Origin of the sequence: Verrucosispora sp. TAA-831, assembly GCF_050780145.1 — a bacterium.
Classification (GTDB): Bacteria; Actinomycetota; Actinomycetes; order Mycobacteriales; family Micromonosporaceae; genus Micromonospora.
This window is the reverse complement of sequence record NZ_CP192240.1, coordinates 6,411,337-6,469,007: the sequence shown is the minus strand read 5'-3', so window position 1 is coordinate 6,469,007 and position 57,671 is coordinate 6,411,337. Positions and strand designations below refer to the sequence as shown.

The window sequence follows — 57,671 nt, the reverse complement described above, 5'->3', positions numbered from 1 at the left end:
GCGGCCGGCCATCGCCCCGCGAGGGCGGTCCCGCAGCCGCGCAGGCTAATCCACTCTGGCCGACGGTAGGCCGTCCGGGCAACCCCGTACCAGGCTCAGGAGCGCGGTGGGAGGTGCACCAGTTGCACCAGTCGAGTCCCGCCGCGCCGGGACACCAGCCAGCCCCGGCCGGGTGGCAGCGGTCCGGGACGGACGGTGCCGAGCAGCACCCCCTCGTCCCGGTTGCCGGACATCACGATGCCCGGCGTGCTGATCTCCCGCAGCCGCATCAGCACCGGCTCGTACAACGCCCGGCTCGCGCCACCGGTGCGTCGGGCGATGACCAGGTGCAGACCGATGTCGCGGGCCTGGGGCAGGAACTCCAGCAGCGGGGTCAGCGGGTTACTGCCCGCCCCCGCCACCAGGTCGTAGTCGTCGACCAGCACGTAAAGGTCGGGGCCCTTCCACCAGTCGCGGGCCCGCAACCGCTCCGCGCTGATGTCCGGCGGGGGCAGCCGGTCCCGCATCACCGCGGCGACCTCGGTCACGATGCCCTCGGTGACCTGAGCCGTCGAGCCGTATCCGATCAGGTGCGGCGAGTCGATGTCACCGAGCAGGCTGCGCCGGTAGTCGACGAGGACCAGCCGCGCCTGGGTCAGCTCGTTGCGGTCGACGATCGTCTGCGCCAGCGCCCGCAGGAAGGTGCTCTTGCCCGACTCGCCGTCGCCGAACAGGATGAAGTGCGGATCGGCGGCGAAGTCCAGGTGCACCGGTCGCAGGTCCACCTCGGCGATACCGATCGGCACCCCCGGACGGCCGGTATCCGGCAGGCTGCCGTAGGGGACCACCGGCGGCAGCAACCGGATCGGCGCGGCACCTGGGCCCTGCCACGCGGCGGCCAGGTCGGTGACCAGCTTGCGCGCCCCCTCGGGCAGGGTCTCCGCCTCCTGCGCGCCGTCGGCGCGGGGCAGCGCCGCGAGGAACTGCTGGCCGTCCGGCGTGATACCGCGTCCCGGTGACTTGTCCGGCACGTTCATCGCCGCCCGACGGTCCAGGTTGGAGTCGCTCGCGTCGGCCAGCCACAGCTCCAGGCGCGTGCCGAAGACGTCCCGGACGGCCGGACGCAGGTCCATCCACCGCCCGGCGGTGACGATCAGGTGGATGCCGAAGGACAGACCACGGTTGGCGATGTCGTTGATGGTGGGTTCGAGATCCTCGAACTCCGACCGCAGGGTGGCCCAGCCGTCGATGACCAGGAAGACGTCGCCGAACGGGTCGTCGTCGTGCTGCCCGTGGCGACGCGCCCGCCGGTACTCGGACATCGAGTCCACACCACGCTCGGCGAACCGGCGTTCCCGCTCGCCCATCAGCAACTGCAACTCGGCCACCGTACGGCGCACCAGCCCGGCGTCGAGCCGGGTCGCCACCGACCCGACGTGCGGCAGCTCGCGCAGCGAGGAGAGCGCGCTGCTGCCCAGGTCGAGGCAGTACACCTGGGCCTCCCGAGGGGTGTGCGTCAGGGCCAGCGAGGTGACCACCGTACGCAGCAGGGTGCTCTTGCCGCTCTGCGGACCACCGACGATCACCGCGTGCCCGGCCGCCCCGCCCAGGTCGAACCAGAGCACGTCCCGGCGCTGCTCGAACGGCTTGTCGACGATGCCCACCGCCACCTGCAACTCGCCCAGCAGACCGGCGTGCGCCACGGTCACCCCGCGCGTCGGGTCGGCGGTCAACGGCGGCAGCAACTGGTCCAACGTCGGCGGTTCCGCCAACGGCGGCAACCACACCTGGTGGGCCGGCTTGCCCCGGCCGGCGAGCCGCCCGACCAGGATGTCCAGCACGCTCTCGCCGACCCCGTCGGCCGGCTCCGGCGTCTCCTCCGGCTTCGGCGTGCGGGTCACCGGCGGGGCGACGTAGGCGGTGGTGTACTCGCGTACCCGGTCCCCGCCGTCACCCGCCGCGACCGCCGCGGCGGTCTTGCTCCGGTACGCGCCGGAGACGTACGCGGCCTTGAACCGCACCAGCGGCTCGGTGCCGAACCGCAGGTAGCCGTGCCCCGGCGACCGAGGCAACTCGTACGCGTCGGTGGCACCGAGCACCACCCGCGACTCCATCGCCGAGAAGGTCCGCAGACCGATCCGGTACGACAGGTGGGTGTCGAGCCCCCGCAGCCGCCCCTCCTCCAACCGCTGACTGGCCAGCAGCAGATGCACACCGAGCGACCGGCCGACCCGGCCGATCTGCACGAACATGTCGATGAAGTCGGGCTTCGCGGTGAGCAGCTCGGAGAACTCGTCACAGATGATGAGCAGGCTCGGCAACGGCGACAGCGGTGCGCCCGCCGCCCGGGCCTTCTCGTAGTCGCGCTGCGAGGCGTAGTTGCCGGCGGACCGCAGCAGTTCCTGGCGGCGGACCAACTCGCCGTTGATGGAGTCGGTCATCCGGTCCACCAACGGCAGCTCGTCGGCCAGGTTGGTGATCACCGCACTGGTGTGCGGCAACCCGTCCAGCCGGGTGAAGGTGGCGCCACCCTTGAAGTCGACCAGGACGAAGTTGAGGTTCTCCGACGAGTGGGTGGCCGCCAGCGCCAGCACCAGGGTCCGCAGCAGCTCGGACTTGCCGGACCCGGTCGCGCCGATGAGCAGCCCGTGCGGCCCCATGCCGTCCTGCGCGGACTCCTTGAGATCCAGCTCGACCGGCCCGCCGTCGCTGCCGATCCCGATCGGCACCCGCAACTTGTCGCGGTTGGGTCGCGGCTGCCAGCCCCGGTCGACGTCGAACTCGTACGGGTCGCCGATGTCGAGCAGGTCGGCCAGGCCCAACTCGCCGGTCAGCGGCGTGTCGCCGCCGCTGCGCGAGGCGGCCGACAGACGCAGCGGGGCCAACTGCATGGCCAGCGCCTCGACCTCGGCCGGTCGGCAGTCGTCGGCCCGCCCGATCTCCGCCGGCCCGTCCACCGTGACGCTGTCCAGCCTGCGGTCCGCCGACACCTCCAACACCAGCCGCGCCCGGTCGAGCAGTCGCGGCGCCGGAGTGGAGAGGTCGAGCAGGGTCACCCCCTCCACCCCGCCCTCGGTCATCAGGTGGTCGGAACCGGCGGTGTCACCGCCGTCGACGACCACCAGCACGTGCGGTCCGGCGACCTGCTGACCGCCGCCGCTGGCGTTGAACCGGGGTCGGCTGGCGAGTACGTCGTCGAGCATCGCCTCCAGGCCGGTCACCGAGGGCGACACCAACCGCAGTTGACCCAACGCGTCGGTGCGCGACGGGTGGAGGGCGTGCGGCAACCACTTGGTCCACTCCCACTCGGCCCGCCGATCCGGTGCCACACAGATCGCGATCAACATGTCGTCCGGTGCGTGGAACGCGGCGGCCTGGGCCAGCACCGCCCGGACCATGCCCCGCGCGGCGTCGACGTCGCCACGCAGGTGTACCCGGGCGAACCCGTTCAGCGCCATGGTCACCGGCAGGTCGGGCACCTCACCGTAGGTGGTGAGGAAACGACGCAACGCCAGGGCGCACATCGGCTCCAGTTTCTCCAGCGACGTGGCCGGCGGCGGTACCAGAGGGGTGGCCAACTCCTGCGGACCCAACCCGATCCGGACCGTGCCGAAGTCCACGTCCCCGCGCCGACGCTCCCACAACCGCTGCCCCAGCGGCAGCGACCAGAGGATGTCCGGGTCCGGGTGCCGGTAGAAGGCCGCCTCGCGCTGCTTGCGGATCGTCTTGAGCACCCGGCGACGCTGCCGCGACAGGTGCGTCATGTACTCCCGGCGGCGCTGGAGCATCTCCTGCTTGCCCGGCCCACCCGCGTTGTTGGTCAACTGTGAGCCGAGCATGCCGATGGCGGAGAGCCCGAACAGGCCACCGGTGACGTACCCGAGGGTCGACCCGCCCCGCCCGGCGAACATCAGGGCCATCGCGAACGAACCGGCGAGCATCGGCAGCAGCATCATCATCTGCCCCCACGCCTTACCGGTCGGCGCGGGCACCTCGGGCGGCGCCTCCAGGAGCACCTCGCCGGAGGGATACTCGGGCTCCGGCTGCCGCGCCGGTCGTTTGACGACCACGGTGCTCACGTGACAGACCTCCGTTGCCTCTCGCGGGCGTGCTGCGTACGCCCGACCCCCGTGCGCTCGGCGGTCGCGGAGAACCGGCACCCGCGCCACCGGCACATGGTAGGTAGCCTTCTCCCGTCAGGACAGCCGCGGGCCCATCGGCCCGCTCCTCGTACCGAGGGGTCGTCAGTGGTCACCCAGGCCGGAACCGGACTCGCGCGCATCGCCGTCGTCGCCCCGCACCGACGGCTGGACCTCGCGCTGCCCGAGCATCTGCCGCTCGTCGGGCTGATGCCTGCGGTACTGCGGCAGGCCGACGAGGAACCGTCGGACGGCACCGGCCACGGCGGGTGGATGCTCCGGCGCAGCGACGGCAGCGCCGTCGACCTGACCCGGACGCTCGCCGCCCAGAGCATCCGCGACGGCGAGACGCTGCACCTGGTGCCGCGCCGCACCGAGTGGCCGGAACTGGCGTACGACGACCTGATGGAGGCCGTCGCCGACGGTGCCCGACGTCGCGGCGTCGCCTGGACCCCGTTCGCGACCCGACTGACCGGCCTGATCGTGGCGGGCGTACTGCTTCTGCTCGGCCTGGTCGTGATCGTCACCTCCACCGAACCCGGCTGGCTCGGTGGCGCGGTCGCGCTCGGCACGGCCGTGGTGCTGCTGGCCGGCGGGATCGTGCTGTCCCGGGCGATGGCCGACTCCCTGGCCGGAGCGGTCGTCGCCGCGGCCGGGTTGCCCTACGCCTTCGTCGGCGGCGTACTGGTGATCGGCTCCGGCGAGTCGGTCTGGGCGCTGGGCGCGCCACACGTGCTGCTCGGCTCCGCCGTGCTGCTGCTCTCCGGCCTGCTCGGTCTGCTCGGCGTCGGCGATGCGACCCGGGTCTTCGTCGCCGCCGTCTTCGTCGGATTCTGGGGCATGGTCGGCGGGCTGCTCGCCTTCGGCTCGATGGACGCCGCCCAGGGCACCGCCGTCGTGGTCAGCGCGGTGGCCCTCCTACTGCCGGCGATGCCACTGCTGTCCGTACGGCTCGGCAAGATGCCGATGCCGGCACTGCCGCGTACCGCCGAGGACCTGCTGCGCGACGAGCCGCAGCCCAAACGGGAAATCGTCTACCAGGCCACCGCCCGCGCCGACGAGGTGCTCACCGGCATGATCTTCGGTGCCTTCGTCATCACCGTCAGTTGCCTGATCGTGCTCACCGCCACCGGCGCCGTCGCCGCCATGCTGCTGGCCGGAGTGATCTCGCTCGGTTACCTGCTGCGGGCCCGGCTGGTGACGACGGTCCGGCACCGGGTGCCGATGCTCGCCGCCGGTCTGGCCGGTCTGGGCCTGCTGCCGCTGGTCGGTGCGGCCGACGCGTCGACCGCCGCCCGGGTGCTGGCGGTGCTGCCGGTGGCCCTGGTCGCCGCCGGGCTCGCCGCCGCCGCCGGGCTCGCCTACAGCCGACGCCCCCCGTCGCCCCGGCTGGCCCGCCTCGGCGACGTGTGCGACATCCTGCTCCAACTCGCCATCGTGCCGGTGGCGTGCAGCGTGCTGGGCCTGTACGCCTTCATGCGCGCCATCAACGGCTGACCCTCACTTCGGCCAGTCGAGGTCGCTGGCCTCGGTCATCGGGCCGCCTCGGATGAGTTTGACGATGGCGGTGTCGATGTCGGGTCCGACGAAGAAGTCGTCGGCCCAGTGGAGCATGAAGACGCGTCCCTGTGCGTCCACGACGAGTTCGGAGGGTCCGTCCTCGTTGTTCCCGAACGGGAAGACCGGATTGTCGAACTCCTCCGAGAAGCCGCGTGCCTTGTCCGTGACGATGCCACCGACCGTGGGAAAGATGAAGCTCGTGTAGCCGCCGCCGGGCTCGCCGTGCCCACCGAACTGCGGCAGTTGCAGGCCGCCGAACTCGATCAGTGCGGCGCGGGCGGCGGGGGAGCACTCCAGTCCGGTGAGTTCGTCGGCGAAGCGTCGCATCCAGTGGTTCACGGCGGCGGTGGCGTCGCGGCCCGGTCGCCAGCCGGCTTTGTCCAGCACATGCCGTACGTCCGGCGGGAAGCGCCCCTCGGCGGCGCGATGCTGGGTGTACTCCTCGGCGACCAGATCGGGAGGTACCGAACGCCAGCGTGACACCTCGCCGGTCGCCCGGTCGATGACCGCGCTCGGGAAGCCGGTGGACGCCGGAGGGGCGGGGGGGCCGCCGGTGGGTGGGGGTGGCGGCATCACCTCCCAGGCGACGTAGCCGAGGTCGAACTCGTACAGTTCGATCTCAGGTTCGGGGCCTGGTCGGCCGGCGGAGGCCCACTGGCGTGCGATGGCCAGGGCCTGCTCGCGACTGATCATCGAACGACTCCTCGGACTGCCGAGTTCGGTTTCGCCGGGCGGGGCCGGGTGCGGGCATCGGCTGCCCCGGCACCCTGCATATGGTAGGCACCGCGCGGCGCGGCCCACGTGACCGTGTCGGTGTACGCCAGGGGGAGGGGTGCCATGCCGTCGCGGCGGGACCAGGTCCAGTCGTACCAGTTCTTCGTGCAACGGATGACCTCCGCACTGGTGGCGCGTGAGCCCGACCCGGAGTCCGCGCCGTTCCGTCGGCTCGGTGGTGCCGGTTTCGCCAGCGTGATGGTGGCGGTGCTGTTCCTGGGGGCGGTCGGCGTCTACGGCCTGCTTCGCCCCGGCGGTGCCACGAAGTGGAAGGAGGGCGGCGCGGTCATCCTGGAGAAGGAGACCGGCACCCGCTACCTGTACCGGGAGGGTCGTCTGCACCCGGTGCTCAACTACGCCTCCGCCCTGCTGGCCATGGAGTCCGCGGCACCGACCGTGTCGGTCTCCCGCAACTCGTTGGTCGGTACGCCCCGTGGTCCCCGTATCGGCATCCCGTTCGCCCCGGACGCGCTGCCGGCCGCCAACCGGATCCTGGACGGACCGTGGACGCTGTGCACGCAACCCGCCCGCAACCCGGCCGGCGGGATCGTCGCCACCACCGTGCTCACCGTGGGCCGGGCACCCGAGGGCGGGCGCGAGCCCGGCGACGAGGGGCTGCTGGTACGCGACCGCAAGACCGAGCGCCTGCACCTGGTCTGGCGTGACCACCGGTACGAGATCCGCAACGAGAAGATCGTGCTGGAGGGGCTCACCCTGGGTGGTGAACCGGTGGTGGAGGTCGGCGGCGCCTGGCTGAACGCGTTGCCCGCCGGAGAGCCGATCGCGCCCCGCCGGGTCGCCGACCGGGGTGCGGCCTCGTCCGCCTTGTCGAACGCCCGGGTCGGCCAGGTCTTCGTGGTGGAGAGCCAGAACGCCACGCGTCAGCACTACCTGGCCGAGCGGAACCGACTCGTGCCGCTGACCCCGGTGCAGGCGGACGTGGTGCTGGCCGACCCGGAGACCCGCGCGGCGTACCCGGACTCCTCGGAGCCCCGGGCACTCGAACTCGCCGCCGGCACCGCCGCCGCCGCGCCGAAGGGTGAGGCGCCGGCCCAGGGGCGGCACCGCGCCCCCGAACAGCGGCCCGTCATCGCCCGACTGACCGGTGACCAACCGGCCGTCTGCGCCGCGTACCAGCCGGACCAGGACGAGCCGACGGTGCTGCTCGACGCCCAGGTGCAACCGGTACGCGAGCCGGTGCGGACGGGGGAGCAGACCGGTGACGGAGTCCCACTGGCCGACCGGGTGGTGATCGCACCCGGCTTCGGCGTCCTGGTCGACGCCGTGCCCTCGCCGGACCAGCGGACCGGCACCCTCAACCTCGTCACCGACATCGGCTACCGCTACCCGCTGGCATCCGAGGGGGTGGCGGCGATGCTCGGCTACTCCGGCGTGCAGCCGGTGCGCCTGCCGGCGAGCCTGGTGGTCCGGCTGCCCGCCGGCCCCGCCCTGGACCCGGCGACCGCCAAGCGCGCACTCGACCCGGAGTGACCCGACCAGCCACAATGGAAGGGTGGGCCGGGCTTCCGGTCTAGCGTCGACTGGACACGACCCGTTACCGTTCGTACGACGATGGTGCGTGAGCGCCGACTGACAGGCCGCCCCCGGTGACGCGGGGCGATCGAACGAGGACGGGGGTGACTTCCGCCATGTCGATGAATACCGACACCGGCTTGATGCTGAAGACCGAGGGTGACGTCGATGCCGTCGCCGACCGGCTCACCGGCAACCTCAACTCGCTGATGGACCAGCTCGCTCCGCTGTACGACCAGTGGAAGGGGGCTGGCGCGGGTTCCTTCCACCAGGTCCGTGAGCGGTTCGACCAGGACATGGCCCGGCTCAACGTCGCGCTTCGCGCGATCGCCGAGGCCGTGGGATCGGCCGGTAAGGACTACGACGTCAGCGACGAGGAGATCCGGTCGGACATGGAAGGCGCGGGAGCGACCGCCGGCCAGATCACCGCGGCACTGAAGCTCTGACGGGGAGACAAGTCATGACGGAGATTCGGTACAACTTCGCCGGTCTGAACGCGGCGGCGGACAGTTGCGGTGGTGCGGTCCGGAACATGACCAGCGAGCTGGACGGGCTCAAGTCCGGCATCGCCCCGCTGCTCGCCACCTGGGACGGCGATGCCCGCGAGGCGTACTTCCAGCGGCAGGGCGAGTGGGAGTCGGCCGCCAACGACCTGCGTGACCTGCTCACCCGGATCGAGCGCGCGCTGCGCGAGTCGGCGGGCAAGATGCAGGCCCGCGAGGCGGCGAACCGGCAGAAGTTCGGCGGCTGACCCCGCCACCGAGAGACACCTCGACGGCCCGGCTCTGTGCCGGGCCGTCGGCGTCTCACCGTAGCCCTGGGAACACCGCCGTGCTGGTCAGCCGCGTGTCGTCGACGTCGGCACCCGGAAGAACGCCTCCTCGGGCTCGTCGACCTCGGGGGTCGGGGCGGGTGGGGCGGACGGCCGGGCGGGCTGCCACCTGGTGCGTCGCCCGCGCGGTAGCAACGTCGCCAACACCGCCACACCGACCGCGAGCACCGCCAGCGGCAGGCCGACCCAGAGCGCCCACCGGCCGAAGGCCGCCCACCGCTCGGCACGGGCCGCCGCTGCGGCGTCGTACGGCACGTCGGGCAGCGGTTGCTGAGGGACCGGTGACGCGGTGGTCAGCCGCTCGGTGACGGCGCGGTACGGATTGACCACCCCACTGCCGTAGCCGGCTTCGGCGTCACCCCGCGCCGGATCGGCGGTGGCCAGGATCCGCCGGGTGACCTCCTTGGCCGACAGGTTCGGCTCGGCCGCACGGATCAGCGCGGCGGTGGCGCTCACCATCGGAGCGGCGAAGCTGGTGCCGTCCCAGACGCTGTGCCCGAACACGCGGGTGGCGGCCACCACCGCCCCGCCCGGCGCGACGACGTCCACGTACGGTCCGATCTGGGACTGCCTGATCCGGGCCCCGTTCTGGTCGACGGCGCCCACGCCGATCACCCCGTCGAATTCGGCCGGGTACGGCACCGGGTCGGGACGGGCGCCGTCCTGATGCTGGTTGCCGGCGGCGGCCACCAGTACGACGTCCCGATCCACCGCGTACTTGACGGCCTGTTCGACGTCCTTGTCGTAGTAGTAGAGCGTCACCGACATGTTGACGACCTTGGCACCCTCGTCGACCGCCCGCCGGATCGCCTCGGCGAAGACCGCGCCGGTGACGGTCTCACCGCCGGTTCCCGGCTGCTCGTTGGCGTTGCGCTCGCTGACCCGGATCGGCACGATCGTGGCGTCCGGAGCCAGGCCGTAGAACCCGACCCCCTCCATCCGACCGGCCGCGATGATGCTGGCCACGGCGGTGCCGTGGGACACACAGTCCACATTGCCGCCCGGTGCGCCGCGCAACGCGTCGAATCCGGTGGCCACCCGTCCGGTCATCTGGGGATGGGTGCTGTCCGTGCCGGAGTCGATCACCGCGACCTTCACCCGCGCACCGGTGCTGAACGGCCAGACCCGCTGCGGCGCCAACCACCGTTGGTGCCACGGGGTCTCGATGTTCATCTCTCCCGGATCGCTCGGATTCTGGCAAATCGTCGGATCGGCCCGGGCCGGGGTGGGGACAGGCGCGGTCACCATCGTGGCCAGGACGGCTCCCACGAGGGCAAACGCCGCTATCGGACGGTCACGGAACATTGCCTGCCCACCTCCCCGTCGACGGGTGCCGGTGCATCCTAACGACGCTCGGCCGCAGACCGACCACCCCGATGTCGCGCCCATTCAGTATGGTCGAGTCGCCACGCCCGAGGCGCGGGTGAGACGTGGACGTGCGCCGGCAGGGACGGACCGGACGGGCGCGGGGAGGGACACGCCATGGACGTACAGGCGCTACGCGCGCGGGCCGACGAACTGATGGCTCAGTTCGAGCGGATGCGTTCCGGTGTGGGCGATCTCCAGCAGAAGATCAAGGCGGTGAAGGCCACGGTCACCTCCGACGACGGCCTGGTCACCGTGACCGCCGGGCCCCGTGGGCAGGTGACGAAGGTCGAGTTCGACCCGCGCATCTACCGCCGGCCGGATTCCAAGGAGCTCTCCGCCACCGTCACCGAGACGATCCGCCGGGCGAGTGAGAAGGCCATGGCCGAGGTCGAGCAGCTTCTCCAGCCGTACGTGCCGGACAGCCAGTTCCAGGCATACATCGACCACGATCTCGACGGGATCTTCCGACAGTTGGACAGCGACCTGCCCGGGGAGGAGAAGCGGTGAGCGAGCTGCGCGAGACCTTCGTCAAGCCCGACGCGGCTCTGGACGGTGCCAACCAACTGGGCTCTGCCGGTGCCCTGCTGGCCATGCGCTTCCGGAGTGCCGCCGCGACGATCGAGACCCTCAACGGCGGTCGGCCCTGGGGCGACGACGAGCCGGGTAACGAGTTCAACAAGAACTACCTCGGCGGCGACGACCAGCCGGCACAGAAGGTCCTCGACATGGGCCACGGTCTGGTGCCGGTGGTGGAGCTGCTGGGCCCGACCGTCAAGGGTGCGGTCGAGGGCACCGTCGACGTCGACGACATGACCCGCGTGCTGTTCGGCGGCGAGGAGAAGTAGCCGGCGACCGTACACCGGTCGACATCGGACGGAGGGGCGCACGGGGTGGCGGTACCCAATCCCAGGAACTCGCTGGGCGAGTACGCGTGGGTCTGGGACGCCATCTGCTGGGTCAGCGCGGGCGAGGCGTGGCCCAGCGGCGACGAAGACAAGATGCGGGAGCTCGCCGACGCCTGGCAGGTGATGGCGGACGCGATCACCGAGGCGTTGGGCGAGGCCGACCCGGCGGTCATGAAGATCCTGCAAGCATGGGGCGGCGGTGCCGGCGAGGCGTTCGGCGGGCTGTGGAACCAGATCGCCGTCGACCCGAACACCGGCCTGCCGCTGATGCAGGAGGTCGCCGCCGCGTATGCCGCCGGCTGCGACCAGGCCGCTCTGGAGATCGAGTACGCCAAGCTGACCGTGCTCATCGCGGTCTTCATCACCGTCATCGCGGTCTTCGTCGCGCTGTTGATGGCATGGCTGGGTGGCGTGTCGGCCGGCGCGATCCCGGGCATCCTGGCGGCCGGACGGCAGGCCGTGACGGTCGCCTTCCGCCGGTTGATGGCGCAGATGGGTCGGCAGCTGCTCACCCGCGCCGGCATGCAGACGGCGCTGCGCACGGCCGGCACCCGCCTCGGGCAGATCGTCAGCAGCCAGGGCTTCCGGCAGGGGATGACCCGGCTCGGCCTGGAACTGGTCGAGGAGATCGGCGAAGAGCTGATCATTGATGTGGGTGCCCAGGCATACCAGATGCACACCGGCGAGCGGCGGCAGTGGGACGGCAACCGGACGCTGACCGCCGGGGTGGGCGGCGCGTTCGGCGGTGTGCTCGGCACCGGTATGAGCTTCGCGGGCCGGCGGCTGGCACCCCGGATGCCCTTCTCGTTCAGCCCCTCCGGTCTCACCTTCCCGGGCAGCGGGGTGGTCCGCTGGGGCAGCAGGAGTTTCGCCTCCGGCATGCAGAACGCGGTCGTGTCCCCTGCGGCCAGCGTGCTCGCCAACGGCACGGTCAACGGCCAGTGGGCCATGCCCGGCGCGGAGGCGTTCCTCGGCGGGTTCACCAGCGGCGCCGGCCGCACCGGGTTGACCATGATCGGCAGCAGCATGGGCAACGTGGGTGCGAACGTCACCAACTGGGGCCTCGGCCGAACAGGTGCGGATTTCAACCCGGGCGCCGGCCTTCCGGCGGGTGGGATCGACCCGGCGCTCAACGTCGGCAACGCCAACGGTCTCGGCAACGTCGGCGGCGTCAACGGCGGCGCGGGCACCGGCGCTGCCGGAGCCGGTGCCACGGGTGGCGTCAACGGTGGTGCCGCCACCAACGGAGCGTCGGGAAGCAGCACCGGCAACACCAGTGCCGATTCCGGCGCGACGGTCACCGGTGGCGCCGATGGTGCGCTGAACGTCCCCGGCGACGGGAACATCGACACCACTCCCGTAGACACCGTGCCGGACAGTGGCTCAGGCTCGATCAGCCTTGCGCCGCCGACCGTCGAAACGGTGGTCACCTCGCCGGCCGACACCTCGGCGGTCCCGTCGGCCGACGCGGCTACGACGGGTGCTCCGACCACGACGGACAGCGTGACCGGAACTCCGGCCGGTGTCGTCGTCGAGGGTGCGGCCACGGCGCCTGCCGGCGACACCGCCGCGACAAGCCCACCCACCAGCGACACCACTACGCAGCGTGTCCCAGACGGGCAGGCCGCCCCGACCCCCGACTCGGTCGGTGCCGACCGGCTCGGCAGTGGCTCCACCGATCAGGCCAGCGGTGGACCGGTGACGGTTCCGGGGCCGGAAGCGGGTACCAGCACACCCGGAGACAGCACGGCGGGACCGGCCCGCAGCGTGACCGAGACACCCACCACTGGCGGCCTCGCCGACACCAGGTCTGTCGACGTTCGCGCCGATCCCACCGTTGCGGACACGCCACCAGCCGTACTTCCCGGAACCTCGGTCACCGCGCCGCCGGCCGCTCAGACGCCGGGCACCGTCGCTGCGACGGTCCCGCCCGCCGCGAACTCGGCTCCACCGGCCGGATCAACGGTGTCCACCGGTCCTCAGGTGGTGGCAGGCCCCAACGCCGCTCCGCCGGCCAACACCGCACCGCCGACCACCGCCGGCCCGCCGGCGACCGGCACGAACACTGCGGCGACCACCACTCAACCCGGCACCACCAACCCCACCGCGCAGCCGGCGGCGAACCGTACGCCTCCGATCGGGCCGACCGTCAATCCGGCCGCCGCGAACTCGGCGGGATCGGTCGCGCTCTCCCCGTCCACCGGCCCGACCTCGACCAACCCCACCCAGCCCGGTGCCGGCCCCCCGCAGAGCGCCCCCAACCAGCAGGCCACTCCGGCCCAGGGCGTACCGGCTCGGCAGGACACCACGAGCCGCCCGGACAACCGACCTGTGCCGGGCCGGACGGACGTGGGCGTGCCGACCGCGCCCACGGTGCCGGCCCAGACAGCGGGCAGCGACCCGGCAGCCACCACCGTCGACACCACCGGACCGACCGCTCCCGACACCACAGGCGACCCTGCCCTGGGGCGGACCGACCAGGTCTCGCAGACCGACGGGCCGGTCGTGGTCCCGGTGCCGGCCAGCACCGGAAGCACCGTCAACAGCGGGCCGGTCGGGCCGGTCGGGCCTGGGTCGAACACCGGGCAGGTAGACCCGGACACACTCCGCCGGTCGGACTCACCGACCGGCCGCGGTACCTACGGATGGCATCTGGACCCGACGTCGGTCAGCGACCCCACCAGTCAGGATGCAGAACAGACCCTGGTCGAAGCATCGCGGGCTCTGGCTGAGGCAGTGCGGTTGGACGTCAAGGGCGGCACGATCTCCAAAGCTAAGCAGCCTGGCATGGCTGGCGCCTTGCTGATGCCTAACGGTGAGATAACCACGCACACCAGCATGACCCCTGACAAGAGCACCAAACCGCCCACCCAGCCTGCCGTGCACCCGCTAGCCCAGGCTGCACTCGCCCGAACGGCAGAGGCGTTGGGTAGGGGTATCGGTGGTGGGCATGGCAAATGCGCCGAAGTCGCCTTGGTGTCTGATCAGCTCTATCGGCTTGAGCAACAGTGGCGTGACGCGGGACAGCCGGGCCAGTTCGAGACGTATGCGCTCGACGCCTTTGCGAACGCCAAGATCGTCACGCATCAGATAGCCACTGCGAGGTCGGGTGGTGTCACCTATGACCTCGGGCACTACCGCCCGCCATGTCGGAGCTGTGCCCATTTCCTGCCGCAGTTCAACATCGACCCGATCACGGACCCGGACCGTGACCTCTCCGTCTACCAGCCGCCCGTGGCCGGGGTGGTGGGCAACGGTCTGCCTCTGAGTAACAACCGTCCGTACGGGCAGCCTGAGGGCCTGGTGGCTCCGGACCCGGCCGACCAGGCGGCGCTCGATGCGGCCGTCCCTCGGGACGCGGGGACCGGACGCCCGGCGGTCCATCCGGATCCCCGCTCCGGATCATGGGCCGGACTGGTCAACGATGGCGGACCGGTCACCCCTGGACGCGACACGAACTGCGCCGACGTCGGTCTCTCCGTTCTGTCGACCTGGTACGGCCGGCCCGAGGTGGCGGCTGTCGCTGCCAGCCAGGTGGAGCGGGGCAGCACGGCCCGGCAGGAACAGGCACTCCAGGCGACCTTCGGCCACCAGGGCAGTGGTGCCTCCGCGTTGGACACGGTCGCCGAGGCGCTCCGTGCCGCTGGTCCTGGTGCCGCCGCACTCGTCGTTGGCAGTTGGCCAGGTGACAGCGGCCGGGCGCACACCTGGAACGCCGTGAACCACGAGGGCACGATCATCTGGATCGACGGCCAGCATGCAGCCCTCTCCGACACCGACCCGTTGCACGGCGGACGGGTGGGTGACGTCTGGGCCATCGTTCTGGACGCCGAGGGCGACCCGGTCCGTCCGGCGCAGGCCGACGGCGTCACGAGCGCGTTCCTGCCGCCGGATTCGACCGCGTCGGACGACGGGCCGAGGATCGAGCAGAGCACTGATCCGGCGTCGCTGGTCGACCTGCGGTTCGCTGATCCGAACGCCGCGATCTGGCCCGACATGCAGGGTTGGCCGATGCCGGACACCCGGCAGTACGGGCCGGAGCAGTTGGCGCCGCTGGAGGATCCGCGCTATCAGGACGACGTCGCGGACAGCCTCCGGACCCCCGACGGGTACGCGGTGTTCGCCGATCCGGCCACGCACCCGTACGGGCGGCTGATCAACGACGGTGGACCGGACCAGCCGGGGCGGAGCAACAACTGCGTCGACTCCACGCTCGCCGCGCTGGCCAGCTTCTACGGTGATCCACAGGTGTCCCATCCGCGCTGGCCGGATCGGCTCGACGACGGCTCGATCGAGACCGAGTTGGGCGAGCTGGCGGGCGTCGACCGGATCGCGAGTTGGATCGGTGGCGACTGGGTCGGTGACGGTGCCAACGACGCGATGCCCGGTACCCCCGCCGAGCGGGCCGAGGCGATGGCCGACCGGTACGCGGAGCTGTACCAGAGCGTCCGCGACGCGGGGCCGGGCGCGGCGGCGGTGGTCGTGGTGGACTGGGTGCAGTTCGACGAGAACGCCGCTCCGCTGCTCGACGCGGACGGCCACACCCAGCCGGCGGCCCAGCATGCCTTCCTGCTGGTGCACCCGGACGGCGCGGACGGGCCGGTGTGGTGGGACCCGCTGTTCGCCAGCACCACCACCGGCCCGCTCCCGGGCGACTATGTTGGACTGACGCACAACCTGTGGTCGATGGAGGTGCATCCCGGCTATGCCGATGAGCAGGGAGGAAGTCCAGCAGTTGATGACTCGGCTGCTCGGGACGGACAACCCGGTGGCGGTCTTCCCGTTCGAGTTCGGCTGGGCAGCCCAGGAGACGCTCTCCCCGCAGCAGCGGTCCCAGGGCCGACAGATGGGCCAGGGGGTCTTCATCATCGACCGGACGGGAGTGGTGACCGCGCATCCCAGCCTGCCGCCACCGTTGGTCGTGAAGCGGTACACGACGGCCCGCCGGGAGGGCCGGATCACCGGCCGCCAGGTCTGGCCGACGGAAGACCCGACGGCCTGACCGACGTCGGTCCCGCGCCGTCGTTGCCGCAGAGCCGGCGGTACGGACCGAACGAGCTGGCACCCCTGGAGGACCCGCGATACCAGGACGACCTGGCCGCGAGCCTGGCCACGCCGGAGGGGTACGCGGTCTTCGCCGACCCGTCCACGCACCCGTACGGCCGGTTGGTCAACGACGGCGGGCCGGCGCAGCCGGGCCGGGCCAACAACTGTCTCGACGCGTCCCTGGCGGCCCTGGCCAGCTTCCACGGCGACCCGCAGGTGTCGATGCCCCGCTGGGCGGACCGCGCCGACGACGGCGCGATCGACCTGGTCTCCGGTGAGCGGGGCGGCCTGCAGCGCGCCGAGGCGTGGATCGGCGGGGAGTGGATCGGTGGGCAGGACAACCTGCCCACCGACCTGGCGGCCCGTACCGAGGCGGTCGCCGACCAGTACGCCGATCTCTACCGGCGGGTGGCGGAGGCCGGGCCCGGAGCGTCGGCGCTGGTGGTGGCCGACTGGCTGTACGTCGACTCCGCCGGGCAGCCCGTCCTGGACGCCAGCGGCCAGTTGGACATCGACGGTGCCCACGCGTTCGTGATCGTCTTCCCGGTCGATGCCGATGCACCGGTGTGGTGGGATCCGCAGAGCGGGACGACGTCGGCGGACATACCGGCCGCGGACATCCGGGAAACCCATGCCCTCTGGGCGATGATGATGCCTGACGGAGAGGGGCGAGTTGACCGAGGACGAGGCACTGACACTGATCAGCCGTCTCCTGGCGACCCGGAATCCGATCGTGCTCCGGGAGTTCGAGTACGGCTGGCTGGCCCGGGAGAGGCTCTCGGAGCAGGACCGGGCCTCGGGGACGCACGTGGGCCAGGGGAGCTACATCATCGACCGCTCGGGAGTGATCACCGTTCATCCCAGCCTGCCGCCCCGGCGGGTCATGCAGGAGTACGCCCGGGCGCGACGCGAGGGACGGACCAAGGGCCGGCAGGTGTGGCCCGAGGTGGAACCGACAGCCTGACCGGAGCGGCCGACCGGACCGAGGTCGGCGACGCCCGGGCGAACGGCGACCGCCCCGGCACGGTGATCACCGCCAGTGCGCTGCCCGGCACCGACTTCCACGGCCAGGGTCGGGCGGAACCCGACCCGGATGCGGTCCTGGACCGGGCTCGTGCGGCGGCCGGGCAGGTGGCCACCCACGCCGGGGTCTCCGAGGTACTCGCTCGCCCGGACGGCACCTACCAGGTGACCCGGGCCGACGGCAGCACGTTCACGCTCCGTCTGACCAGTGGACCGGTGGCGGACGGTGCGGTGGCGACCGGCCGCTTCGGCAACGACGGCGTCGCCGTGGTGACGGTTTCCGACCAGTCCGTCGACCGGGTGGTCGAGCGGGCGCTGGCGCACGAGGTGGCCGAGTTGGCGGCCCTCGGGCGGCCGGTGGATCCGGGGGCACCGACGGTCGCCCCGCTCTCGCCCGCCGATCTCGCCGAGTTGCGGACCGCCGCACACCAGGTCGCCGTCGCCGACCGCTGGTCGCTGGGCGCGGCCCGACGCGAACTGGCCGCGGTGGTCGACCGGCTGGGCCTGCGGGACGGCATGCTCGGCGCGGAGCAGCGCCTCGCCGGAGTGCCGGATGCGACACGGACCTCCCTGACCGAGGTGTACCCGGACTGGTACACCGACCGCCGGGTCAGGGCGCTGGACCGCCTGCCCGCCGCGCCGACCAGTGATCCCCGTCCGACCGGTCTGCCCCGGCTGCGTACCTATGTGATCACCCACTTCGCCACCAACTCGCTGCTCGCCGCGTTGGCCGTGAAGCTGACCGTGGACGCCGGTCGACCGGAGCTGGCGTTGATGCTCGGTGTCGGCGGGGCGATCGGCGCGGTCGCCACCGGCCCGGCGAAATGGCTGGCGAAGCGGGTCGGTCTGGCAGCCGAGGACCGCCGGGCCCGGTACGACGCACGTCAGGACGCCCGCTCCGCCGCCGACTCCGACGTCAGCACGGGCCGCGAGGTCGCCGGCCGGGCCGACGACGTGGGTCCCCCGACCCGGGCGGCCGACTCGGCGACGGCCGGCCTGGAGAGCCGGGTCGAGGCGCTCGGACAGCGGCTCGACGCCGGGGAGCGCCGCCGTCGACTGATCGGCCGGCCGCGCCGCTTCGCCCCGCCGGACCCCGTCCCGTCGGCGGGCACCGCCCCGGCACCTACCACCAACCGGCCCGGCGGCCCGGCCGCGACGGCGGCGTCTCCCGACCCGGTCGGCCTCACCCCGCACGAACAGGGGCGGCTCGCCGAGTTGCGGGCTCTCGCCGCGCAACGTGACGCCGCGTCGACGTTCGCCCGTCCCCGGGTGACCCGCGAGATCCGGGCCCTGCTCGACGCACTCGGTCTGCGGCAGAACACGCCTGGCGTCGCGCAGCGCCGGGAGCTGTTGCCGGACGACCTCCGGTCGATGGCGGACCGCTTCGGCGGTACCCGGACGACGACGGTGCGGCACCGGCTGGCGGCGGTCGTGGACGGGCGACCGGCCGAAGGGGACCGGCCCGGCAAGGTGGCGCCCTGGTGGATGGGCACCGTGGAGAACACGCCGAGCGTGTTCGCCGCGGGCAGCATCGCCGTCGTCGGTGACCTGATCGGTCAGCTCCGGCTGGGTTGGTTCGCGATCACCGCCGGTCTGACCGCCATGGCCAGCGGGGCTGTGGTCGACCCGATCATGGCCCGCCGGGAGGCGGCGGCCAAGGACGCCCGCGACACCTGGGACACGGAGCACCCGGCGATGCCGGCCGACGTCCAGCTCAGCCAGCTCACCGAGGCCGTGACCGGCCCGGTCGACCTGGTGACCGACCGGGTCGCCGACGTCTTCCGCCGCGCCGTCGACCTGGAACAGCGGGTGGCCGACCTGAATCGGCGGCTGGCCGAGTCACGCCGCCGCACGGGAGCCGCCGACTCGTTCCGGCGGCTGCTCTTCGGCGACCCGGCATGGGCGGGGCTCACCGCCCCCGACGTCACGTCGCCGGCCCGACCCGGCCGCGACCCGGCGGGTGAGGTGTCGACCACCGCTGACCCGTCGACCGGCACCCGCGATCCCGGCGACGCGGCGGCACTCGGGCAGCTCGCCGAGCTTGCCGCCCGGCACGACGCCGCCAGCGGTCCGACCCGGATCCGGCACGCCCGTCACCTGCGGGCGTTGCTCAACCAGCTCGGCCTGCGCGACGGCACTCCCGGGGCGGAGCAGCGACGTGAGCACCTGCCGGCCGAGCTGCGCGAGGTCGCGGAGCGCCACGGCCGTCGGCTGCTGGCCGACCGGATGGCACGGATCTTCGTCGGTCGGCCGGCCGACGCCACGGACAGCGACGCCCGGCCGAGCAACGTGCCGAACGCCGCTGTGTACGCGGTGGAACAGACACCCGGGCCGTTGGTGCAGGCTGCCACCACCGTCGGTCTGGCGGGCGTCGTCCAGGTCGCGGCCGGTGCGGGACCGTTGAACATGGCGGCCGGTGGCGTCCTCGGCCCGGTACGCGACCTGGCGCTGAAAAGGATGGAGACCAGCGTCAAGGACGCCCGCCGCAAGTGGGACCTGGATCATCCGAACCCGGCGGCGGACTCGTCGGCACGGGTGGACCGGCTCGCCGCACCGACCGAGGTCGTCGTCACCGACGCGGCCCGCCGGCTCCGGGTGGCGGTGGCGAACCTCGACCGGGTCACGTCGGCGGTCGACCGGCTGGCGGCGCGCCGTTCGGAGACCGGACCACCGGCACCGGCCCCGTCGACCTCCCGCGACGGCGACACCGCCACGACCGAGGGTCGGGATGTCCTCAGCCGGGCCGACTCGTGGGAACTACAGGTCGCCCAGAGCCACGTACGCAACGCCGACAAGATGTCCCTCAAGCCCGCCCTGCGCGAGCTGTACGCGGTCATCGACCGACTCGGTCTGCGCGAGGGCATGTTCGGCCGGGCGGAGCGGCTGGCCCAGTTGCCACCCGAGGCGCGCCAGGTGGTCGTCGACTACGGCGGCGACCGGGCCAGCCGGTCGGTCCGGCTCCGGACGCTGCGCGCCGAGCAGCGGGGCGTCGACCGTCCGCCGGGCGTGCCGAGCCTCAAGGCGTACCTGGGTGCCAGCGTCGCCACGACCGGCCTGGCCGCCGTGGGAGGTACCGCGATCGCGGTCGCCCTGTCGAGTCCGCTCGCCCCGATCATCCCGGTCGCCGCGCTCGCCGCCGTCCCGGTGATCGGCGCCGCCAAGTGGTATGCGAAACGTGCCAGCCTCGCGGCCGACGACGTCCGGACCCGGTTCGACGCCCGGAGCGACGCCCGGTCGGCGGCCGACCGGGTGGACCAGGTCGTCGACCGGTTGCAGGAACCGGTGCGGGAACTCGAACAGGCGACCGCCGACCTGGAGGCCCGGCTCGACGCGGCCGAGTCGGCGGCCGACCGGCTCACCGAGCGCCTGGCCGGGGCACAGCAGCGCAACGGCGTGCTCGGGCGTCTCTTCGGTGCCTTCCCGCGCTCCACCGACCCGACCACGCCGGACCCGAACTCACCCGACCCGACCACGCCGGACCCGACCGCCGACCCGAACCCCCCGGACCGGACTGCCGGTCGGTCGGACGGGGGAACCGACCCGGACTCGGGCCGGATCACCGCGGCCCCCGTACCGAACTCCGGGTTCCACGGACTGGGCCGTCCGACCGCCGACCCGGCGGCCGTACTCGACCTGGCGCGGGCCGCCCTGCCACAGATCGCGCCGTACGCGCAGGTGGACGCCGTGGTGCAGGTCGGTCCGGACCTGTTCGAGATCCGTGCGGCCGGGCAGTACCCGCTGACGGTGCGCCTCACCACCGGCCCGATGACCGACGGCGTGGTCGCCCAGTCGACCCGCGAGCCCGACGGGACCTTCACCGTCACCGTGTCCGACCGGGCCGTCGACCAGGTCGTGGCGCGGGCGCTCGCGCACGAGGTGGCCGAGTTGGTGGCCCTGCACGAGACCGGGCAGGCGCTCGTCGGGCCACTGGACCCGGGCAACGTGGACGGCCGGATCGACCCGGCCGGGCTCAGCGCCCACGACCGCGGTCGGATGGCCGAGATCCGGCTGCTCGCCGCCGCGTACGCCGACGCCGACCCGGCCGGCCGGGTCGCGCTGCGTACCGAGATCGACGCCCTCGCCGCCCACCTCGGCCTACGGGTGGGCGACCCGGACGTCCGGGACCGGTGGGCGCTGCTCCCCGGTGACGTGCTCGCCCACCTGGTGCAGCTCAGCCTGCCCGCCCTCACTCCGGACACGGTGTCGGCGGTGCTGGCGGGCGCGCCGACCCTCAACGAGGTCGAGCGGGTCCGGATGTTCGACTACCGGGCGCAACTGGCACCGGACTTCCAGGTGCCGCAGCAGGCGGACCTGGAGGCACGGCTGCGGGAACTCGCCGTGGAGGCCGAGCGGACCCAGAGCGGGCTGCCCCGCATGCCGTCCTTCGCGGGACAGATCCTCGGCCTGCGCCCCGGACAGATCGCACGGATCCGGGCCGTCGATCCCGACCTCGCCGACCGGCTCGCCCGCGACGGCGTCTACGTCGACACGGCGGGCCGTTACGACCTGCGCCCGTACATGGTGGACGGCGGTCCGGAGATCGACCTCGGCGCTGCCCGGCCGGTGTTCGACCTGGCCACCGAGTCCGGTCGGCGGGCCCAACTGCACGAGGACCGGCAACGCGCCCACACCGCCCTGCGGGCGCTGCGCGGCGACCAGGCCGCCGCCCTGCTCGCCGACCACGAGTTCCACTACCACGGTACGGCCCGGTGGATGGGGCTGGTGCCCGACGTCCTGACCGAGGCGCTGCGCGCCATCACCCCCGTGCCACGGGACAGCGTCGTCGCCGCCGAGACCATCCCGACCCAGGAGCCGACCGGGGACCTCTCGGTCACCGCGGACCGGGTGACGCTCCCGCTCGACAAGGTCGGCGGCGGACCGGTCTACGGCTCGCCGCGCGATGCCCGCACCGGCCAACCGGCGCCACTGTTCGACGGTCCGCCGAAACGGGAGGACGTGCAGCAGGGCGGGCTCGGTGACTGCGGGATGATCGCCGTGATCGGCGCGGTCGCCGGTCACCTGCCGGACACCGTCGCGCGGATGTTCCAGCCGAACCCGGACGGCTCGGTGAACGTGCTGCTGCACGAGACCGACGGGCCGGGCGACACGGTCACCCCCACCGGACGCACGCTACGGGTCACCGTCCTCCCGGACGTGCCCGTGCACGCGTCCGCCGACGGACGCAGTGCGTACGCCGACCAGTCGACGGTCGGCACGTCCTGGGCCTCCTTGCTGGAGAAGGCGATCGCGGCGGTCGACCGCACCTGGACCGCACAGCGCCACGACCAGTGGCAGCGACGGTGGAGCGCCCGGCCCGGCGTCGATGCCGCCCAGGCCGCGCCCCTCGGCTACGCCCGGCTGGGCAGCGGCAGTGACCGCTCTGTGCAGGCGGAACTGCTCAGCCAGCTCACCGGACTGCCGACCACGGTGGACCGGCTCGACCCGACACCGGGACGGGAGGCCGACGCCGAGACCCGACTGGCCGACCTGCTTGCCGCCGGCAGTCCGGTGATCACCGGAACGTGCCCCGCCAAGAGTTACGAGTCGTACGAGCACGGCAGGCCGCCCCACGGGCTCTACGCCGGGCATGCGTACGAGGTCGTGTCGGTGACCGACGGCGAGGTACGGCTGCGCAACCCGTGGAACGACAGTCACCCCGCGCCGATGCCGATGCGCGACTTCCTCGACCTGATGAGCCCCACCTACGCGCACGTCGAACTGGCCCGCAGCACGGTCACGGCGCTGCCGGACTCCGGATTCCACGGTCACGGCCGACCGGATGCCGACCCCACGGCGGTCCTGGACCGGGCCCGGCTGGTGCTGCCCACCCTCGCCGAATCGATCGGCGCGACCCAGGTCGTCGCCGTCGGACCGGACGTCTTCGAGGTGCGGGCCGACGGCCTGGATCCCCTGCGGGTCCGGGTCAGGACCGACGCGCTGCCCACGGACACGGTGGCCCAGACGATCCGCAACCTAGACGGCACCTTCACCCTGACCGTCTCCGACCGGGCCGCCGACAGCGCGGTCGACCGTGCGCTGGCGCACGAGACCGCCGAACTGGTGGCCCGGCACGAGACCGGCGACGCCCAGGTCGGCCTCTTCGCCCAGGACACCGTCGACGGACCGATCGACCCGGCCGGGCTCACCGCCGCCGACCGGGGACGGCTGGCCGAACTGCGCCTGATGGCCGCCTGGTACGCGCAGGCCGAACCCGCCGCCCGGGTGGCCCTCCGCGCCGAGATCGACGCGCTGGTCGAGCATCTGGGCCTGCGGTGGGGTACGCCGGACGCAGGCGCACGCCTGGCGGTCCTCTCCCGTGATGTCTGGCACCACGTGATGACGCTGAGCACACCGACGGTCACACCGGAGACGGTGGCGGACGCTCTCGGGTACCGTCCCGACCAGGCCGAGGCGGACCGGTTCCGGGCGATCGACTATCGGGGCCGACTCGCGCCGGACCTGCGCTCTCCGACGGCGGACGAACTGGCCACCAAGCGGCGCGAGTTGGCTGTGCACGGGGAACAGAGCCAGTCCTCACTGCCCCGGATGCCCGCCCTGGCCGGACAGATCATCAGCCTGCCGCCGAGCCTGCTGGCGCAGATCCGCCAGGTCGATCCCCGGTTGGCCGACCGGGTCGCCGCCGAACGCGTCTACGTCGACCTGACCGGCCGTTTCGACCTGCGCCCGTACACCCTCGACGGCGCACCGGAGTTCACCCTCGGCGCATCGGCACCCGCGTACGACCTGGACACCCCGGCGGGCCGTCAGGCCCTGCTGGCCGAGGACCGGATCCGCGCCGACGCCGCGTTCCGGGCCACCTACGGGACGAATCGCGCCGCGATGGCCGTACTCACCACCCACTCGTTCCACTACCAGACCGACGCGCGACGGATGGCGCTGGTGCCGAACGCGCTGACCGAGGCGTTGCGGTCGATGATGCCGCCCGAACCGGTGGTCGAGATCGAAACCACGCCGACCGTGACCACCGGCGAGGTCACCGTGGTCGCCGACCGGATCGCCCTGCCCGACCCTGCTCCCCGATGCCCCGTCGAGTACGGGCGACCGATGGATGCCCGGCCCGGGCGACCGGCACCGGTCTTCGACGGTCCACCTCGCCGTGACCAGGTACGACAGGGCATGCTCGGTGACTGCGGAATGCTTGCCAGCATCGCTGCCGTCGCCGGTCACCGGCCGGACGCGCTGGCACAGCTCTTCCAGACGAATGCCGACGGCACCGTCGACGTGCTGCTGCACGAGAGCACCCTGCTCGGTGGGACGATGGCCCCCACGGGGCGCCGACTGCGCATCACGGTGACCCCCGACGTACCTCTGCGATCCGTCGCCGCCGGATCGACGGCCTACGCCGACCAGTCCATCAACGGATCGTTCTGGGCCTCTCTGATCGAGAAGGCCCTGGCGGCCGTCGACCGGACCTGGAGCGCGGAGCAACGCCAGCAGTGGCAGTCGAGCTGGCTGCTCTGGCACAGCCCGAACGACCCGCACCAGGCGGCGCCGACCGGCTACGCGCGACTGAACGTCGGAAGCACCCCGCAGATGCAGGCGCAACTGTTGACCCAGCTCACGGGTGCTCCCAGTCGCTCGTCGACGTTCGACGCCCGGCCAGGACAGGAGGCTGCGGTCGCGGCGCGACTCGGCGAACTGCTGGCCTCCGGCAGCCCGGTCATCACCGGCACGTTGCCGAAGCGGGACTACCCGGCGGAGGTCCGTCATCAGCTCCCGTTCGGCCTGGTCCCCGGCCACGCGTACGAAGTGGTTGCGGTCGCCGATGGTCGCGTGTCGCTACGAAATCCGTGGGACTTCGATCATCCGGCGGCGATGCCGATCCGAGACTTCCTGCAACTGATGAGTGCTTCCTACGCCCACCTGGACATCGCGCCCGCAGTCACGGCCAGGCCAGCCGGAGCAGCCTCCGGCCCGCTCGTCACCGATGCCGCCCCGGCGTGGCTAGACACGCCTGGTCCCGCACCGAAGGTGCCTGCTCAGGGGGAGTCGGATCGCTCGCACCGTCATTCGCTCGGTCGCACCTTCCTCGAAGAGCACCCGACGACGGTCGGCTACTTCGCCCTGCTCGGCGCCGACGGTACGGTGAATGGTCTGCTCGTGGTCGTCTCCTCCGGGCACGGGCAACGTACGGCCCACTGGAGCGCCGACGGTCGACAACCCGGCGTAGGTGGATCGATGCCTGTCAGTCGGGAGGCGGCCGAACAGATCGCGCAGGAGGTGCTCGGCTTCAGGCTCCCTGAGGAGTCCGTGCTGCACGACATGGTGAACGGCTGACGATGCCGACGACAGGACAGGGAGAACGGCCGTTGCGCTCCTTCACGGAGATCACCTCCATTCCGAACAACGTCCCGGTCGACATCGGGCACGCCCGCCTGGGGGTGCGGTGGGTCGACGTGGGGCCGCCGGTGCGCGCCGAGATGGTCGTCATGCCGCACTGGGCAGAGGAGTCCACGCATCACGAGGTGCGGCTGGGCGAGACGTTCCCGGTGGGCGACGAGACCTGGCGGTTCGCCGACCTGGACATGGCGAGCGAGGACCAGTGGGAGGTCACGGTCCGCCGGGTGGACGCGAACGAGGTGATGGACCCACCGTCCGGACGCCTCTGGAAACCCGCTCGGCTGCGGTCCTACGGCCAGCTCGACGAGGCCCAGCTCCAGTCGGTCGAATCCGCCCTCGGCCTCCGCCTCCCGCCGGACTACCGCGAATGGCTGCGCCGGAACAACGGCGCACAGCCCGAAGTTCCGCACCACCTCCCCGGCGTGCCGTTCGCCCTGACGCCGGAACGCCCGCTGTTCGGAGTACACCCCGATTACCCGCTCTTCGATCTGGTGCAGGCCCAACGCCGACACCGCGACCCGTGGCTGTCGCCGGCCTGGCTGGTGATCGCGAACCCCTCCGGGGGGCTGCTGGTCGTCTCGACGCAGTCGGGTGACTCGATCGTGTACTTCGTTCACGAGATGGACCTCGTCGGTCCACCCGGCCCGCCCGCCTCCGCTGCTCGGGAGCGGAAGCTGCGCGGAGTGGCCAGATCCGTGGGCTACCTGCTCGGCCGACTCACCCCCGTGGAGGTCGACCATCTCCCGCCGGTGCAGATGGTGCCGCCCGGCACCTTCACCGACCCCCGCAGCCACGAGGACGGGCAGCCATGAGTACGCCGACCCCAGAGGCCCTGCTGCTGCCGCTCGGGCAGTACTTCGGCACCTTCTACCCCAAGGTCGGCGACTCCGAGCGCTATCAGCGGGTCCGGCTCGGCCCGGACGTCTGGGACCTGGACGACCAGCGCTTCGCGCTGTGGGCGCTGGCACACAGCACCGCCGACCTCCAGGACGAGGAGCCCTGGTCGCTCGCCTCGGTCCGGCAGGCAGCGGCCGTACACGTCCCCGGTGTGGACGTCGAACCGCTGCTCGACGGACTACTCACCGAGGGTCTGCTCGCCGAGGTGACGCCCGACACCTCGGCGGCTGCCGACTTCGCCCAGCGGCACCGGCTCGGCTCACGCATGGTCGGGCTGGGCAACAGCGCCGACGAACCCTGGTTGTGGTCGATCGGATTCTTCGAGCGGCCGATCGTGAAGGTCACCCATACCGTCTACAACCTCTGGGAGAGCGGGCGCTCCGGCGAGAGCCTCTGGGACGTGTGCGAGTCGCTGGCCGCCGACGAACGCGACAGCGGGGGCACCGAGCCGGAGTTGACCGAGCCGGAACTGCTGCTCACCGCGCTGCTCCGGGCCCTGCACCCGTTGTTGCTGGCCAGCGTGGTCTACCTGGAGCCGCAGTCGTGACCGAGACGAGGACGCCGCCGATGACCCAGCCGATGATCCTGCCGGTCGGCCGCTACACCGGCGAGTTCCATCCGGAGACGGGTGCGCCGGTCGCCTACTACTCGCTGGGCATCGGTCGTCTCGTGGTGACGATGGAGGACCCGCGGGCGTTCGCCGTCTGGGCTGCCGCGCACCCACCGACCGACGCGCCGGCCCGCCCGTGGACCAGGAGCGCCCTCGTGGAGTCCGCCACCGCCGTCGGCGTCACCGATCCGGAGCGGATCGTCGAGGGATTCCTGGAGGACGGGCTGCTGGTCGAGGTGGACCTCGACGATCCCGACCTGGAGGGATTCGCGCGCGCCCACCGGGTGCTGCCACTGATGGTCTCGCTCGGCAACAGTCCGGACGACCCGCTGAACTACGGCATCGGCCTGTTCGGCATGGAGCCGGTCCTCCGGGTGTCGACCCTCGTGCACGACGTCTGGCAGTGGAGCAGCGTCGGCGACAGCCTGTGGGAGGTCTGCGAGGTGTTCGCCGAGGCCGGCGCCCGGGTCGACTTCGTCGACGAGCGGGAACACGATGCTCGCCACGTGTTGCGGGAGTTCCTCGCGGCCCTGCCCATGCTGCTGGCCACCAACGCCGCCTGCCTGGACGAGGCCCGCGGCCTCTGACCGGTCGTCGCCGCGGGAGACCGGCAGGTCCGACTCAGCCGAGCTGCGCCAGCATCCCGGCGTACGTCTCGCGCACCGCTCGTAGCCGGTCCCGGCGGAACCGACCGGGCTCACGCCGGTGCAGGTGACGCCCCCGGTCGCTAGCGAAGGTCTCCGGGGGTACCGCGTCCCGGTCCGCCGGGATGAACTTGCCGACCTCGTCGAGGGCGGCGACGGCCCGGGTCAGCGCGGCCCGGGCCGGTGGCCCGGAGTCACCGTCCGCGTTCGCCGACACCTGCCCGGCGTACGCGTCGGCGACGAGCAGCCATTCGCCCGGATCGAGTAGTTCGGAGGGCTCGTCGCCGCCGTAGCGGAACCCGGTGCCCGGCGTGCCGAGTCCCGGCGGCAGCCGGAAGACGAACTCCCGTTCCCGGCCGCAGCCGGCGCAGGCGCCGGTGTACCGGCTCGCCAGTTCGCCGTCGGCCAACGCGACGACCGCGCTCTGACGAGGGAACCGGGCGTCCCCGCAGGAGCAGGGGCGCAGATCCATGTAGAGGTGTGCCTCCGCGTTGGTACGGCTCAGCGGCGGGGTCATCGACCCACCGTACCGATCGGCCGATCCGGGCACTGTCCCCGCCGCCCGCTGGCATACTCGCCGACCATGGTGGTGTCGCGTGGCTGGGCCGTGTTCCTCGTCGGTGTGGGCGTGTGGACCTGGGTGATCTGGCCGAGGTTCGCGGTGGCCATCTGGAACGACGAGCGGTCGTGGTCCAGCGGCACGGTCGGTGACTGGCCGGCGACCGGCTTCCTCTGGGTGCACGCGCTGCTGATCGGGGCGTCGTTGGCGATCGGCACCACAGTCGGCCTGCTCGGCGTACGCGCCTGGCGGGCGTCCCGACGCGGTACCCGCTGAGCTGGGCACACAGTCGCCCACGAGCGCGCCCGCCAGGGCGAGCTGCGGCCCGGTTCCTCTGTGCCGCCGCGTGTGGACCTGGTCCAACGGACCACTTCGGACCGGAGAGGCGTTCGCGGGCACCCGAGTGTGACGGGGACCGCTTCCCCCGGATTTGACGATCAAACCGGTGGGCGCGTAACTTTCTCTCTGCCGCTGCGGAACGGGCAAACGGGGCGAAAGCCACGAGATCCGGGCCAGGCGGTGTCGAGTTCACGAGGAGCGATCCTCAATGGACGCGGCGCGGGCGGGGCTCGACGAAAACGCCGAGGGGCGGATTTGGCGGAGCGGAACCGACCGGGTAAGGTTTACGACCGGCAGGGAACCGGGCGAGCTAGCGGGAAACCGCAGCGGCCGGCCTGCCAAATCCGACGATCGAGCGAGGCGGTCACCGCTGCGCTGGATCACGGATGCCGAACCGCCAAAAGCGTGACGTACCGGGACACACCGGTTGACACGGTCCAGACGGTGAGGTAACGTAGTAAAAGTGCTCGCCGCGAGGTGAGTGTGGTTCGGCCCCGGAGGGGTGCCTGCTGGTCGGGTGTTCTGATGGTGTGTGGTTGTTCTTTGAGAACTCAACAGGGTGCTTGATAAGCCAGTGCCAAATTGTTTTATGATGCCCCGTGCCAACTTTTGGGTTGGTGGGGATTCCTTTGGCAACATTTGTTTGTTGCTGGGGTTTGCTTTTCCAATTGGTTTTTGTTGGAGAGTTTGATCCTGGCTCAGGACGAACGCTGGCGGCGTGCTTAACACATGCAAGTCGAGCGGAAAGGCCCTTCGGGGTACTCGAGCGGCGAACGGGTGAGTAACACGTGAGCAACCTGCCCTAGGCTTTGGGATAACCCTCGGAAACGGGGGCTAATACCGAATATTCACTCATGGACGCATGTTTGTGGGTGGAAAGTTTTTCGGCTTGGGATGGGCTCGCGGCCTATCAGCTTGTTGGTGGGGTAATGGCCTACCAAGGCGACGACGGGTAGCCGGCCTGAGAGGGCGACCGGCCACACTGGGACTGAGACACGGCCCAGACTCCTACGGGAGGCAGCAGTGGGGAATATTGCACAATGGGCGGAAGCCTGATGCAGCGACGCCGCGTGAGGGATGACGGCCTTCGGGTTGTAAACCTCTTTCAGCAGGGACGAAGCGCAAGTGACGGTACCTGCAGAAGAAGCGCCGGCCAACTACGTGCCAGCAGCCGCGGTAAGACGTAGGGCGCGAGCGTTGTCCGGATTTATTGGGCGTAAAGAGCTCGTAGGCGGCTTGTCGCGTCGACTGTGAAAACCCGTGGCTCAACTGCGGGCCTGCCAGTCGATACGGGCAGGCTAGAGTTCGGTAGGGGAGACTGGAATTCCTGGTGTAGCGGTGAAATGCGCAGATATCAGGAGGAACACCGGTGGCGAAGGCGGGTCTCTGGGCCGATACTGACGCTGAGGAGCGAAAGCGTGGGGAGCGAACAGGATTAGATACCCTGGTAGTCCACGCTGTAAACGTTGGGCGCTAGGTGTGGGGGGCCTCTCCGGTTCTCTGTGCCGCAGCTAACGCATTAAGCGCCCCGCCTGGGGAGTACGGCCGCAAGGCTAAAACTCAAAGGAATTGACGGGGGCCCGCACAAGCGGCGGAGCATGCGGATTAATTCGATGCAACGCGAAGAACCTTACCTGGGTTTGACATCGCCGGAAATCCTGCAGAGATGTGGGGTCCTTCGGGGCCGGTGACAGGTGGTGCATGGCTGTCGTCAGCTCGTGTCGTGAGATGTTGGGTTAAGTCCCGCAACGAGCGCAACCCTCGTTCGATGTTGCCAGCGCGTTATGGCGGGGACTCATCGAAGACTGCCGGGGTCAACTCGGAGGAAGGTGGGGATGACGTCAAGTCATCATGCCCCTTATGTCCAGGGCTTCACGCATGCTACAATGGCCGGTACAATGGGCTGCGATACCGTGAGGTGGAGCGAATCCCAAAAAGCCGGTCTCAGTTCGGATCGGGGTCTGCAACTCGACCCCGTGAAGTCGGAGTCGCTAGTAATCGCAGATCAGCAACGCTGCGGTGAATACGTTCCCGGGCCTTGTACACACCGCCCGTCACGTCACGAAAGTCGGCAACACCCGAAGCCGGTGGCCCAACCCTTGTGGAGGGAGCCGTCGAAGGTGGGGCTGGCGATTGGGACGAAGTCGTAACAAGGTAGCCGTACCGGAAGGTGCGGCTGGATCACCTCCTTTCTAAGGAGCACCATCCGGCGAAAGCTGGTATGGAGCCCGCGATCTGCGAATGTCGGGTCGGGGTGCTCAATTGGCGGAGACACTGGTGAGTTTCGTGTCGGCAACGGCCGGCGGTTTCTAGTACGGCCATCTTCTTTCGGGAAGGTGGTGTGGAGGGATGACTGCTGGTGCGGCTGGTGGGAGATGATGGGCACCCTGTTGGGTCCTGAAGGAACAACTGTTGGGTTGTTTGCTTCAGAACCGGATACCACGGCGTGTGTTGTGGTTGGTGGTTGCCAGGCATGGCCTGGTCTTGCATACCGGATGTCGCCTTGTAGGGGTGGTGTTGCTGGTGTGGGGCTGTGGGTTGTGGGTTGGTTGTTTGTTGAGAATTGCACAGTGGACGCGAGCATCTTTGTGGTCAAGTTGTCAAGGGCGAACGGTGGATGCCTTGGCACCAGGAGCCGATGAAGGACGTGGGAGGCCGCGATAGGCCTGGGGGAGCTGTCAACCGAGCTGTGATCCCAGGGTGTCCGAATGGGGTAACCCGGCACCAGTCATGTGGTGTCACCTGCACCTGAACTCATAGGGTGTGTGGAGGGAACGCGGGGAAGTGAAACATCTCAGTACCCGTAGGAAGAGAAAACAAATTTAGTGATTCCGTGAGTAGTGGCGAGCGAAAGCGGATTTAGGCTAAACCGGTTGCGTGTGATACCTGTCAGGGGTTGCGTGGTCGGGGTTGTGGGACTCTGTGTGGTGGGCTGACACTCACTGAAGAAGTTACAAAACCAGTTGTTAGTCGAATGGTCTGGAAAGGCCGACCGTAGACGGTGATAGTCCGGTAGGTGAAAGCAGCTGGTCTTCTATGGATGTTCCCGAGTAGCGGCGGACTCCTGAAATCTGCCGTGAATCTGCCAGGACCACCTGGTAAGCCTGAATACTTCCTGGTGACCGATAGCGGACGAGTACCGTGAGGGAATGGTGAAAAGTACCCCGGGAGGGGAGTGAAATAGTACCTGAAACCGTTCGCCTACAATCCGTCGGAGCCTTGCGGGGTGACGGCGTGCCTTTTGAAGAATGAGCCTGCGAGTTAGTGGCATGTGGCGAGGTTAACCCGTGTGGGGGAGCCGTAGCGAAAGCGAGTCTGAAGAGGGCGTTTGAGTCGCATGTTCTAGACCCGAAGCGGAGTGATCTAGCCATGGGCAGGCTGAAGCGCGGGTAAGACCGTGTGGAGGGCCGAACCCACCAACGTTGAAAAGTTGGGGGATGACCTGTGGTTAGGGGTGAAAGGCCAATCAAACTCCGTGATAGCTGGTTCTCCCCGAAATGCATTTAGGTGCAGCGTCGCGTGTTTCTTGCCGGAGGTAGAGCACTGGATGGTCTAGGGGGCCCACAAGCTTACCGAAATCAGCCAAACTCCGAATGCCGGTAAGTGAGAGCGCGGCAGTGAGACTGCGGGGGATAAGCTTCGTAGTCGAGAGGGAAACAGCCCAGATCACCAGCTAAGGCCCCTAAGCGTGTGCTAAGTGGAAAAGGATGTGGGGTCGCATAGACAACCAGGAGGTTGGCTTAGAAGCAGCCACCCTTTAAAGAGTGCGTAATAGCTCACTGGTCAAGTGGTTCCGCGCCGACAATGTAGCGGGGCTCAAGTACACCGCCGAAGCTGTGGCATTCACATGTGTACTTCGCGCGAGTCTTCGGGCTTGTGTGCAGGTGTGTGGATGGGTAGGGGAGCGTCGTGCCGGGGGTGAAGCAGCCGAGTGATCGAGTTGTGGACGCGGCACGAGTGAGAATGCAGGCATGAGTAGCGAAAGAAGGGTGAGAAACCCTTCCGCCGGATGACCAAGGGTTCCAGGGCCAGGTTAATCCGCCCTGGGTGAGTCGGGACCTAAGGCGAGGCCGAGAGGCGTAGTCGATGGACAACGGGTTGATATTCCCGTACCCGCGAAGGAGCGTCCCTGATGAACCTCGTTGTGCTAACCATCCGATCCATCCAAGACCTTCGGGTTGAGGGTGGAGAGCGTGGGAACCTGGCGGGTAGTAGTCAAGCGATGGGGTGACGCAGGAAGGTAGCTGAGCCCGGCCGGTGGTTGTGCCGGGGTAAGCGTGTAGGCCGACGTGTAGGCAAATCCGCACGTCATGTGGCTGAGACGTGATGCCGAGCCGATTCAGGTGAAGTCAGTGATCCTATGCTGCCGAGAAAAGCCTCTAGCGAGTTTCGAGCGGCCCGTACCCCAAACCGACACAGGTGGTCAGGTAGAGAATACCGAGGCGATCGGGCGAACTGTGGTTAAGGAACTCGGCAAATTGCCCCCGTAACTTAGGGAGAAGGGGGGCCGGAGACGTGAAGCCCCGCGCGGGTGGAGCGTTGTATGGCCGCAGAGAGCAGGGGGAAGCGACTGTTTACTAAAAACACAGGTCCATGCGAAGAAGTAATTCGATGTATATGGACTGACGCCTGCCCGGTGCTGGAACGTTAAGGGGACCTGTTAGCTCTTCGGGGCGAAGCGGAGAACTTAAGCGCCAGTAAACGGCGGTGGTAACTATAACCATCCTAAGGTAGCGAAATTCCTTGTCGGGTAAGTTCCGACCTGCACGAATGGCGTAACGACTTCCCCACTGTCTCAACCACAGGCCCGGCGAAATTGCATTACGAGTAAAGATGCTCGTTACGCGCGGCAGGACGGAAAGACCCCGGGACCTTTACTATAGCTTGACATTGGTATCTGAGTTAGCTTGTGTAGGATAGGTGGGAGCCGGTGAACCTTGTACGCCAGTATGAGGGGAGGCAATCTTGAAATACCACTCTGGTTGATTCGGGTATCTAACTTCGGACCGTTATCCGGTTCAGGGACAGTGTCTGGTGGGTAGTTTAACTGGGGCGGTTGCCTCCTAAAAGGTAACGGAGGCGCCCAAAGGTTCCCTCAGCCTGGTTGGCAATCAGGTGTTGAGTGCAAGTACACAAGGGAGCTTGACTGTGAGACTGACGGGTCGAGCAGGGACGAAAGTCGGGACTAGTGATCCGGCACTTGCGTGTGGAAGCGGTGTCGCTCAACGGATAAAAGGTACCCCGGGGATAACAGGCTGATCTTCCCCAAGAGTCCATATCGACGGGATGGTTTGGCACCTCGATGTCGGCTCGTCGCATCCTGGGGCTGTAGCAGGTCCCAAGGGTTGGGCTGTTCGCCCATTAAAGCGGTACGCGAGCTGGGTTTAGAACGTCGTGAGACAGTTCGGTCCCTATCCGCCGTGCGCGTAGGATACTTGAGAAGGGCTGTCCCTAGTACGAGAGGACCGGGACGGACGAACCTCTGGTGTGCCAGTTGTCCCGCCAGGGGCACGGCTGGTTAGCTACGTTCGGAAGGGATAACCGCTGAAAGCATCTAAGCGGGAAGCTCGCTTCAAGATGAGGTATCCCACCCACCTTTGGTGGGGTAAGGCCCCCAGCTAGACGACTGGGTTGATAGGCCGGAAATGTAAGCCCGGTAACGGGTTCAGTTGACCGGTACTAATAGGCCGAGGACTTGACTATCAAAGTTGCTACGCGTCCACTGTGTAACTCACAACAAACAAACACACCCCGACACGGACAGTGTTGGTGCGGATTGTGTTTGACATGTTGATAAGGTTACGGCGGTCATGGCGGAGGGGAAACGCCCGGTCACATTCCGAACCCGGAAGCTAAGCCCTCCAGCGCCGATGGTACTGCACCCGGGAGGGTGTGGGAGAGTAGGACACCGCCGGACATCTTCTCGTTTTAGGGCCACCCCCACATGGGGGTGGCCCTAAACGCGTTTGGCCCCCTTAGTCGGCCCCCCTAGTCGGCCCGGCGTAGCTTTCGCGAGTCGTGGGCAACGCCGTGGAGAAGGCAATAGAGAGCGGCTGGCTCACACCCTCGCTGGACGTGGCCTCACTGGGCATAGCGGAGCCGCTGGGCCGCCGACCGATCCAGCCCCAGCGGCCCGGATGGAGTCACGCCCGGAATGGGCATGGCCCGCCACACGCCGCCTGCGCCGCTGACGGCCGGTAGGGGAGTTAGCAGGGGTCCCCTGCTATGCGCGAGACGTTAGCAGGGGACCCTTCCTTACACGCGGGCCCGACGGCATGGGAAAGCCCCGCCGGCGTGGGCCGGCGGGGCCGTGGACGGAGCAGGTGGAGGCCGGACGTCAGGCGCCGGGTTCCTTGGCGCAGATGAAGCGCGGCTCGGCGCTGTACGTCCAGGTGAACTTCTCCCGCTTGACGACCTTGCCGTCCTTCTTGATGACCCGGAAGGCGTCCTGGGTGAAGCCCTGGCTGCCGCTGGCGGGGATACAGGTCGGGCCCGGCTCCAGGTAGACCGTCTTGGACGACGTGATGTTGCGTCGCGGGCTGTACTCGGTCTTGACGCTGTCCCAGATCTTCGTGCTCCAGATCGACACGGTGATCGAGCTGCCCGTGTACGAGGTGTCGATCAGCACGCCGTGATCGGTGTTGTTGCGGAACTTGAAGTCGAGGTTGGGCCAGAAGATGGTCGACTCGATGACCGACGGGTAGCGGCTGAAGTAGTACGAGTGGGGCTTGTGCTCGACGTCTTCGAGGCCGGCGTAGTACGTGGCGTTGAACAGCGTGGTGGTGAACTGCGAGGTGCCGCCGCCGACGCCCGGCACCAGCTTGCCGTCCAGGATCACGGGTGCGTCGCGGTAGCCCTGGGCGTAGCCGCGCTCACCGGTGTGCCCGTTGAGTGAGAACGTCTCGCCGGGCAGCACCACGGTGCCGTCCACCTTCTTGGCGATCGTCACGATGTTCTGGCTGCGCGCCGAGGAGAGGCCGCCGGTGAAGTTGGTGGTGAAGGAGGAGACCTTCTCCTTGATGCCGAGGCCGCCCAGTTTCTCCGCGGTGAGCTTCGGCTTCTTCTCCGTCAGTTTCGCGGTGATCGTCCGGTCGTCGGTGCGGGGCAGGACGGCCATCAGCTCGTCGCCCAGGCCGTCGGTCTCCACCTGCTGGCCGGCGCGGCCCTCGACCACCTTCGGTTTGCCGCCGGAGATGGTCATCGTGGCGTCCCTGGGCGCGACCTCGACCTCGTTCAGCCGGTTCCCCAGGGCGTCGCGCAGCCGCTTCATGTCGATGCTGGGTGTGAGCTTGCCCGTCTTGTCGGCCTTGAAGCGGAGGCCCTTCGCGATGGCTGCTGGCGGGATGTTCACCGAGCCCCGGTCCGTGGTCAGCTTCACCGGTGCGGCGACCGCCGGCTCGGCCAGCTCGCGCACCATGCGGTCGACCTCCTCGGCCGAGGTGGCCGGGTGGTTCTCCACCAGCGGCACCGTCACCGGCTGACCGCTCAACCAGCCTGCCTTGACCACGTCGGCGGAGTGCTCCGGGTCGACGGCGAGGCTCGGCTTGGGATGACGCACCTTCGGCTTCGTGCCGGTGAACGTGATCGCCGGCATGGTCATCTTGCGGCCCTGGTCGCCGACGAGCTTCTCCAGCTCGGCCTCCAGCTTCGGCACGTCGACGGAGACCACCGGTTCGACCTGCCGCGAGCCGACCAGCCGGTCCACCGCGTGCGCGTCGGCGGCGGCCGCAGCGGCCACGGTGGCGTCCACGTCGACGGTGAGCCCGACCTCCGCCGGGTTGATCTCGGCCGTCCGCTCGCCGATCTTCACCTGGATCGGGGCGGCGAGTTCGGCGGCGCGACGGTCCAGTTGGGCCCGCAACTCACGGGCCGCGTCGGTCCGGCTCCGTCCGCCGAGTTCGGTGCCCATCACGCTGGTGCCTCGGGGCACGTCTCCGGCGTACGCCCAGACGGTGACCGCGCCCACCGAGGCGAGCACGGCTGTGGCCACCCCGGAGGCGAGGAGCAGGCGGAACCGGCGCGGCCGGGTCGGGGCGCCCGACTCTGGTGGGCTCGCCGGGGGCTCCGGCCGATCGTTCGGCCAGTTGACCGCGGTCACTTCCACGGTGGGCCGATCGTCGGCGGGGGGCTTCTTCTCGCCGTACAACGTCACAGCTACCTCTTTGGGGAACTACCGCAGGGGGAACGGATCCACCCGGAAGACAACTACGGTAACCAACGGTGTGGCCGGCGGGGAGTCCGAGTGACCCGTCAGTCGTCCGGAGAGCCCGTCGGGCAGGTCGGAGCGGTCGTCGTGGTCACTCTTGGTGACCGGTCGTTCGTCGCCGGGTCAGTGGTGCCGCGACGGAAGACCAGCCAGCCCATCACCAGTGCGGTCCCGGCCGCGGTGGCCAGGGCGCAGGACAACACACCGGTGACGGTGCGTGGCGCGATCAGCGTGGCCGTCGTCGCCAGCGCGGCCGACGCCACCCACAACGGTAGGGCCGGCCACCGGGCGGCGGTCGCCACCCGGTCGTTGACGAGCATGAACACCACCGCGTAGAGGGCGCCGGTGGCGGCGAACAGCGGCGCGGACCCGGCCAGGTGGCGGTAGTCGGTGCCGCCGGCGAGGTGGAACGCCACCTCCCCGCCGATGGCGGAGGCCACGACCAGGACCGCGCCGCAGGCCCCGATCAGCACCAGCGCCACCACGCGGGCCCGGCGGTCGCCCCGGGCCAGTCGGGGCAACACCAGCAGCGTGACCACCTGGGGTGCCCACAGCGCTCCCTTGGTGAGGACCGCGCCGACGGCGTACGCGCCGGAGTCGGCCGCCGGCAGCAGTTGACGGGCGAGGAGCAGATCGGCGTACGAGATGGTGAGCATCGCCAGCGTCGCCACGCACGCGGTCCGCACCTGTCGGCCACCGAGTGCCCGAGACGCGGCGTCGCCTGCGGGAGCCGGTGCGGGCGGCTCGTCGACGGACGGTGCCGCGAGGCGGGCCAGGACCGGGATGGCGAGCAGGCCGGTGAGGGCGGCCAGCAGCAGGCAGGCCACGGGTCCCCGGCCGGCCAGGAGCCCGACGACCAGTCCGCCGTAGCGGCCGGCGGCCAGCACGGTCATCGCGGCGGCGAGCCGCAGGAACCGTTGGTCGCCCTGAAGTTCGCCGAGCCAGCGGCCGCTGAGCACGGTGGTGAACGTGGTCGCCGCGAGCAGCAGGGCCAGGGACACCGGCAGCCGTAGGGCGACGGAGAGTACGGGTGCGGCCGCGAGGGTGACCGCTGCGGTGAACGCGGCGGTGCGCAGCGCCGCTCCGGCCTCGCCACCGCCACTGCGACGGGCCCGGTGGGCCGCGACCGCGATCTGGAGACCGAAGCCGGGGACAGCGGCGATCGCCGCCAACGCGAGGACCGTGGCCAGGGCGCCCAGGTCGGCGGCGCTCAGTCGGCGTGCGCCCAGCACGGGTACGACGTACGCCAGCGCGTTGGTCGCCAGGGTGGCGACGGTGACGGCGGCACCGGCCGCGCCGAACCGTACCGTCGCGGCGTCCTTGCCCGTGGTCCGTGTCATGCCACTCCGCGTCGTGCCGACGGGCCGGCGGACCCGCGCGGGTCCGGCCCCGGGCGGATTCGAGTCGGGAGGTGGCCCGACCGGCAAGACCTTACCGGCCGGTAGCCGTCTTCGGCAGCCCCTGCCCCCGCGGCCGGTAACCGTCTAGTGTGCTGCCCCATGGCGTCGACGAAGCTGTCACCGGCAGCGACCTCCGGTGTGGCGGCGATCCTTCCGCAGCGGTTGCTCGCCGGGGCGATCCGCCGGGTCTACCCCCGGGTGGAACCGGAACTGGCGCGGCTGACCGATTTCGTGCCGGTCGGCGGCACCGCTGTCGACGTGGGTGCCTGGTACGGGCCGTGGACGGCCCGGCTCCTCCGGCGTGCCGACCGGGTGGTGGCGGTGGAGCCGACCACCGCGCTGGCCGGTCAGCTCCGGGTGGCCTTTCCGACCGTCGAGGTGGTGGAGGCCGCCGTCTCCGACCACGAGGGCTCGGCGACGCTGTACCTCCCGGAGGGTGGGGCGATCGTCGGCACCTCGTCGGTGGAGGACGGGACACAGGGCACCCCGGTGACGGTCCGGCGGATCACGCTCGACTCGCTCGGCCTCACCGACGTGCGGTTCGTCAAGCTCGACATCGAGGGCCACGAACTGCCGGCGCTGCGGGGCGCGGCGGAGACCGTCCGGCGGGACCGCCCGGTGCTGCTGATCGAGGTCGAGGAGCGGATCCAGCCGGTGCAGCCGTTGTTGGACCTGCTGACCGGCTGGGGGTACCGGGGACACGTGCTGCCCGACCGGCAGTGGATTCCGCTGGCCGACTTCGACCTCGGCGGGCACCAGCGGAAGTCCATCGCGCGGGTCGGCCAGAGCTTCGCCCGACGGGTCGTCTGGCCGCGTCCGCGCTACGTCAACTCGGTGCTGTTCCGTCCCGAGTGAGGCTCCGCCGGACGAGATGTCGACGGCCTACTCCTCCGGCCGGGGTGCCGGTTCGCCGATCGCGATCTCGTTGGTGCAGAGCGTCAGGTCCGTGCCGGTCACGGTCAGCTCCACGCTGTCCCCACCGCCCACGATCCGGAAGAAGCGCTGGTTCAGCCCCTTCCTGATCGGGAAGACCGCCTCGCCACTGCCCAGTCGCAGGGTCGCCGTGCCGTCGGCCGAGCTGAGATAGCCGACGCGTACCACCCAGGGCCACGCGAAGCGCGGCTCGTTCAGCGGTATCCGGACCGTCTCGCCGCCGGTCACCAGGTGACCGCAGCCCTCCCGGGAACCGGGCTGGATCGTGCTGCCGACGACCGTGGCCACCTTGACCCGGCCCAGTCCGTCGAGTACCGACGGGTGCTCGGCCTCGTCGACGTAGGTGGGGCGGGCGCCGAGTGCGCGGAAGAACCGGGACTGGAGGTTGTACGGCTCCGAGAGGCGCGGTACGACGTTGTCCGGGACCGGGGAGTCGAAGAAGACGGTGTCGGGCGGCGCGCTGGCCAACTCGATCCGCACCGTGTCGATGTACGACCGTCCGGACTTCGCCGCCCACTCGTCGCCGTACCGGGAGGTGGTCCAGGCCGTGCCCAGACAGACCGCCACCAGGACCAGGGCGAGCGTGACGGCCACCGGCTCCCGGTAGCGCTCCGGCAGCGGTCCAGCGGCGGGCGGTGTGGCGGCGGGCGTCCGCGCCAGGCCGACGACGGCGACACCGAGGCAGATCGCGGCGACCACGACCACATCGCTGACGTACCGCGGCACCCCGCCCGCCACGCCGCTGAACGCCGACCCGAGCCGGGTGGCGGCCAGCATCGCCGCCACCATGACCAGGTACGCGACGAGCAGCAGCCAGGCCCGTCCGGCGCGTGGGCGCAGGCGGACCGTCGCCACGACCACGGCGACGACGATCACCCAGCTCACCCAGGTGCCGACCCTCGGCGGGGCGGTGACCGGGGCGCCGTCACCGGCCCCGAGCCACTGCCACGGCCCGCCCACCAGACCCGGCACCACGGTCGAGTTGAGCATCTGGGCCAGGAACGAGAAGACCTCGTCGGGAGAGTCCGGCCGGCGCAGGGAGGACTCCGACCGGGTCAGGTACGCGGCCATGAAGACCAGCGAGAGCGCCGTCAGCAGCAACCATGATGGCCACCAGCGACGGATCGTGGTCCAGACGGTGCGCAGCGGGCCGCCGTCGGCGTAGAGGGCGGCGGTCAGCAGGAAGACCAGCGCCACGACCAGGATCGCCTTCTCGAAGAAGAAGAGCCCGAACAGGACGGCGAGCGCCAGGGCCACCAGGTGCCGGGGCCGTCGGGTCCGTACGTAGTCGACCTGCGCGCGGATCGCGAGCACCATGGCGATCTGCATCGGCAGCATGTTGACGCCGACCGCCCACCAGGTCGTCGCCTCCAGGGTCAACGGGCTGAACAGCAGCAGACCGAGCGGGAGGAGGATCAGCCACGACGGCTGGAGCAGGCGGCGCAGCAACTGGAGGAAGACGACACCGAGGATCGCCTGGCCGATCGCCATGAGCAGCACGTACGGCCAGTAGTCCAGGCCGACGTACTCGGTCACCAGCCAGATGATCAGCCGCCCGCCGGGCATCAGGTGGTTGTTGTAGAGCGCGAACAGGTGCGCCACGGTCAGGTCGGACTCGGCGGCCTGGGTGATGAGCACGTAGTCGTCGGCCGCCAGGAAACCGCGGAACGCCACGTGGGCCCGCCAGAAGACGCTGAGCGCGATCATGGCCAGCGCGGTCACCCGGATCGGATCGCCGTTCCACCAGCCGGCGCTCCGGTCGGGTGCCGCCGTCACGTCCGCCCCCGTCGATGTCATGGCGGGAAGATTGCCACACCCGTCAGCCCGCCCCATCCGGCCAACGGACGGTTCGACGGCCGCCGCCGCACCGGTGCCGCGTACAGTGACCGCCACCAGCGCGGCCGATGCCGCGCCCGGCTGTGATGGGGTCGACGGATGCGGGAACGGCTGGTGCCGCACGCGGTGGCGGCCTCCGTGGTGGCGGTGGTGCTCGCCCCGCTCGCCCTGCCCGGCTACGTGTTGCGGTACGACATGGTGTTCGTGCCTCGGCAGACGCTGAGCTGGGACCTGATCGCTCCGGCCACCGCGCTGCCCCGGGCCGTCCCCCAGGACGCGGTGGTGGCGCTGGCCAACCTCTTGGTTCCGGGGTGGCTGCTGCAACGGCTGGTGCTGGTGGCGATCCTCTATCTGGCCGCGCTGGGTGCCGCACGGCTCGTCCCGACCGAGCGGGTGGCCGTACGGGTGGTGGCCGCACTCGGGTACGCCTGGACCCCGTTCCTGGCCGAGCGGTTGCTGATCGGACAGTGGGGGCTGCTGGTCGCGTACGCGGTGCTGCCGTGGTTGTTGCGGGCGGCGATCGAGGTGCGGGCGGGTGAGCGGTACGCCCTGCATCGGCTGCTGCTCTGCGTGGCGGCCTCGGCCATCACACCGACCGGCGGGCTGCTCGCACTGGTCGTGGCAGCGGTGTTGCTGGTGGGGCGGTATCCGGGGGCGCTGCGGGCGGCGTCGACCGGGCTGGGCGCGGCGATGCTGCTGAACGCGCCGTGGCTGGTGGCGGGCGTGGCCGGTGCGGGTGATGCGCGCTCCGATCCGGCCGGGGTCGCCGCCTTCGCCGCGCGGGGCGAGAACTGGGCCGGTCCGTGGGCGGCGCTGGCCGGCACCGGCGGTGTCTGGAGCGCCGATGCGACTCCGGCCTCCCGGGCGAGTTGGCTGGTGCCGCTGGCGACGGTGCTGGTGCTGGCGGTCGCCGGGTACGGCGTACCCCTGCTGTCGCGTCGGTGGCCCACCTCGATCGTCGCGCGTCTCGGGGTGCTGGCCGTGGGGTCGTGGGTGGTCGCGGCGCTCGGCGTGCTGCCCGGAGGGGCGGCGCTGCTGCGTTGGGCGGTGGCCGAGGTGCCCGGCGCCGGCCTGGTCCGGGACGGGCAGAAGCTGTTGGTGCCGTACGTCCTGGCGCTGGCGGTCGCGGTGGCGTTGGGGGCGGAGCGGGCCGCCGGGCATTTGGCCGCCCGGTTCGACGCCGCCACCGGACGGGTGTTCCTGGTCGGTGCGGCGTTGCTGCCGGTGGCGGTCCTGCCCGACCTGGCGTTCGGTGCCGCCGGTCGGCTCCGCCCGGTGAGTTGGCCGGCCGACTGGACGACGGTGAGTCGGCTGGTCGCCGAGCGTCCGGGCGAGGTCGTCTCGTTGCCGTTCCAGCAGTACCAGAGCTATGCCTGGAACGACGGGCGGGTGGTGATCGACCCGGCGCCTCGGTACCTCGGCGTACCGGTGCTGATCGACGACACGCTGCGGGTGGGCGCCACCCCGGTCGTCGGTGAGGATTCCCGGGCCGCCCGGCTGCGCGACGTTCTGGCGGCCGGGCGGCCGGTGGCGTCGACCAATCCCCGTTGGGTGCTGGTGCAGCGGGCGGCCGGACCGCCCCCGGACCCGGCCACGCTGGACGGCCTGCGCCCGAGATACGCCGGGAGCGAGTTGACCCTGTACGAGAATCCGATGTGGATTTCGGGCTCTGAGCCGGCCGGGCCGGGGCCGGTCGGTCTGGCCCACCTGCTGGCCGCGACGGCGCTGCTGGTCGTCGGTCTTTCGGGCACTGCGCAATGGTGCTACCGCGTGGTAACGTCCCGGCACGCGAGTCCCGCGGAAGGAGAAGGTGGATGAAGAACCTGCCTGCGTTCGTCGCCGTCGGGGTACTCGGAATCGTGCTCGGCATGCTCGGCAGCGTCGGTCTGACGAACGTGCTCAGTCCGTCCGCCAAGGAAGCCGCGAACTCCACGGTGAGCGAGCAGACCGAGGCTCCCCTCTACGGCACGCGCTGACCTGAGAACGTCCGACGGGGTGTCCGCGACCCGGGCACCCCGTCACCGTGCGCGGGACCGTCAACCGGTGGCAGCGGTCGCCCGCGCCACCAGTCGCGCGAACCGCGCCCCGGTCGCGGCCCACGTGAAACGGGCGGCGTGCGCCAGTGCGGCCTCGCCCATCGCCTTGCGTCGGACGTCGTCGCCGAGAAGCTCGCGGACCACGGCGGTGAACTCCCCTTCGTCGTCGACCAGCAGGCCGGTCCGGGTGTCCACCATCGCCTCGGCGACGCCACCGGCGTAGCGGAACGCCACCGTCGGGGTGCTGCGCGCGGCGGCCTCCACGATGGTCAGCCCCCACCCCTCCTTGAGCGACGGGGTGAGGGTGAGCCAGGCCGAGCAGAGCAGCGCGTGCTTCTCCTCCTCGGTGACGAATCCGGCGAACCGCACCTGGCCGGTGATGCCGAGCGAACTGCACAGTTCCCGCAACGGCTCCTCCCACCAGCCCTGCCCGGCCACCACCAGTTCGAGTTCGGGCAGCTCCCGGGCGAGTTCGGCGACGGTGCGCAGCGCGATCTCCACCCGCTTGTGCGGGACCAGGCGGCCGAGCACCAGGAGCGAGGGGTGCGGCGTACGCGGCCACGCGGGGCCGATCACCGGCGGAGTGCCGTTCGGGACGACCTCGATCCGCTCCGCCGCCACACCCAGCGCGGTCAGTTCGGTCCGGCTGGCCTCCGAGACGGTGACGTACCGGCAGCCCCGATAGAGCCGTACCGCCAACCAGGACTCGATCCACCAGCCGAGCCGGGCCATCCTCGGGCCGAACACCACCGGCCACTGCTCCCGGTGCACGTGGTGCACCAGCGCGATGACCGGCCGTCCGGCGTACAGCGGGGCGAAGAAGGGCACCCCGTTGCACACGTCGACGACCAGATCCGGCCGGCCCAGCCGACGACGGCTCAGCGGTCCCCGCCCGAACCGGCCGGCGACGCAGGTCAGCGCCGCGCGGAGGTAGACGGTCATCCGGGTGCCCCGGCGCAGCACGCGGACCCCCGACTCGGTGGTGCCGGCTGCGGCGGCGGCACCGTGCGCGGCGCAGAACAGGGTCACCCGGTGCCCCACGGCGACCAGTTCGGCGGCGATGCGCTCGATGTAGACCTCCGACCCGCCGCCTTCCGGGTTGGTGGTGTCGCGCCAGTTGAGGAACAGGACGTGGCGGGAGGGGGTGCCGTTGGTGTCCACGCTGCTCCTACTGATGAGTAACTGAGCACGATCGCGCCACCCTAGGACCGCCCGGCCCGAGTGCGCAATGGGTAGTTCCGGCCGTGACGGTCCATGACCGTCCATCGATCGGGGGTTTGCCGACGGACCGAAACCTTGGCAGGGTGTGCAGCGCAACCGCCCGCGATCGCCGAGTCCTTCGCTCGTGGTGGCGTTGTGACCTGCGTCGAAGGGTGGGCGCAGGGCTGACGAGGAGGTGAGGCCGCGGTGGTGGCCGACCGTCCCGCGCCGACGCGGGCCCCGTTCCGCCGCTCGCCGGTGGTGCTGCTCAGCGCCGCACTGGCGGTGGTGCTGACCGGTTGGGCGGTGGTGGCCTACGTGCGTGCCGACCGGGGCACACCGACCTGCGTCGAACAGGTCCGGCTGCGCGTGGTGGCCGCGCCGCTGATCGCTCCCGCGCTCGACCGGGTCGCGCGGGTGCGAGCGGGCAGCCAGCCGTGCGTCTCCGTCGAGGTGCGCACCTCGGAGTCGGCCGTCGTCGCCCGCGACCTCGCCGACGGCGCGGAGGTGGCCGAGGTCTGGGTGCCCGAGTCGACCTTCTGGCTGCGCCGGGCACGGGGGGCGGGCGCGTTCGAGGTCGCCGGGCAGGGCACCTCCATCGCGAGTACCCCGGTGGTGCTCGCGGTCCACGACCGGCTCGCCCGCCGCGCGGGTTGGCCGGACAAGCGGCCGACCTGGGCGGCGTTGGTCGGATCCACCGCACGGGAGGTCCAGGTGGGGGTGCCGGACCCGGCGGTCGACCCGGCCGGGTCCGCCGCCCTGCTCGGCGTACGGGAGCTGGCCGACGAGAACGGCGACTCGGCCGCGACCACGACGGCCACCCTGCGTGCCCTCGCGAAGCGTACGTTCATCCCGGAGTCGCCGGACGGCTCGCTCGCCCCGGGCCGACGGCTGCCCGGTGGAGTCGACGCGGTGGTGGTCAGCGAGCGGGCCCTACGCGAGCACAACGCGTTGGCCGCGACCGACAAGCTGGTCGGGGCGTACCCGGAGGTCGCCGTTCCCTGGCTCGACCTGCCGTACGTGGTGCTGCCCGCCACCCGGGGACGGGCACGGGACGCCGCCGCGGGCTTCCTCACCGGACTGCTCACCCCGGCGGCACAGCAGGTGTTCACCGGTTACGGGTTCCGCACCGCGGCAGGTTTCCCGCCGACGGTGCCGGACGACGGGCGACTGCTGGCTGAGGAGCGGCGACCGGTCCCACTGCCCGCCGAGGAACTGGTCACCGAGGTGCTGACCGGCTGGAGCGGCGTGCAGCGCAGTGGCCGGATCCTCACCCTGCTGGACGTCTCCGGCTCGATGGCCGCGCAGGTGCCCGGTGAGGGCAGCCGGCTGGAGGCGACCGTCCGGGCTGCCGAGGAGGGGGCCGGGCTGCTGCTCGACAACAGCGAGCTGGGCATCTGGACCTTCTCCACGAAGCTCGACGGCGACCGGGACTACCGGGAGATCCTGCCGGTCGGCCCGCTGGGTCCGCAGCGGCGGCTGCTCGCGGAGCGGTTGGCCGCCGTCCGGGTCGAGCCGCAGGGCGGCACCGGACTGTACGACAGCACACTGGCCGCGTACCGGGACGCCCGCCGCAACTGGACGCCCGGTCGGATCAACCTGGTGCTGGTGATGACCGACGGTCGTAACGAGGACGGCGACAGCATCAGCAGGGCGGAACTCCGCACCGAGTTGAAGCGGTTGCAGGAACCGCGTCAGCCGCTACCGATCATCTTCATCGGACTCGGCGAGGACGTCGACCCTGCGGAGCTGACGGCGATCGCGGAGGTCACCGGCGGACGGGTGTTCGTGACCAGGCAGCCCGGCGGGATCCGCCGCATCTTCTTCTCCGCCCTGGCCGACCTGGGCTGCCAGCCACCGGAGTGCCGCAGGTGAGCCGGACGCTGTCGGTGCTGCGCCGCTCGCCCGGCACCGCGCTGTCGGTGCTGCTGCTCACCGTGATCGCCTTCGTGCAGCGGCCCGGTCAGGTCACCTTCGACACCAAGCTCGACCTCGCCGCCGATCCGATCCACTTCATGGCCCGCGCGCTGCACCTGTGGAATCCGGAGGCAACCTCGGGGGAACTACAGAACCAGGCGTACGGCTACCTCTTCCCGATGGGGCCGTTCTTCGCCGTCGGGCAACTGCTGTCGGTGCCACCGTGGATCACCCAACGGCTGTGGACGGCGCTGCTGCTCGTCGCCGCGTTCTACGGACTGCTGCGACTGGCCCGCGCGTTGCAGATCGGCAGCGAACCGACCCGGTACGCGGCGGCACTCGGCTACGCGCTCGCCCCGCGCATCCTGACCGAGGTCGGGGCGCTCTCCTCGGAGACGCTCGCCGCCTCGATGCTGCCCTGGGTGCTGCTGCCGCTGGTCACCGTGCGCCGGATCGGCTCGCCACGACGGGCCGCCGCGCTCTCCGCGTTGGCGGTGCTCGGGATGGGCGGGATCAACGCGGCGGTGGTGCTGCTGGCGCTGCTGCTGCCCGGGATGTGGCTGCTCACCCGCCGCTTCGACGCCGCACACCGACGCCTGGTCGGCTGGTGGTGCGTCGGCGTGCTCGGGGTCTGCCTGTGGTGGATCGTGCCGCTGCTGCTGCTCGGCCAGTACAGCCTCCCCTTCCTCGACCACATCGAGTCGTCCACCACGACCACGGCGGTCGCCTCGCTGTTCCAGGCGGTGCGCGGCACCAACCAGTGGGTGGCGTACATCGTGCAGGGCGAGCCCTGGTGGCCCGCCGGATGGTTGCTGATCGACCATCCCGTGCTGATGACGCTCACCGCGGTGATGGCGCTGATCGGCCTGGCCGGGTTGGCCGGCAACCTGCTGCCCGAGCGGCGGTTCCTGGTGGCCGGCTTCCTGGCCGGGCTGACCCTGCTCACCGTCGGCTACGTCGGCGCGCTCGACAGCCCGATCTCCGAGCAGGTGCGCGGCCTGCTGGACGGTCCGCTGGCACCGTTCCGGAACGTCCACAAACTCGACCCGGTGTTGCGGCTGCCGCTGATGCTCGGATTCGCGCACGGGGTCGCCGCGGTGGCCACCCGACTGCACCACGCGCTGGCCCGGCGTCGGCCCGGGCTCCGGCTCCGGCCGGTGGTCTTCGTCCCGGTGCTGCTGCTCGTGCTCGGGGCCGCCGCGCCCGCCTGGCTGGGCCTGCTGCGGCCCGGTCCCGGCTGGTCCGACCTGCCACCGCACTGGCGTACGGCGGCGACCTGGCTCGCCGACCGCGACGCGACGGCCCGGACGCTGGTGGTGCCGGGCACCAGCTTCGGGCAGTACCAGTGGGGACGTACGGTCGATGAGCCGTTGCAGGCGTTGGCCGGGGCGCCGTGGGCGGTACGCCACCAGGTCCCACTCGGTTCGGCGGGCAACACCCGGATGATGGACACCGTCGAGGAGGCCCTGGCCAGCGGTCGAGGCTCGGCCGGGCTGGCCGATCTGCTCGCCCGCTCCGGTTTCCGGCACCTGCTGCTGCGCAACGACATCGACCGCCCCCAGGTCGACGCGCCACCGGTGGCGGTGCTGCGCCGGGCCCTGACCGAGTCGCCGGGCATCGTCCGGGTCGCCGCCTTCGGCACCGCCGACGTCCTGGCCCGCACCTGGAGCAGCCCGGTCGACGACCCGACCGGCATCCTGCCGGCGATCGAGGTGTACGAGGTGCAGCGGCCGGTCCCGGCCGCCTCGGCGGTGCTCACCGCCGACGTGCCCACGGTCAGCGGAGGCCCCGAATCGCTGCTGCCCCTGCTGGAACAGCGGGTGGTGGAACGGGACCGGCCGGTGGTGCTCGCCGGTGACCGGGAGCGGTATCCCGACGCCGTCGGTGACTCCTGGATCGTCACGGACGGGTTGCGGCGTCGCGAGCGGGACATCGGCCGGGTCCGGGACAACCTCTCCCAGACGTTGGCCGCCGACGAGGAGGGGCGGCTCGGGCGGGTCGCCCTCGACCTGCTGCCCTTCGCCGCCGAGCGACACCAGACGACCGCCATCTACCAGGGCGTACGTGAGGTCAGTGCCTCCTCGGCGGTGAGTTTCGCGGACTCCTTCGGCCCTGCCGACCCCTCGCGCCTGCCGTTCGCGGCCCTGGACGGTGACCCCGGCACCGCCTGGCACTCGGCACCGCTGGGCGGCCCGGTCGGCCAGTGGCTCCAGGTGGACCTGGACACGCCGCGTCCGGTGGACGGAGTGCGCCTGGCGTTCGTCAGCGACCTCGCGGTGGGCTGGCCGGTGACGCGGTTCCGGCTCACCACCGACCGGGGCTCGGTGGACCACGAGGTGGCCCGCACCCTGGGCGCCCACTCGTACTACACGCTGCCCGGTTCGACCAGCCGGGTCCGGGTGACGGTGTTGCAGGTGGCCGACGGTCGACTCGACGGTGGGGTGGGCATCCGGGAGATGACCATCCCGGACACCGAGCCGCGACGTGGTCTGCGTGCGCCGACCGACCTGCCGGACACGACGTCGACGCCGGTCGGGTGGGCGTTCAGCCGGGGTACGACCCATCGGCCCGCGTGCCATCCGAGCCCGGTCGGTGGCGCGGATCCGGTGGCGGGCGACACCGTGATCCGCTGTGACCGGTTCCTGGCCCGAGCCGGTGAGGAGCCGTCGGGCCTGGACCGGGTGTTCCGGAACCCGACGGCGGGCACGTACCGCATCCAGTTGCGGGCCGTCGCCCGGCCGGGCGGTGCGTGGACGATGCCGGACAGTCCGCTGACCGCCACCTCCTCGTCGCAACTCGGCGGCGACCCGGCGGTGGCGGCGTACGCGGCGGTCGACGGTGACCCGGGCACGGCCTGGCTCGCCGGGACCGACGACCTGCGCCCCACCCTGCGGTTGGGTTGGGCGGGGCAGCGCCGGATCGACGAGGTGCGGCTGCGCCCCGCCGACCTGCCGGTGGGCTCGCTGCCGCGACGCGTCGAGATCCGCACCCCGGAGCGGGAGATCACGGTGCCGGTCGATGCCGACGGGGTGGTCCGCTTCCCGGCGGTCCGCACCGACCGGATCGAGATCGTGGTGCTGGAGACCGAGCTCCGGGTCGCGGACGAGCGCGTCAACGGCTGGCCCGCCACCGCCGGTATCGGGGAGGTGGAGATCCCGGCACTGGCGGACCTGCGTACGCCGGTCGCTGCGGACGCCCGGGTGGTCGAGGACTGCGGCGACGGGCCGACCGTTGAGATGGACGGCTTCCGCTACCGCACCTCGGTGACCGCCAGCCTGGCCGACGTACGGGCCGGGCGGCCGGTGCCGGTGCGGATCTGCGGCGAGGACGGTGCGGTGCTGGACCTGCCCGCAGGCGGCCACCGGCTGGTGACCTCGCCGTCGGCCGGATTCGTCGTGCAGGACGCGACGCTGCGGCCGGATGGCGACGTGACCGCCCCGCCCCGGCACCGGGAGGTCGAGGTGCTCGACTGGGCACCGACCGACCGCACGGTCCGGGTCGCGGCGGGCGAGCAGGCGCTGCTGGTGGTGCCGGAGAACGCGAACTCCGGCTGGACGGCCACGCTGGACGGTGAGCGGCTGACCGCCACCCGCGTCGACGGCTGGCAACAGGCCTGGGTGGTGCCGGCCGGCGTCGGCGGCGAGGTCCGGCTCGTCTTCGCGCCCGACCAGCCGTACCGCGCCGGTCTGGGCGCGGGGGCGCTGACGGCGGCCGGGGTGCTGGTCCTTGCCGGGTGGCCGGTACGCCGTCGGCTCGACCTGCCGGACGGCGTACCCACCGAGGCGTCCGGCTGGGCGGTCGGCGTGCTGCTGCTGGCGCTGCTCGTCGTGCTGGGCGGGGTGCTTCCGGTGGCCATCGTGCTGGCCGCGATGGTGCTCCGCCAACTGGTCCCGCGTGCCCTACCGCTGGTGGTACTCGGTGGGTTGACCGTGGCCACGGCGGTCGCGGTGACCGGCCGGTTGCAGGGCCACGGGCAGGACTGGGCCTACGGCACGTGGGTGCAGGGGGCGATGCTGGTCGCGATCGGCGCGGTGGTCGCCGCAGTGGTGCCGGTCCCCGGTGTCCGGACCGCACCACCCGCACCGGACGATGCGACGCCGGACACGCCGGCGGTGCCGTCCGACGTGACCGACGTCGGCGGCGAGGGCGAGAACGGGACGGTGGCACGGTGACTGCGGTGGACGACCGTACGCGGCGGGCGGCGATGCGCCGGTTCGCGACCCTGCGGCGCTCGGTGACGTTGTTCCGGGCCTTCCTGGTCGAGCAGACCGATCCCGACCGTTTCTACGGACTGCTGGCCGCCGACTCGGTACGCCAGGTCTCCGGCTACACCGACCTGGCCGGGCGGACGGTGCTCGACGTGGGCGGCGGACCGGGGTACTTCGCGAACGGCTTCCGGGCCGCCGGGGCGTGGTACGTCGGGTTGGACCCGGACGTGGGTGACTTCTCGGCCGGTGGCGAGACGGTGTCGGGAATGCTGCGGGGCAGCGGCACGGCGCTGCCGGTGCGGACCGGCAGCGTGGACGTGGCGTTCTCGTCCAACGTGGTGGAACACGTCGCCGATCCCCCGTCGATGCTCGACGAGATGGTGCGGGTGACCAGACCGGGCGGGCTGCTCTTCGTGTCGTACACGCCCTGGTTGTCGCCGTGGGGTGGGCACGAGACCGCGCCGTGGCACTGGTTGGGCGGGCACCGGGCGCGTCGCCGGTACGAGCGACGGCACGGACGACCACCGAAGAACCGCTTCCAGGAGACGCTGTTCCCGGTCTCCATCTCGGACACCCTGCGATGGGCGCGCGGTAACGGCGACGTCGAGGTGGTGGACGCGTTGCCCCGCTACCACCCCTGGTGGGCACGGTGGGTGATCCGGGTGCCGGGCGTCCGCGAGGTGGTGGCGTGGAACTTCGTCCTCGTCCTGCGGCGGTCCACCGGCAGACGACCCGACGAGGTGGCGAAATCGGGACTGACCGGGGGTCGCGTTGCTATGTGACTTGGTAGTAACCTCGCGGCCACACTAATCGATGCCGACGAAAATTCGCTCCTCGGGGAGGAAACATGAAGCACCGCGCCGTGGGTGCTGTGCTGTTCGGCGGCGGCGTACTGCTCCTGGCGCTCGCCGCCGGGCTGGTGTTCGTCGTCAAACCCGCGATGACCAAGCTGCCCTACGACCTGGACTCCTCGACGTCGGTCGCCGAGGCCAAGAACGCCACCTTCCTGCAGATCACCAACGGCACGGCGGCCATCAACCAGGCCGACCTCAAGTCGACCATCCTGGTCACCCCCGAGCGGGACAAGACGGCGGCGCTCAGCGGCGACCTGGCCGGTGACACGGTGATCTGGCGAGTCGGCCAGACCGTCGACCGGACCGACACCAAGGAACTGGTCAGCGCGTACGGCGCCGAGCTGGCGTTGGACCGGGTCTCCGGTGCCGCCGTCGAGTGGAGCGAGGGCTACCTCGACGACAGCGGCACCCAGGAGAAGGTCCCGTACGCCGGGCAGATCTACAAGTTCCCGTTCGACTCCGCACAGACCGACTACGAGGTCTTCGACCGGGACCTGCGGCAGACCCGGGTGGCCGAGTTCACCGGCACCGAGGACGTCAACGGGCTTGAGGCGTACCGGTACGAGCAGGTCATCACCGACGAGAAGCTGCCACTGCCGGCGGACCGTGTCGGGCTGCTGCTCGGTGCGCTCGCCCCCGGCGCGACCTCCGGCGACGTCGTCTACAGCAACACTCGCACGGTCTGGGTCGACCCGGTGACCGGCTCCTACCTGAAGGTGCGCGAGCAGCAGAAGAAGGTGCTGGTGCCGAACACGGGCACCCAGGTGACGCTGCTCGACGCCGACTTCGCCTACAACGACGAGACCGTGGCGGCCTCGGTGGACCGGGCCAAGGAGAGCCGGGGCCAGCTCACCCTCCTCGGTGTGTACGCGCCCCTCGGGCTCGCCGTACTCGGTGTGGCGATGATCCTGGTCGGACTGCTGGTCTCCCGTGACCGGACCCGCAGCGGCGCGACCGGCCGGCACGCCGCGAACGCGGCGCCGACCCGGGTCGACCAGCCGGCGGTCCGCGACGACGAGCGGCAGAGCGGCCCGTTGTCCGACGAGATCCCGCCGGCGTCGACCAACTGGAAGTCCGAGGAGCCCACCGTGCCGCAGCAGCGTTCCGCGCGCCGCGACTCCGACCGGAACTGATCCCGGTACGCCCGAACGACACGGGACGAGGGGGTGACCCTCGTCCCGTGTTCGTCGCTCAGAGCCGGTCGAGTGCCCGACGCAGCGGGTCGAGCCCGAGAGCGCCCAGGTCGAGCGCCTGCCGGTGGAACTCCCGCAGGTCGAAGTCGGCGCCCTTGCGGACCTTGGCGTCCTCCCGGGCCTGGAGCCAGATCCGTTCGCCCACCTTGTACGAGGGCGCCTGCCCCGGCCAGCCCAGGTAGCGGTTGAGTTCGAAGCGCAGCATCTCGTCCGGCACCCGGCAGTGCGCCCGCAGGAACTCCCACCCCAGTTGCGGCGTCCAGCGCTCGCCCGGGTGGAAGTCGAACGGGTTGTCGGCGGGGATCTCCAGTTCGAGGTGCATGCCGATGTCGACGATCACCCGGGCGGCCCGGAACGCCTGGCCGTCCAACATGCCGAGCTTGTCGCCCGGGTCCGCCAGGTAGCCCAGCTCGTCCATCAGGTTCTCGGCGTACAGTGCCCAGCCCTCGCCGTGGCCGGAGACCCAGCAGAGCAGCCGCTGCCACCGGTTGAGCAGCTCCGCGCGGACGGCGGTCTGCCCCACCTGGAGGTGATGGCCGGGCACCCCCTCGTGGTAGACCGTGGTCACCTCCCGCCAGGTGGAGAACTCGGTCAGGTCCTGCGGCACCGCCCACCACATCCGGCCCGGCCGGCTGAAGTCCTCGCTCGGACCGGTGTAGTAGATCGCGCCGTCACTGGTCGGCGCGATCATGCACTCGATCCGCCGGACCTGCTCCGGGATGTCGAAGTGGGTGCCGTTCAGGTCGCCGATCGCCTGCTCGGCCAGCCCCTGCATCCAGTCGCGGAACGCCTCCTTGCCCCGGATCGTGCGGGCCGGGTCGGCGTCCAGCCTGGCCACCGCCTCGTCGATCGTGGCACCCGGCCCGGCGATCTGCGCCGCCACCGTCCGCATCTCGGCCTCCAGGCGGGCCAGCTCGGCGAACCCCCAGGCGTACGTCTCGTCCAGGTCGACCCGGGCACCGAGGAAGTACTGCGAGGCCAGCTCGTAGCGGTCCCGCCCGGCGGCCTGCTTCTCCCGGCCGTGCGGGGCCAGCTCGGCGCGCAGGAACTGCCCGAACTCGGCGGTCGCCGCAGTGGCCGCCGCCGCGCCCCGGCGCAACTCCGCGTCGAGGGCACCATCGGCACCCAGCCGCTCGACGAGCCCGTGGAAGACGTTGTCGCCCTCCGGGTCCACCCAGGTGTCGCACTGCTTGGCCACCTCGAGCAACTGCACCCGGGAGCTGACGTGTCCGGCGGTGGCCGCCTCGCGCAGCGTGGTCTTGTACGACTCCAACGCGCCCGCGAAGAGGTTCAGCCGGGCGGCGATGTCGGCCTGCGCCTGCTCGCCCTCGTGCGGCATCAGGTCGAAGACCATCCGGAGCTCGTGCAGCCCCGAGGTGATGACGCTGACCTCGCTGCTCGTCTCGCCGCTGTCGTAGCGCGCCAGGTCCAGGCCGAGCCGCTCCTGCATCGCCTCCTGGGCGGTGCGTTCGGCCTCCGACTGCGGCTCGACGGTGTCGAGTTCGGCCAGGGTGCGCCGGCTGAGGTCGGCGCGGGCGGCGTACCCGTCGGGCGACAGGTCGTCGAGCTGGTCGTCGTGCCCGGAGATGCCGACCATGGTCGCGCCGGCCGGACTCAGCGCCGCCCAGTCGGCGACGTACCGGTTCGCGAGGTCATCGATTCGTCCCACGCAGCGAACCCTACGTGACCCGTCCGGCAGGGTGACGGCGCTGCTTGCCGTGTCCGACCGGCTCAGCCGTGGGTCCAGGCGACCAGGTCCTCCGCCGACCAACTGTTGACCACCCGATCAGCGGGTACGCCGCAGCGGGCCGCCCGCTCGCAGCCGAAACGCTGCCAGTCGAGCTGTCCCGGGGCGTGCGCGTCGGTGTTGATCGCGAACAGGCAGCCGGCCTCCACGGCCCGCCGGATCAACCGCTTCGGCGGGTCCTGCCGCTCCGGCCGGGAATTGATCTCCACTGCGGTGCGGTGCGCCACGCAGGCGGCGAAGACGGCCTCGGCGTCGAAGTCGCTCTCCGCCCGGGTCCGCGCCCGATGCCCCCGGTCGCCGGGCCCGGTCACCCCGGCCGGACGCGAGGACACCATCCGCCCGGTGCAGTGACCGAGGATGTCCAGATGCGGGTTGGCGACGGCGGTCACCATGCGCCGGGTCATCTTCGCCCGGTCGTCGTTCAGGCCGCTGTGCACCGAGCCGACCACCACGTCCAGCCGGGCCAGCAACTCCTCGTCCTGGTCGAGCGAGCCGTCGGCGAGGATGTCGACCTCGATGCCGGTGAGGATCCGGAAGCCCTCCGGCAGCGCCTCGTTGAGCCGCGCCACGTGGTCGAGCTGGCGGCGCAGCCGATCCGCGGTCAGTCCCCGGGCCACCTTCAACCGGGGCGAGTGGTCGGTCAGCACCAGGTACTCGTGACCCAGCTCGACCGCGGCCAGCGCCATCTCCTCGATCGGCGAGCCGCCGTCGGACCAGTCCGAGTGGGTGTGGCAGTCACCGCGCAGCGCGCTGCGCAACGCGGCGGCCTCGGCGTCCAGGTCGGTGCCCTCGGTGGCGACCAACCGACGCAGGTAGACCGGTTCCTCACCGGCCAGCGACTCGGTGACGCACCGGGCGGTGACGTCGCCGACCCCGGCCAGCTCGGTGAGCGTGCCGCTGCGGGCCCGCTCGGTCACCTCGGCGGCGGGGAGTGCGGCCAGCGCGTTCGCCGCCGACCGGAAGGCCCGGACCCGATAGGTGGCCTCGTTGGCCCGCTCCAGCAGGAACGCGATCCGGCGCAGGTCGGCAACAGCGTCACGGGTGCTCATGTCGGCACTCCGCTGCGCTGCGTGCCGCCATGAGGCACCTGTGCGCTGAGCCGATGATTCGCTCGTTGGCGCTCGCTCATGTGGTGAAAGTACGCGTCCGCGCCGCCGGTCGGGGTGTGACCGGCGGCGCGGAGTGCGGGGCGTCAGGGATCAGGAGTACGGCAGGCGTATCACCGACCGGTTACCGACGCCCAGCGTGCTGGGGTTGTTGCCGATCGCGGACCAGACCTCCACCCGGACCGTGCCGCCGCGCAGGTTGCCGAGGCTGCCGGTGCTGGAGTGCAGTCCGGCCGCCTGGGTGTAGGTCTCCCAACCGGGCACCGGGTCGGTGGCGAAGTAGCGGTACGTCTCCACCCGTTCCCAGCTCCCGTTGCCGGTCAGGTCGTACGAGACGCGTACCTGCACCCCGTTGCCGACCGCGTTGCCCGCGTCGAGGAACAGGTCGAACGCGGTCTGTCCGCCGGTGTGGTCGAGGTTGAGCCCGGTCGCGGTGAACACCGCCGGGTTGGTCGGCGTGCCGTCCCGGTTGGTGCCACCGGCACCGGCCACGGTCGTGGTGCCGGCGGTCCCGGCCGCCGCCAGTCCGCCACCGGCGAGCAGGTAGCGGGTCGGCTGACCCGAGCCCGGCGGGTTCGTCGGCGTCGGGGTCGGCGTGGGCGTGGGCGTGGGCGTCGGGGTCGGCGTCGGGGTGGGCGTCGGGCCGGGCGGTACGCCCCCACCGGCGTTGCCGCCGGTCCAGGTGTGCGCGCCACTGGTGGCGGTGCGTCCGGCGGCCACCGTGAGTTGCGTACCGTCGGAGAACCGTACGGTCAGCGGGGTGGCGGAGATGTTGCTGGCCACGTAGGTGCGGGCCCCGTTGCGGTTGAAGACGGCGGCCAGCGGGTGGTCGGCGGTGATGCCGGTGTCGACCCGGCCCAGCCCGGCGAGGTTGCGGATCCAGTGGAAGGTGTGTGCCCGGCTCTCGCCCTCCTCCGGCGTGTAACCGGGGTTGGCGCGCAGTTTCGCCAGCGCCGAGTCGGCGTCACCGAGGGCGAGGAACTGCCAGTGGATGTCCTGCCACACGGTGGGTTCGCCACCGTTGTTGCGGACCAGCTCCTGGTACTTGATCGAGTTGTAGTTCGGGTGGTAGCCCAGGTAGAGGTGGCCACCGGTGATCGGCAGCAGGTTGATGCCCTGGATCATCTCCGGCTCGGCGCTGAACCAGGTGGCGTACGCGCCGCCGTCGCCCCAGACCATGCCCACGTTCGAGTGCCCGAACCCGGCCGGGAAGTTCTCGTCGTTGACGTCGAACCAGTACTCGTGGATCGCCGCCGCCTGGGTGGTGTAGATGAAGATGCCGGCGTCCCGGACGGCGGTGTTGCCGGTGGCCTGCCCCCACTGGATCAGGGCGTTGGCGAAGTTCATCCCCTCGGACGACGACTCCTGGTTGTTGCCGCTGGCGAAGGAGCCGTGCCCGGAGGCCCAGTCGTGCCCGGCGTAGATGTCGAAGTCACGCAGGTACGGGAAGCGGGTGTCGTTCCGGTCGTAGTTGTTGGCGTCCCGGATCAGCAGGTCGATCATGCCGCCGTACTGGTCCTGCCGGGCCCAGGACGGGTCGAACTTGGCCAGCGTCGCGGCGGCGGCGATGTAGTAGCCGTAGTGGAAGTGGTGGTCGTTGAGTTCCTGGTCCGAGCCGTACGAGGCGGGGTAGCCGATCAGGGTGCCCCACCGCTGGTCGTAGTAGAAGAGGCGTTCGGTCTCGCCGGGTGAGGCGGTGAGCCAGTCGTTGAGCGTGGACCGGATGGCGTTCAGCGCCGAGGTCCGGGTCTCGGTGTCCCCGACCAGGTCGGCGATCTCGGCGATCCGGGCGGCCCGGCCGAGGCCCTTGCCGGTCCAGTAGGTGTCGCCGCCGCGCTGGTCCATCGGGTTGCTCCGGACCGCCGCGAGGTGCTGCCGCAGCGTGGTCAGGTCGGCACCGGCGCCGGTGGCGACCGCAGGCAGCTCGGGCAGTACGCCGTGGAACCGCATCGAGGTGCGGAACTCGCCGACACCGGTGAGCACCTTCATCCGGCCGCGCGCCGACGGGTAGGTCGGCGCGATCGGGGTGGCTCCGGTCAGTGACTTCCACTGGTGCGGGTAGAGACTGACCACGGTCCGCGTCTCGGTGCCCTCGTGCGGGGTGGTGGTGAAGGTGTAGCGGGTCTCCACCTGGCTGGTCGACTGGTTGTAGGTGTAGCCGACCCGGGTGCCGGTGACGTGGGCGTGCGCGTACTGGCCGTAGGTGGTGGCGAGCTGGGCGCGGGCCGTGGCGTCACCGGTGGCGGGCAGCAGTGCGACCGAGAAGTAGCCGCGCCCGGCGAGGTTGGAGCTGATCCGGGTGCCGCTGACGGTCCAGGTGGCCCCGGACGGCGCGTACGCGACGTAGTCGTGTCCCCGGACGCTGAAGCTGATCCGGCCGGCGCTGTTGGAGAAGACCGTGAAGCCGCCGCCGTTCGCGTTGATCACCGCGTCGCCGCCGGTGGTGCGGAAGTACGCGAACGGCAG

Annotated in this window: 29 protein-coding genes and 3 rRNA genes (1 of these 32 running past the window's edge); 21 read left to right on the top strand and 11 right to left on the bottom strand. The window is 70.9% G+C overall.

The genetic code is table 11. The features are described 5' to 3' along the window. Positions 1 to 95 precede the first annotated feature (95 nt). The gene (gene eccCa, locus ACQVFL_RS28780) at positions 96 to 4,058 is read right to left on the bottom strand and encodes a type VII secretion protein EccCa (protein WP_396698198.1); all 3,963 of its coding nucleotides are present in this window, start codon (positions 4,056 to 4,058) and stop codon (positions 96 to 98) included. 168 nt (positions 4,059 to 4,226) lie between these two features. Between eccCa and eccD the strand changes: the two genes are divergently transcribed. Beyond that, a complete protein-coding gene (gene eccD, locus ACQVFL_RS28775; RefSeq protein WP_396698200.1) occupies positions 4,227 to 5,615 on the top strand; it encodes a type VII secretion integral membrane protein EccD in 1,389 nt (462 codons plus the stop codon). Positions 5,616 to 5,618: 3 nt separating this feature from the next. Here eccD and ACQVFL_RS28770 read toward each other — a convergent pair whose 3' ends face one another. After that, positions 5,619 to 6,371 carry an SUKH-3 domain-containing protein gene (locus tag ACQVFL_RS28770; RefSeq protein WP_431727988.1) on the bottom strand — a complete coding sequence of 251 codons (753 nt, stop codon included), beginning with the start codon at positions 6,369 to 6,371 and terminating at the stop codon, positions 5,619 to 5,621. A gap of 144 nt (positions 6,372 to 6,515) precedes the next feature. Between ACQVFL_RS28770 and eccB the strand changes: the two genes are divergently transcribed. The 3 genes from eccB (at position 6,516) to ACQVFL_RS28755 (ending at position 8,736) form a co-directional block, all read left to right on the top strand. Next, entirely contained in the window at positions 6,516 to 7,943 is a 1,428-nt protein-coding gene (gene eccB / locus ACQVFL_RS28765) for a type VII secretion protein EccB (RefSeq protein WP_396698204.1), read from the top strand. A gap of 158 nt (positions 7,944 to 8,101) precedes the next feature. Beyond that, on the top strand, positions 8,102 to 8,431 hold the full coding sequence (locus ACQVFL_RS28760; RefSeq protein ID WP_131057127.1) for a WXG100 family type VII secretion target: 330 nt from the start codon (positions 8,102 to 8,104) through the stop codon (positions 8,429 to 8,431). A 14-nt stretch (positions 8,432 to 8,445) separates the two neighbouring features. Then, complete coding sequence (locus tag ACQVFL_RS28755; protein ID WP_350699140.1) at positions 8,446 to 8,736, top strand: WXG100 family type VII secretion target; 291 nt, start codon at positions 8,446 to 8,448, stop codon at positions 8,734 to 8,736. 87 nt (positions 8,737 to 8,823) lie between these two features. Here the strand turns inward: ACQVFL_RS28755 and mycP are convergent, their stop codons facing one another. Continuing rightward, complete coding sequence (mycP, locus tag ACQVFL_RS28750) at positions 8,824 to 10,122, bottom strand: type VII secretion-associated serine protease mycosin (RefSeq protein ID WP_431727987.1); 1,299 nt, start codon at positions 10,120 to 10,122, stop codon at positions 8,824 to 8,826. A gap of 177 nt (positions 10,123 to 10,299) precedes the next feature. On the opposite strand from mycP, the gene ACQVFL_RS28745 reads away from it, so the two are divergent. From ACQVFL_RS28745 to ACQVFL_RS28720, 6 genes are read left to right on the top strand one after another with little or no spacing between them, the layout of a single operon-like run. Continuing rightward, positions 10,300 to 10,692 (top strand): YbaB/EbfC family nucleoid-associated protein, encoded by a 393-nt coding sequence (locus ACQVFL_RS28745; protein ID WP_350699159.1) that lies wholly within the window; start codon positions 10,300 to 10,302, stop codon positions 10,690 to 10,692. Continuing rightward, positions 10,689 to 11,030: a hypothetical protein gene (locus tag ACQVFL_RS28740; RefSeq protein WP_396698210.1), complete on the top strand. Its 342-nt coding sequence runs from the start codon at positions 10,689 to 10,691 to the stop codon at positions 11,028 to 11,030. Before ACQVFL_RS28745 ends, ACQVFL_RS28740 begins: the two co-directional genes overlap by 4 nt. A 45-nt stretch (positions 11,031 to 11,075) precedes the next feature. Then, the gene (locus tag ACQVFL_RS28735) at positions 11,076 to 25,457 is read left to right on the top strand and encodes a toxin glutamine deamidase domain-containing protein (RefSeq protein WP_431727986.1); all 14,382 of its coding nucleotides are present in this window, start codon (positions 11,076 to 11,078) and stop codon (positions 25,455 to 25,457) included. 32 nt (positions 25,458 to 25,489) lie between these two features. Continuing rightward, positions 25,490 to 26,332: a DUF6406 domain-containing protein gene (locus ACQVFL_RS28730; RefSeq protein ID WP_431727985.1), complete on the top strand. Its 843-nt coding sequence runs from the start codon at positions 25,490 to 25,492 to the stop codon at positions 26,330 to 26,332. Further along, a complete protein-coding gene (locus tag ACQVFL_RS28725) occupies positions 26,329 to 26,964 on the top strand; it encodes a hypothetical protein (RefSeq protein ID WP_431727984.1) in 636 nt (211 codons plus the stop codon). The genes ACQVFL_RS28730 and ACQVFL_RS28725 overlap by 4 nt, the downstream gene beginning before the upstream one ends. Before the next feature lie 20 nt (positions 26,965 to 26,984). Continuing rightward, a complete protein-coding gene (locus ACQVFL_RS28720; protein WP_396698218.1) occupies positions 26,985 to 27,614 on the top strand; it encodes a hypothetical protein in 630 nt (209 codons plus the stop codon). Positions 27,615 to 27,648: 34 nt separating this feature from the next. Here ACQVFL_RS28720 and ACQVFL_RS28715 read toward each other — a convergent pair whose 3' ends face one another. Next, on the bottom strand, positions 27,649 to 28,188 hold the full coding sequence (locus ACQVFL_RS28715) for a hypothetical protein (RefSeq protein ID WP_396698220.1): 540 nt from the start codon (positions 28,186 to 28,188) through the stop codon (positions 27,649 to 27,651). Between the two features lie 66 nt (positions 28,189 to 28,254). Here ACQVFL_RS28715 and ACQVFL_RS28710 point away from each other — a divergent pair, with 66 nt between their 5' ends. The 4 genes from ACQVFL_RS28710 (at position 28,255) to rrf (ending at position 34,486) form a co-directional block, all read left to right on the top strand. Next, on the top strand, positions 28,255 to 28,506 hold the full coding sequence (locus ACQVFL_RS28710; RefSeq protein WP_396698222.1) for an SCO4848 family membrane protein: 252 nt from the start codon (positions 28,255 to 28,257) through the stop codon (positions 28,504 to 28,506). 738 nt (positions 28,507 to 29,244) lie between these two features. Next, a 16S ribosomal RNA gene (locus tag ACQVFL_RS28705) occupies positions 29,245 to 30,761 on the top strand. Between the two features lie 398 nt (positions 30,762 to 31,159). Continuing rightward, positions 31,160 to 34,272: ribosomal RNA gene (locus tag ACQVFL_RS28700) — 23S ribosomal RNA — on the top strand. A 97-nt stretch (positions 34,273 to 34,369) separates the two neighbouring features. Further along, positions 34,370 to 34,486: ribosomal RNA gene (gene rrf / locus ACQVFL_RS28695) — 5S ribosomal RNA — on the top strand. The 16S, 23S and 5S rRNA genes sit together here, the layout of an rRNA operon. Before the next feature lie 420 nt (positions 34,487 to 34,906). On the opposite strand, the gene ACQVFL_RS28690 is transcribed toward rrf, so the two are convergent. Both ACQVFL_RS28690 and ACQVFL_RS28685 read right to left on the bottom strand, forming a co-directional pair. Continuing rightward, on the bottom strand, positions 34,907 to 36,721 hold the full coding sequence (locus ACQVFL_RS28690) for a VanW family protein (RefSeq protein WP_396689588.1): 1,815 nt from the start codon (positions 36,719 to 36,721) through the stop codon (positions 34,907 to 34,909). A gap of 98 nt (positions 36,722 to 36,819) precedes the next feature. Beyond that, positions 36,820 to 38,115 (bottom strand): polysaccharide biosynthesis protein, encoded by a 1,296-nt coding sequence (locus ACQVFL_RS28685; protein ID WP_396689590.1) that lies wholly within the window; start codon positions 38,113 to 38,115, stop codon positions 36,820 to 36,822. A 159-nt stretch (positions 38,116 to 38,274) separates the two neighbouring features. Between ACQVFL_RS28685 and ACQVFL_RS28680 the strand changes: the two genes are divergently transcribed. Then, positions 38,275 to 39,030, top strand: coding sequence for an FkbM family methyltransferase (locus ACQVFL_RS28680; RefSeq protein ID WP_396689592.1), 756 nt, complete (start codon positions 38,275 to 38,277; stop codon positions 39,028 to 39,030). Between the two features lie 27 nt (positions 39,031 to 39,057). Here ACQVFL_RS28680 and ACQVFL_RS28675 read toward each other — a convergent pair whose 3' ends face one another. Beyond that, the gene (locus ACQVFL_RS28675; RefSeq protein WP_431727983.1) at positions 39,058 to 40,905 is read right to left on the bottom strand and encodes a hypothetical protein; all 1,848 of its coding nucleotides are present in this window, start codon (positions 40,903 to 40,905) and stop codon (positions 39,058 to 39,060) included. Between the two features lie 138 nt (positions 40,906 to 41,043). Here ACQVFL_RS28675 and ACQVFL_RS28670 point away from each other — a divergent pair, with 138 nt between their 5' ends. Next, complete coding sequence (locus ACQVFL_RS28670; RefSeq protein WP_396689596.1) at positions 41,044 to 42,762, top strand: hypothetical protein; 1,719 nt, start codon at positions 41,044 to 41,046, stop codon at positions 42,760 to 42,762. Then, a complete protein-coding gene (locus ACQVFL_RS28665) occupies positions 42,759 to 42,920 on the top strand; it encodes a hypothetical protein (protein ID WP_396689598.1) in 162 nt (53 codons plus the stop codon). The genes ACQVFL_RS28670 and ACQVFL_RS28665 overlap by 4 nt, the downstream gene beginning before the upstream one ends. Before the next feature lie 60 nt (positions 42,921 to 42,980). Here the strand turns inward: ACQVFL_RS28665 and ACQVFL_RS28660 are convergent, their stop codons facing one another. Continuing rightward, the gene (locus ACQVFL_RS28660; protein ID WP_431727982.1) at positions 42,981 to 44,141 is read right to left on the bottom strand and encodes a glycosyltransferase family 4 protein; all 1,161 of its coding nucleotides are present in this window, start codon (positions 44,139 to 44,141) and stop codon (positions 42,981 to 42,983) included. A gap of 249 nt (positions 44,142 to 44,390) precedes the next feature. Between ACQVFL_RS28660 and ACQVFL_RS28655 the strand changes: the two genes are divergently transcribed. The 4 genes from ACQVFL_RS28655 to ACQVFL_RS28640 all read left to right on the top strand — a co-directional run bounded on the left by ACQVFL_RS28655 (position 44,391) and on the right by ACQVFL_RS28640 (position 52,292). Next, entirely contained in the window at positions 44,391 to 46,055 is a 1,665-nt protein-coding gene (locus tag ACQVFL_RS28655; RefSeq protein WP_431727981.1) for a substrate-binding and VWA domain-containing protein, read from the top strand. Beyond that, the gene (locus ACQVFL_RS28650) at positions 46,052 to 50,269 is read left to right on the top strand and encodes an alpha-(1->3)-arabinofuranosyltransferase (protein WP_431727980.1); all 4,218 of its coding nucleotides are present in this window, start codon (positions 46,052 to 46,054) and stop codon (positions 50,267 to 50,269) included. Before ACQVFL_RS28655 ends, ACQVFL_RS28650 begins: the two co-directional genes overlap by 4 nt. A gap of 5 nt (positions 50,270 to 50,274) precedes the next feature. Next, positions 50,275 to 51,087, top strand: coding sequence for a class I SAM-dependent methyltransferase (locus ACQVFL_RS28645; RefSeq protein WP_396689606.1), 813 nt, complete (start codon positions 50,275 to 50,277; stop codon positions 51,085 to 51,087). Positions 51,088 to 51,152: 65 nt separating this feature from the next. Beyond that, entirely contained in the window at positions 51,153 to 52,292 is a 1,140-nt protein-coding gene (locus ACQVFL_RS28640) for a DUF3068 domain-containing protein (protein ID WP_431727979.1), read from the top strand. A gap of 58 nt (positions 52,293 to 52,350) precedes the next feature. Here ACQVFL_RS28640 and ACQVFL_RS28635 read toward each other — a convergent pair whose 3' ends face one another. The 3 genes from ACQVFL_RS28635 to ACQVFL_RS28625 form a co-directional block, all read right to left on the bottom strand. Next, positions 52,351 to 54,021, bottom strand: a complete 1,671-nt coding sequence (locus tag ACQVFL_RS28635) for a DUF885 domain-containing protein (RefSeq protein WP_396689609.1) — start codon at positions 54,019 to 54,021, stop codon at positions 52,351 to 52,353. A 62-nt stretch (positions 54,022 to 54,083) separates the two neighbouring features. After that, positions 54,084 to 55,148: a PHP domain-containing protein gene (locus tag ACQVFL_RS28630; RefSeq protein WP_396689611.1), complete on the bottom strand. Its 1,065-nt coding sequence runs from the start codon at positions 55,146 to 55,148 to the stop codon at positions 54,084 to 54,086. 150 nt (positions 55,149 to 55,298) lie between these two features. Next, positions 55,299 to 57,671, bottom strand: partial view of a glycosyl hydrolase gene (locus ACQVFL_RS28625; protein ID WP_396689613.1) — the 3' portion only. The gene runs 543 nt beyond the window's last position; the window shows 2,373 of its 2,916 coding nt (coding positions 544-2,916); its start codon lies off the right edge, out of view; the stop codon is at positions 55,299 to 55,301.

Bases quoted from the DNA above. Each gene is read 5' to 3' on its own strand.
- ACQVFL_RS28630 (WP_396689611.1), bottom strand. From the start codon at position 55,148: ATGAGCACCCGTGACGCTGTTGCCGACCTGCGCCGGATCGCGTTCCTG.
- ACQVFL_RS28755 (WP_350699140.1), top strand. From the start codon at position 8,446: ATGACGGAGATTCGGTACAACTTCGCCGGTCTGAACGCGGCGGCGGAC.
- ACQVFL_RS28715 (WP_396698220.1), bottom strand. From the start codon at position 28,188: ATGACCCCGCCGCTGAGCCGTACCAACGCGGAGGCACACCTCTACATG.
- ACQVFL_RS28670 (WP_396689596.1), top strand. From the start codon at position 41,044: ATGCGGGAACGGCTGGTGCCGCACGCGGTGGCGGCCTCCGTGGTGGCG.
- ACQVFL_RS28685 (WP_396689590.1), bottom strand. From the start codon at position 38,115: ATGACACGGACCACGGGCAAGGACGCCGCGACGGTACGGTTCGGCGCG.
- mycP (WP_431727987.1), bottom strand. From the start codon at position 10,122: ATGTTCCGTGACCGTCCGATAGCGGCGTTTGCCCTCGTGGGAGCCGTC.
- eccB (WP_396698204.1), top strand. From the start codon at position 6,516: ATGCCGTCGCGGCGGGACCAGGTCCAGTCGTACCAGTTCTTCGTGCAA.
- ACQVFL_RS28710 (WP_396698222.1), top strand. From the start codon at position 28,255: ATGGTGGTGTCGCGTGGCTGGGCCGTGTTCCTCGTCGGTGTGGGCGTG.
- ACQVFL_RS28770 (WP_431727988.1), bottom strand. From the start codon at position 6,371: ATGATCAGTCGCGAGCAGGCCCTGGCCATCGCACGCCAGTGGGCCTCC.
- ACQVFL_RS28675 (WP_431727983.1), bottom strand. From the start codon at position 40,905: ATGACATCGACGGGGGCGGACGTGACGGCGGCACCCGACCGGAGCGCC.
- ACQVFL_RS28760 (WP_131057127.1), top strand. From the start codon at position 8,102: ATGTCGATGAATACCGACACCGGCTTGATGCTGAAGACCGAGGGTGAC.
- ACQVFL_RS28720 (WP_396698218.1), top strand. From the start codon at position 26,985: ATGACCCAGCCGATGATCCTGCCGGTCGGCCGCTACACCGGCGAGTTC.
- ACQVFL_RS28745 (WP_350699159.1), top strand. From the start codon at position 10,300: ATGGACGTACAGGCGCTACGCGCGCGGGCCGACGAACTGATGGCTCAG.
- ACQVFL_RS28725 (WP_431727984.1), top strand. From the start codon at position 26,329: ATGAGTACGCCGACCCCAGAGGCCCTGCTGCTGCCGCTCGGGCAGTAC.
- ACQVFL_RS28665 (WP_396689598.1), top strand. From the start codon at position 42,759: ATGAAGAACCTGCCTGCGTTCGTCGCCGTCGGGGTACTCGGAATCGTG.
- ACQVFL_RS28680 (WP_396689592.1), top strand. From the start codon at position 38,275: ATGGCGTCGACGAAGCTGTCACCGGCAGCGACCTCCGGTGTGGCGGCG.
- ACQVFL_RS28640 (WP_431727979.1), top strand. From the start codon at position 51,153: ATGAAGCACCGCGCCGTGGGTGCTGTGCTGTTCGGCGGCGGCGTACTG.